Below are 53,915 nucleotides of genomic sequence, written 5' to 3' on the forward strand. Positions count from 1 at the left end.
GCCGACGCCGGCTCCCGCGCCGGCCGCCCCGGCCGCGTCTTCGCCGCCCGACACGGAGGCGCCGACGCCGGCTCCCGCGCCGGCCGCCGCTTCGTCCTCGCCGCCTGCCAGCGCGCCTTCGTCGCCCCGCGCCGAGGCGTCCTCGCCGCCCGCCGCTCCGTCCTCGCCGCCCGCCGCCGCGCTTTCGCCGCCTCCTGCCGAGGCGCCGACGCCGGCCGCCGCCGCGACCCCCGCGCCGCCCGACGCTTCCTCTTCGCCGCCCGCGCCTCCCTCCGACGGCGCCCCGGAGCACCGGTACGGCTCGCCGCCGCCCGCCCGGAACGTGGCGCCCGCGTACGGGGTCTCCGCCTCCGCCGACGACCCGCGCTACGAGTCGCCCCCCTTCATCGATCCGGGCGCTCCGCCAGCCGCGGGCGAGGAGCCCCTGCGGGGGCGCACGGCGGTCGAGATCACGGCCGAGGTCGACGGGCAGCCGATCCAGGTGCGCACGACGTTGCCCGGCGCCGGGAACGTGGCGCCCGAGGAGGCGCAGCAGGTCGCCGACGACGCCGCGGCCGCGGTCGCGCGCGATCTCGCGACGGAGGCGGACCCGACGCCGGCGGTCGCGGCTGTCGCGCTGGTCGAGCCGGACGTGCCCGCGCCCGCTCCGAGCCTGGGCGTGTCGGTGGACATCGGTGAGCACTGGCAGGCGGTGGTGAGCTCGCTGCGCGAGGGCACGCCGATGCTGGCCGCGGCGCTCGACGACTGCTCGCCGGTGCCCGAGGGCGAGGACGGATTGACGTTGCTGTGGCCCGAGGAGTCGGCGTTCTTGAAGAAGAAGGCCGAGGCGCCCGCGAACAAGGACGCGCTGGTGCAGGCGATCCGCGCGGTGACGGGCTCTTCGCTGCGGCTCGCGTACGAGCTGCGCGCGGCGGGGGCGCCCACTCCGGCCGCTGCGGCGCTCGCGGCGGCACCGACGCTTTCGGACGAAGACCTGGTGAAGCGATTCATGGACGAGTTCGACGCCGAACTCCTGCCCGACGAGCCCGAGGAGACCTGATGCCCCAGCCGCCCAACCTCCAGAAGATGCTCGCCGAAGCGCAGGCGATGCTCGCGCAGCAGCAGGAGGCCCAAGAGGCCCTGAAGGCCGAGACCGTGGACGCCAGCACCGGCGGCGGCACGGTCAAGATCGTGATGAGCGGCGACCTGCGCGTGCAGACGCTCGAGATCGACCCCGACGCGGTCGACCCCGAAGACGTCGAGATGCTCCAGGACCTGATCATCGCCGCGCTCAACGAGGCGATCCGCAAGGCCGAGGAGCTCCAGCAGAGCCGGCTCGGCGGCGCCGAGCAGGGCGGCTTTGACCCGATGAGCGCGCTCGAGTCGCTCGGCCTGGGCGGGATGGGCGGTCTCGGCGGCCCCGGCGGCGGCGCCGCGGGCCTCCCGGGCGGCATGCCCGGTGGCGCCCCGAACCGCGCCGCACGCCGGGCCCAGAAGAAGAAGTAAGCCGCGGACCACTAGCTTGCTCGCCCCTCCCCTCCAGCGGCTCGTCACCGAGCTGTCCAAGCTGCCGGGGATCGGCAACCGCACCGCCCAGCGCCTCGCGTTCCACATGCTCCGCACCTCCGAGCAGGACGCGTTCGCGCTCGCCGAGGCGATCCGCGACGTCAAGCTCAAGATCACCCTGTGCGAGATCTGCTTCAACCTCGCCGAGGGCCCGCGCTGCACGATCTGCCTGGACGAGCGTCGCGACCTCTCCTCGTTGTGCGTGGTGGAGGAGGCGCAGGACGTGATCCCGATCGAGCGCACGCATGAGTTCCGCGGCCGCTACCACGTGCTCGGCGGGGCGCTGAGCCCGATCGACGGCGTGGAGCCCGAGGACCTGCGCCTGAGCCAGCTCTACGCGCGCATGGACGGCGTGCGTGAGGTCGTGCTGGCCACGAACCCGACCACGACGGGGGAGGCGACGGCGCTGCACATCGCGGCGGCGCTGCACGAGCGGGCGCCGGACGTCGCGGTGACGCGGCTGGCCAGCGGCTTGCCCGTGGGCGGGGACCTCGAGTACGCCGACGAAGTCACGCTCGGCCGCGCGTTCGCGGGCCGCCGGGCACTGTGACGCGTACGGGCGGCTCGTCGGCCTGAGGCGCCCGCGGCGATCCCGCGGCGGACCTAGCCGCTCTCGCGCTTGGCGCCGTCCGTGCCCGCTTCGCGAGCGTCCGCCAGCGCGCGGGCCAGCGCGCTCTCCGCGCGCCGCGCCGTGGCCCGGGCCCGCGTCCATGCGCGCCGGTCGCGCCGGTTCGCCGCGCGCTCGAGCGCCCGGTATGCGTCCGCGCTCGCCCGCAGGGCGCTGATCAGCGCCGGCCCGCCCTCGGCGTCGGTGGCGCTCCGCTCCAGCCGCGCAGCCGCCTTCAAGTGCGCCTGGCGCAGCCGGGCCGCGGCGCGCGCCTGGCCGCCCGGCGTCTTGGCGCGCCGGATCGCGGTGCGGTCGTCGACCCGCGCGGTGTCGAGCTCGATCAAGGCCGCCGGCAGCTGGATCTGGAAGGCCGCGGACGCGCTCGGCGGCAGCGTCGACGCGTCCGCGACGGCGAGCCCGCGCACGCCGTTGAGGCAGCCGACCGGCAGATCGCCGGCGTTGCCAGGCACGGCGCAGGCCACGGTCACGACGCCCTGCGAGGTCGGCACGACCGCCGCGTCGAGCCGCCACCGCCCCGCGGACAACCCGCGGTAGAACCACGCGGGGATACCGGCGAGCCGCCCGGCGGACGGGCGCGGCGCGTCGCCGCGCAACCCGGCGGGCAGCAGCGTCCCGTCCTCGGCGTACTGCAAGGTCGCGACGAACACCGTGTTCAAGCCGGGATAGGGCGCGAAGCCGAGCGAACGATCGATCGCGAAGCCCGGCACGGCCGGCGCGCGGTCCAGCTGCGTCCAGCCCGGGTCGGGCTGCAGGCGCAGCCGTCCCAGGCTGACCTGCGTCGTCTCGTCCTCGCGCGGCGCGGCGGGCCCGGACTCGGGATCGTCGTCGCGCAACGCGGAGCCGACGTTGCCCGAGAGCAGGAAGCCGCCCACGATGGCCGCGGCGACCACCAGAGCGGTGGCCGCCCACTGAACCCTCATGGCCGGCACGCTAGCGCGCGGCTCATCCGGAGGAGTCGAAGCCCTTGCCGACGAACGACGGGCTCTTCTTCTGCGGCGGCGCGGCGGGACGCGACGGCGTCACGGGGCGGCTCGGCGCAACCGGACGGGCGGGCGCGACGGGGGTGGAGGTCGAAGCCGGCGCTCGGGTCACCGGCGCCGCGGGGGCGGACCGCCGCGCGGGCGCGGCCGGCGCCTTCTTGCGCTTCGGCTTGCGCTTGGGCTCCTTGACGCCGTGCAGCGCCGGCAACTCCGGGACCGCCGACAGCGCCGCACGGCGCGTGTTCGACGCGGTCTCGGTGACCTGGTTGACCGCGGGCGTCCCGCTCTTGACGGCGTTCGCCGCCGAGGCGGTGGGCACGGGGTCGGCCTGGGTGCGCAACGCGGCACCGACCGTGAGCGCGAGCACGAACGCGGCGATGGCGAGCAACGGCGCGACGGTGAGCGGGCCGGCCGGCCGGCGGCGACGTCCACGGAACGAAAGAGGGAGATTGGTCATGTCGACTTCGGACAGGCGGTGTAGGCCCCGCGGGCGGATAGGCAGCGATCGAGCCGGAAGGGCGCTTTGCCCTTGCGGATGACGAGAACGGTGGACTTGCCGTAGTAGCCGGCACGCCGGACACGGACCTCGATCCGCGTCCTGGCCGGCAGATGACGCTCGAACGCCCGCACGCGGACCGTCCGTTGACGCGTTGAGTAGGTCTTGCGCGGGCACCCCGAGCCCTTGCAGGTCACGGAGATCGACGACCGCTTGGGGGCACGCACGGAGAAGAGCGTGATGTTCGCGCCGCGCGCGCTCAGCGTGCCGCGGAGGCGCACGGTCGGCGCGGGGCGCATCATGCGCAGGTTCGAGCCCGACTGGTGCAGGACGGTTCCCTGGGTGGGGACGGGCGTCGGCTGCGGCGGCACGGCGTCGAAGACCTGCGGCGTCGGTTCCGGCGTGGGCGTGGGCGTGGGCGTCGGCGTGGCCGTGGGCACGGGCGCCGGGCGCGGCGCCACCGCGGCCGTGGTGTCGGAGACCTTGGCGTCACGGTTGCGACCGGAGCCGACGGAGACCCACACGCGCATGAACCGGCCGAGGTCGCCGTCCTGGAGGACGTACGTCGCGTCCGGGGACGTCTGCGCGGCCTGGCACGACCACCAGTCGCGCGGCGACTCGCAGCGCAGCCAGGAGTACGACGGCGTGAGGTGCGGCGGCGTCCAGGACGCGGACGCGGACAGCTGCTGCCCGACCTGGGCGATGCCCGAGATCACCGGGTTGCCGCGGATGTCGGCGGCGTGTGCCGTCGAAGCGGACAGGCCGAGCGCCAGCGCCGCGGTCAGCGCCGCGGCGACACCGCGGCTCCTGGAGGCGGCGTTCACCGCGAGCCGGCGGGACACTTCTGCACCTTTCCGGTCGCCGGCGACAGGCAGGCGTCACTGCGCACCGGCGCCTTGCCGCGGCGGATCTTGAACACGGTCCGCTTGCCCACATAGCCCGGCTGGGTCAACGTGACGGTGAGCCGCGTGCCGGAGCGCAGGTTGCGCTCGAACGCCCGCATGCGCGTGTTGAGGCGGCTGCGCTTGGCGGGCGACCAGCGCTTGGCCGGGCAGGAGGACGAGCCCGAGCAGGTGACGGTGAGCGTGGCGGCCCGTGGCGCCTTCACCGAGAGGGACGTGACCAGCGCGCCGTTGGTCGAGAGCACGCCGCGCATGCGGACGATCGGCGCCGGCCGCATCATCCGGTTCGACGTCGTCTCCTCCAGGACCTGACCCGTCGTGGGGACGGGCGTCGGTATCGGCGTGGCGACGAACGGCACCGGGGTCGGCTCAGGCGTGGGCGTCGGCTCGGGGGTCGCCGTGGCCGTCGGGATGGGCGTCGGCGTGGCGGCGGTCACGCGGACGGGGCCGCGGGTGGCGCTGACCGGCAGCAGGCACTCGGACGCCGGGTTGCAGTCGGCGCCGCCAGGAAACTTGATCGATCTCGCCACGGCGATGTAGCGACCGTTGTCCTCCGGCCGCAGGCGGTAGGCCTGCTGGCGCTCGGACACGACGGCGCAGCTGACCGCGAACGGACCCGGGCAGCTCCACCACTGCCACGTCGTGGACGTGTTGTTCGGGAACGGGCTGGCCCAGGTGCCGCCGCTCGCTATCAGCTGGTTGCCAACCACAGGTGTGCCGGAGATCGTCGGGAGGCTCAGGTACTGGAACACGGAGTCGCGGACCTGAGCGGCGGCCGGACCGGCACACGCCAGCGCCGCCAGGACGCTCACCGTCCCCGCCATCGCCCGTCGCGCCCGTCCTCTGGTCACCGAAGCTGCCACTTCCCGCCGCCTATGCCCGCCCTACCGAGTTCAATGGTGCTCTCGGACGCGAACATCCACAAGTCGTCCAATCGTCCAGGTACTTGCTCAACCCCTGGAGAGGCCGAACGTTTCACGGGTCGAGCGGCAGCCTATCCCACCGACTCCTAGACTTGCCAGCGTGTCCGGCACCGTGGTGATGAAGTTCGGCGGCACGTCCGTCGCCGACGCAGAGCGCATCAAGCGCGCGGCGAGGCGGATCGTGTCCGCTCGCGAACAGGGCCATCGAGTCGTCGCCGTTCTCTCCGCGCGCGGGAAGACGACGGACGAGCTGATCGCCTCCGCCGAAGAGGTATCGACGAACCCGGACCCGCGTGAGATGGACATGCTGCTGTCCACGGGCGAGCGGATCAGCTGCGCGCTGTGCGCGATGGCGATCAACGACCTCGGCCACCGCGCCATCAGCCTCACCGGGTCGCAGGCCGGCATCGTCACGGACACCAGCCACACCAAGGCCCGCATCCTCGACGTGCGCGCGGACCGCATCCACCAGGCGCTGGACGAGGACCTGATCGTGCTCGTCGCCGGCTTCCAGGGCGTGTCCACCGCGCGCGACGTCACCACGCTCGGCCGCGGCGGCTCGGACACCACCGCCGTCGCGCTCGCCGCCGCGCTGGACGCCGAGGTGTGCGACATCTACACCGACGTCGCCGGCGTCTACAGCGCCGATCCCCGGATCGTGCCGGACGCGCGCAAGCTTCCCGTGGTCTCCTTCGAGGAGATGCTGGAGATGTCGGCGTCGGGCGCCGGCGTGCTCCAGTTGCGCAGCGTCGAATACGCGCGTAACCATGGGGTTCGAATCCACTGCCGGTCCTCGTTCACCGAGGCGCCCGGAACACTCGTGGTCGGAGAAGAGGAGACGATGGAACGCCCCCTGATCACCGCCGTCACGCACTCGCGCGACGAGGCACGCCTCACGCTGCTCGGCGTACCGGATCACCCGGGCGTGTCCGGCCGCATCTTCACGGCGCTCGCCGAGGCGAACATCAACGTCGACATGATCATCCAGGACGAGCCGGATGACGACGGCGCCGAGGCGCACATGTCCTTCACGGTCCCGCGCACGGACCTGCGCCAGGCGCGCGCCGCGCTGGACCCGGTCGTGGCCGAGGTCGGCATCCGCGCCATCGGCGAGGACCCGGAGATGGGCAAGGTGTCCGTCGTCGGCGCGGGCATGAAGTCGCACCCGGGCGTCGCGGCCAAGGTCTTCTCCACCCTGGGCGACCAGGGCATCAACATCGAGATGATCTCGACCTCCCCGATCAAGATCTCGTGCGTCGTCGCCGCGGACGCGGTGGACCGCGCCGTGCGCGCGCTGCACGAGGCGTTCGACCTCGGGGCGGACCAGATCGAAGTCGAGCACCCGTTCGGAGCACCCGCATGAGCCAGTACAAGGTCGCAGTCGTCGGCGCCACCGGCGCCGTGGGCACCGTCATGCTGCAGAAGCTGAAGGAGCGCAACTTCCCGGCGGCGGAGATCGTCCCGTTCGCGTCCGCGCGCAGCGCCGGCAAGCAGCTCGACGGGTTCGGGACGATCCGCCCACTCGACGACGAGTCCATCCAGGGCTTCGACCTCGCGCTGTTCAGCGCGGGCGCGGGCACGAGCCGCGAGTGGGCGCACAAGTTCGTCGAGGCCGGCGCGGTCGTCGTCGACAACTCGTCCGCGTTCCGCCGCGACCCGGAGATCCCGCTCGTGGTCTCCGAGGTCAACCCGGAGGCGCTGGAGAACCACAAGGGCCTGATCGCGAACCCGAACTGCTCCACGATGCAGCTGATGGTCGCGCTGAAGCCGATCTACGACGCGGCCGGCATCGACCGACTGAACGTCTCCACGTACCAGTCCGTCTCCGGCACCGGCGTGAAGGCCGTCGCCGAGCTCGAGGCTCAGACGCGCGCGGCGCTCAACGGCGACCCGCTGCCGGACCCCTCGATCTACCCGCACCACATCGCGTTCAACGTGCTGGGCGGCGCCGGGAACTTCCCCGAGGGCGACGACCACACCGACGAAGAGCGCAAGATGATGTTCGAGACGCGCAAGATCCTCGGCGACGAGAGCATCCGCATCGCGGTCACGTGCGCGCGCGTGCCCGTGCGCAGCTCGCACTCGGAGTCGGTCACGCTCGAGACGCGGGATGAGCTGAGCGTCGAGGCCGCGCGCGAGCTGCTCGCCGGCGCTCCCGGGCTCGTCCTCGTCGACGACCCGAGCACGCACGGCTACCCGACCGCGCTCGACAGCGCCGGGCGCGACGAGGTCTTCGTCGGCCGACTGCGGCGCGACCCGACGCACGAGCGCGGCCTGCAGATGTGGGTCGTGAGCGACAACCTGCTCAAGGGCGCGGCGACCAACGCCGTGCAGATCGCCGAAGTCCTCCACGAGCGATCGCTGGTTCGGGTTTCGACCCCCGCCTGAGCGGCAACACATATCTCGAGCCGATCTTCAACCAACAGGACGGCAAGGGGTACGAAACATGACAGGGCGGGCCTTCGGGCCCGCCCTGCGTCCTTCTTGGGTAACGGACGCACATGCGTCTGTATCCCGCGTCCGCCACGGCGCGCACCCGCACCCTCGTCCGCGACCTGGTGGTGGTCGGGCTGCTCGCCGTGTTCGCCTGGACGGGCGTGAAGACGCATGACGCGATCCTCGAGTTGACCTCGATCGGCCGCGGCATCCAGGACTCGGGCCGCGCGATCTCCGCCACCACGCGCAACACGGCGAGTGCGGTCGACAACGCGTTCGCCGACGCGGGCAACGCCGTGAACGGCATCCCGCTGGTCGGCGGGCAGCTGGGCGGCACGCTGCGCCGGGCGCCCTCCGACGCGACGAGCGCGCTGCGCGCCGAGGGCGACGAGCAGGGCGGCCGGATCGTGCGGCTCGGAGTCGAGCAGGTGCGGCGAACCGAGCGGGCGGCGAACTGGGTCGGCTGGCTGGTCTTCCTGCTCCCGAGCGTCGTCCTGCTCGCCTGGTTCGTGCCCAAGCGGAGCCGGCAGGTGCTCGCCATGGCGACCGCGCACCGCACGCTCAGCCACGCGCCCGAGCACATCCTCGCCGCCCGGGCCGCCTACAGCCTCGACTACAAGACCCTGCGCCGCTACACCCAGGACCCGTTCGGCGACCTCGCCGCGGGCCGCCACGACGCGCTCGTGACGGCCCTGCGCCGGGAGTCCGGGTTGCCCTAAGCCGGCGCGCCCGCGACCACCGACGTCGACCAGTCGATGACCGACGACGGCTTGACGACGTGCTTGTTCATCCCCAGCTCCTTGGGCTCGAGCCCCATGGCGAGGCCGAGCAGCTGGGGGAGGTGCAGCACCGGCATGTTCAGCGGCCGGCCGACCGCGGCGGCCGCGGCGGGCTGCTGCAGGTCGAGGTTGAGGTGGCACAGCGGGCAGGGCGTGACCAGGCAGTCGGCCTCGGCGTCGATCGCGTCGCCCACGTGACGCCCCGCCTGCTTGAGCGAAGCCTCTTTGTTCATGGTGATGATCGGGAACCCGCAGCACTTGTACTGGCCCGCGTAGTCGACGACCGTGCCGCCCAGCGCGTCGATCAGCTGGTGCAGGTACGTGTCGCGCGGGTGTGAGCGGTCGATGCCGAGCCGGTCGGTGGGCCGCACGATGTAGCAGCCGTAGAACGGCCCGACGCGCAGGTCCTTCAGCGGGCGCTTCACGCGCCGGCGGACCTCGTCGAGCCCGATTTCCTCGACCAGCAGCCACAGGAAGTGCTTGTTGGTGATGCCCTTCTCGTAGGTGAGCCCTTCGGCCGAGAGCGTCTCGTTGACGTGGTCGCGGTAGGGCGTGTTCGCGTCCAGGCGCTCCTGGCACTCGCTCTGCGCGCCCTGGCAGGTCGAGCAGATGTTCATCATCAGGTCGGCGCCCTTGGCGATCTCCTGCTGCGCCAGCGCGAACGTCCGCGCGTTCAGCGTGTCCGCGAGCTCCTGGTTGTGCTCGGCGATCACGCCGGCGCCGCAGCAGGCGGCGCGGTCGAGCTCGACGAGCTCGATGTCGAACAGCGGCGCGACTCGCGCCATGGCGCCGTGCAGCTCAGGGGCGAAGCCGCGGCTGACGCAGCCGGGCCAGTACGCGACTTTCACTGGTTCGGGCTCCTCTCGGCCGGCAGCTGGCTGCCGGCGGCGTCGGCGTGCATCGACGGCGGGTTGTCGTCCTCTTCCTCGCCCACGACGTAGAGGTTGAGCTCGTAGCGCTCCTCACGGTCGTGGACGTCGCGGAAGATCCGCTTGACCTCCTTGGAGGCCTTGTGCTTGTGCAACAGCGCCCCCGCCGGCGTGACCTTGCCGCGCTGCAGCGCGCGCAGGATCACGGGCAGCGAGGTCACGAGCTCGGGCACCGCGCGCGGGTGGAACTTGCCGCCGTAGGAGTCCGGCAGCAGGTCCGCCTCGTGCAGCAGGCCGTTCTTCTCGATGTTCTTGACGAACGCGTGCTCGTGGCGGTAGCCGTTGTTGCGGTCCTCGATGCCGTGGTCGGCGCTCGCGATCCGCCGCAGCCGCATGATCTGGGACATCGGCGCGACGCCCTTCGGGCACGCCTCGATGCAGTTGAAGCAGTGCGTGCAGTCGTAGATGCCGTGCGGGTCCTCGGCGAGGTCGCGCAGGCGCTCCTCGTGCTGGCCGTCGCGCGGATCGCCGACGAAGCGGTACGCCTTGGCCAGCGCCGCGGGGCCGATGAACAGCGGGTCGACCTCCATCGACAGGCAGTCCGACACGCACGCGCCGCACTGGATGCAGGCCATCGTCTGCGTGATGTCGATCATCGACTCCGGCGCGACGATGTACTCGCGCTCGGGCGGGTCCCCGTCGGGCAGCAGCCACGGCGTGACGCGCCGCATCTTCTTCCAGTGCACAGCGTCCATGTCGACGATCAGGTCCTTGAGGACCGGCATGTTGCCCATCGGCTCCACGACGATCACGCCGTCGGGCGCGTCCTCACAGGCCTTGTCGAGGTGCATGTGGCACGCGAGGTTCGGCTTGCCGTTGATGCGTACACCGCACGAGCCGCAGATCGCGGCGCGGCATGAACACCGGATGCCGATCGACCCGTCCTGGCGGTCCTTGGCCTGCAGGATGCCGTCGAGCACCGAGCGGTGCCCGTCCAGGTCGATCTCGAAGTCGTCCCAGTGGGCCGCCTCGCCCGATTCGGGCGAGTACCGGCGGATACGAAGCGTGTACTCAGGCACTAGTAGGTCCTCTCCTGCGGTTCCCACTTCGTGATGGTGACGGGCGAGTAGCTGACCTTCGGCGCGTCGCCGCCGTTCATCGACAGGTCGATGTGCTTGAGCCACTCGTCGTCGTTGCGCTTGGGGAAGTCGGTGCGGAACTGCGCCCCGCGCGACTCCCTGCGCTCCAGCGCGCCGACGACGATGCACTCGGCCACATCCAGCATGTACCCGAGCTCGAGCGCTCCGAGCACGTCCTGGTTGAAGACCGTGCCGCGATCGTCGATGGTCGCGAAGCGGGCCTCGTCCTTGAGCCGGCGCACGACCTCGTGCGCCTCGGTGAGCCCCGCGTGGTCGCGGAACACGGCGACCTTCTCGTTCATCATCGTGCCGAGCTCGTCGCGGATCTCCGACACCCGCCGTCCGCCCGAGCGGTTCATCAGGTCCGCGATCTCGCGCTCCTGGTCGCGCACCTGGGCGCGGGAGGCGGTGATCGCGGGCATGCCGGCCGCGCGCGCCGCGGCGTGCTCGCCCGAGCGGCGGCCGAAGATCAACGTGTCCAGCAGCGAGTTCGCGCCCAGGCGGTTGCCGCCGTGCACGGACACGCACGCGACCTCTCCCGCCGCGTAGAGCCCCGGGATCGACGTCGCGCCGTTGATGTCGGCCTTGACGCCGCCCATGATGTAGTGGCAGCCGGGGCGGATGCGGATCGGCTCGCGGGTGATGTCCACGCCCGCGAAGTCGCGCCCGATGTTGACGATCTCGCGCAGCGCCTCGAGCGTGCGCTTGCGCGGCACCTTCGTGATGTCCAGCGCGACCGTGCCGTCGGGGAAGCCGCGGCCCTCGTTGATCTCGGTCTGCTCGGCGCGGCTCACCACGTCACGCGAGGCGAGCTCCATCTTGTTGGGCGCGTACTTCTCCATGAAGCGCTCGCCCTCGGCGTTGTAGAGGTGCGCGCCCTCGCCGCGGGCGCCCTCCGTGATCAGGATCCCGTTCCCCTGCAGCGTCGTGGGGTGGTACTGGATCATCTCCATGTCCATCAGCGGTGCGCCGATCCGGTACGCCTGCGCGATCCCGTCGCCCGTGCAGATGAGGGCGTTGGTGGTCGGCTTGAAGCACTGGCCGGCGCCGCCGGAGGCGAGGATCGTGGACTTGGCGGTGAACAGCTCCATCGCGCCGTCACGGATGTTGCGGGCGATCGCGCCGACGCAGTTGCCCTCGTCGTCCTGCGCGAGGCCGGTGATGAACCACTCCTCGTAGCGGTCGATCTGCTCGTGGTGTTTCATCAGCTGCTCGTAGAGCACGTGCAGCAACGCCTGACCGGTGATGTCGGCGATGTAGTAGGTACGGGCGGCGGAGGCGCCGCCGAAGGCGCGAGTGCCGAGCTTGCCCTCGGCGCTGCGGTGGAACGTGACGCCCGCGTGCTCGAGCCAGAGCACCTCGTTCGGGGCCTCACGACACATGATCTCGATCGCGTCCTGGTCACCGAGGTAGTCCGACCCCTTGACGGTGTCGAACGCGTGCGATTCCCAGGAGTCGTCAGGGTTCAAGGCTGCGTTGATGCCGCCGGCGGCGGCGTTCGAATGCGACCTGACGGGGTGGACCTTGGACATGATCGCCACCGTCGCGCCCGCGCGAGCAGCTGCGAGAGCGGCCCTCTGGCCGGCCAAACCGGCACCGATGATCAACACGTCATGGACGGGCATGGCCGCACCCTACTGGGCGAGGCGGGCGAATGTGACGCTCGCTACGAGGGCGCGAGGCGGGCTTGTAGCGCCCGTGACACTTGGTCCAGCGTCACGACGCCACGTAAGCGGCCGTCGGCGTCCACTGCCATCAGTGCGCCGAGGCGGCGCAACGGCTCGGACGTGATCAAGGACTCCAGCGGCGTGTCCGTGCGCACCTGCGCGGAGTCGGCGACGTGCGCGCGGACGGGCACGGCGCCGTCCTCGTGCAGCGCGGCGTGCTCGACCGCGGCGCGGTGCGCGAGGCCGACGAACGTGCCGTCGCTCTCCACGACGGCGAACCACGGCCAGCCCTGGTAGCGCAGGAAGAACTCGTCGTAGGCCCGCTCGGTCGGCGTCTCGGCCGGGATCGTCACGGGCTCTGAGTCCATGATGTCGCCGGCGGTGATGCCCTCCAGGCGCGTGATGAAGGTCGACTGCGCGACCGCGGCGCGCGCCGCGCTGCCGAGCATCCAGCCGAGGATGATGTACCAGAGGCCGCTGAACGACCCGTCTGCATCGCCGCGCGCGTCGATCAGCAGGAAGACGCCGTAGCCGATCATCAGCGCGGCGAACGCCTGCCCGACCCAGCCGGAGATCTTGGTCGCCGTGTGGCGGTTGCCGGTGGCCTTCCACACCGCCGCGCGCGCGATCCGCCCGCCGTCGAGCGGGAACGCGGGAATCATGTTGAGCACGAACAGCAGCGCGTTGGCGAGCGCGGTGAACGCGAGCGTGACCTCCAGCAGCGTGCCCGCACCCGTGCCGAACGTCGCCGCGTCGGCGAAGCGGTCGCCGGTGAGCGCCATCGCCGCCGCGCCGAACAGCAGCGTCAGCAGCAGCGTCACCGCGGGCCCGGCCGCCGCGACGCGGAACTCCTCGCCGGGCGTCTCGGAGTCGCGGTCGGCGCGCATGAAGCCGCCGAAGAAGAACAGGTCGATGCCGCCGACCCCGATGCCTTCACGGCGCGCCGCCAGCGCGTGGCCGAGCTCGTGCAGCACGATCGAGCCGAAGAACAGGAACGCGGACACGACCACGGCCAGGAAGCCCTGGCCCTCGCCGGTCACCGCCCGGTCGAACGGTTCACGCAGCCACAGGATCCAGACGAACAGGACAAGGAACCACGAGTAGTGGACCCCGACCCGGAAACCGAAGAGCTTGAACAGCTGGACTGAGGCGCCACCGCCGAACACGTGTGACGAATGGTGACACGCACCACTGCGCGCCGGACTTCGTAGTCTCTCGCGGATGGCCACCACCGTCACCGTCACCGGGGCGGCCGGGCAGATCGGCTACGCGCTGCTGTTCCGGATCGCTTCCGGTCAGCTGCTCGGCCCCGACAAGCCCGTCCACCTGAAGCTCCTCGAGATCCCCCAGGCCGTCAAGGCCGCGGAGGGCACCGCGCTCGAGCTGTTCGACTCCGCCTTCCCGCTGCTGGCGGGGATCGACATCTACGACGACGCCAAGCAGGCCTTCGAGGGCGCGAACATCGCGCTGCTCGTCGGCGCGCGCCCGCGCACGAAGGGCATGGAGCGTGCGGACCTGCTCGAGGCCAACGGCGGCATCTTCAAGCCGCAGGGTGAAGCGATCGCCGCCGGCGCCGCCGACGACGTCAAGGTGCTCGTCGTCGGCAACCCGGCGAACACGAACGCGCTGATCGCGGCCTCCAACGCCGACGGCGTGCCCAAGGAGCGTTTCACGGCGATGACGCGCCTGGATCACAACCGCGCGATCGCGCAGCTCGCGCACAAGACGGGCGCGGCGGTGTCCGACATCACCAACATGGCGATCTGGGGCAACCACTCGCCGACGATGTACCCGGACCTGTTCAACGCGAAGGTCAAGGGCGAGCGCGCCTGGGACGCGGTCGGCGACGAGAACTGGGTCGCGAACGAGTACATCCCGCGCGTGGGCAAGCGCGGCGCGGAGATCATCGAGGCGCGCGGCGCCTCGTCCGCCGCCTCGGCCGCGTCCGCCGCGATCGACCATGTGCACGACTGGGTCAACGGCACGCCCGAGGGTGAGTGGGTGTCGATGGCGGTGCCGTCCACGGGCGCGTACGGCGTCCCCGAGGGGATCATCAGCTCGTTCCCGGTGACGGTCTCCGGCGGCGAGTACACGATCGTCGAGGGCCTCGACGTCCCGGAGTTCTCCCAGCAGCGCATCGACAAGACGGTCGCCGAGCTCCAGGAGGAGCGCGAGGCCGTCTCCAAGCTGGGTCTCGTCTAACTGTGAGTTGAACTGAGTCCCCGCACCGCGGGGACTCACTCACTCCTCCGCGGCGCTCTGGCGCAGATGCCAGCCGCGGCCGGACTTGGTGACCTTGCCCTCCTCGGCGAGGCCGGGCATCACGCGGTACAGGTAGTTCTGCTGGATCCCCATCGCCTCGGCGAGCTCGGGGATGGTGATCCCGGGGCGTTCCTTGACCAGGTCCAGCGCCTGCGCGGCGCGCGTGCCGCCGCCCTTGGGGCGGCCGCGGCGACCGCCGCTGGAGGACCCGCCGGAGCCGCGCCGCGTGCGGCGCGCCGGGGCCGAACTGCTCGCCGCCGCGGGACGTGCCGGAGCGGTCCCGTTGCCGATGCCGCTGAGGGCGCTGTCGGCCGCCTGGAGCAGCTCGTACTCCTCGACGTAGGGCTTGAGCTCCTTCAGGCGCGCCTGGATCTCTTTGCGCTTCTCGTCGAGAAAGTCCGCCATCTCAGTGTGACTCCGGGCAATGGGTTAACTGGGTACCCGGAACGGTAGACCATGCAGGGAAAAACGGCGCACGCGCCGTTGCCGGTCAGTGTTCTAGTAGTGCTTTGAGTTGCTCAAGTGAGCGCTTGGCCTCACGTTCAGGCACACCTCCCACCACCACACGGGAAGCGGCCGCGCCGAGGATTCCACCCGGGGCCTTGAACTCGTTCTCGTACTCGAAATGGGTGCCTTCACCCTTTGCGGTGAGGCGGTAGGCCGTGCGCGCGTAGGAGCCGGCGGGGCCCCGCCCCTCCCACGTCGCGCGGTGCGGGCGGTCGGCTTCGGTGAGCGTCCAGTGCACCTTGAAGTTGGCGTGTCGCAGGCACAGCGTCTGGTCCATCTCGTAGCCCATCCTCGGTTCACCGGAATCCGCTCGATTGACCTTGCGGTGAATCGTCACCCACTCGTGCAACCGGTCTGGATCCAGCATCACCTCGTACACCTGCTCCGGGGGTGCATCGATGTCGATCTTCGCGCGCACCAGGGTCATCGCACTTGCACCTCCATGTCGCGCAGCGCGCGCTCCACCGCCGGTTCGAAGCGGTGCAGCCGCACCCCGAACGCGGCGGCGGCGCCGTCGTCACGAGGGAGCAGGTCGTGTTCGAGTGATTCCATCAACGGTTCGATCAGTCCCGGGTCCTCACCGGCCACCGCGGCGGCCACCACGGACGCGACCGGTGTGAGATTGAACCCCAACGACACGGCGGGACGGTCGATCATCATGACGTCAGCGATACGGCGCAGCATGTCCGCGTAGCTCATCGCGTCCGGACCGCCCACGTCCCAGGCCCGGCCCGCGTGCCGCGCCGACAGCGCCGCGCCCGCGGCGAGGAACTCGAGCACGTCGCGGCCGTCGATCGGCTGCGTGCGGTTCGTGCTCCACGCCGGCAGCGCGAGCACCGGCAGTCGCTCCAGCAGCCGCACGAGGAAGACGAACGAGCGCGAACGGGCGCCGACGACGAGCGAGGCGCGCAGCGCCACCGACTCCGGCACGGCGTCCAGCAGCGCCTGCTCGACCGCCAGCCGCGACGCGAGATGGCGCGAGATGGAGCCGTCGTGCGGCACCAGCCCGCCGAGGTAGACGATCCGGCGCACGCCGGCGTCCGCGGCGGTCCTCGCGAACGCCTCGGCCTGGCGGCGCTCGATGTCCACGAAGGCGCCCGGAGCGCCCTCCATCGAGTGGATCAGGTAGTAGGCGACCTCGACGCCGTCGAGCGCGCGCTCGAGTCCTTCGCCGGTGGTCGCGTCCCCGAGCACGAGCTCGTCGAGCTCGACGCCCGCCGCGCGGACGCGCTCCGCCGACCGCGCGAAGCCGCGCACGCTGTGCCCGTCGCGGACGAGGCGCGGCACGAGTGCCGCGCCGACGTAGCCCGACACGCCGGTTACCAAGGTCTGCAAGCCGCCGCCCATGCTCTCCAGCGTGACAGGCGCCAAAACACCCGGAGATTGCGGGGTCCCCACCCCGCACAACGGGAGGAAAAGCGGCGTTTACCCCGTATTTGCGGGGTTTTCACGGAATCCCTGCGTTTTGCGGGAGGCGCGGCTGGGAAGCCCTTGAAGGCCCCGGGTGGCTCCGCTTTGATCGCCCTCGTCCTGTTGCGGAGTCGTAAACGAGGGAGTCCTTCCGGGTGTCAGTAGTTGCAGCGCCACAGCGTGCCAAGCGGTCCAAGAAGGTCACGTGCGAAGACTGCTTCTTCGCCCGCAACGGCCTCTGCGCGCTGAACCTCGACGAGGCCTGCCCGACGTACCGGCCCGACCACCCCGACGGGCTGCGGCCGCCGAGCCAGATGCGGTTCGTGTTCCGCCAGGAGCGCCGCCGCCAGGTCGGCTGGGCGTTCCCGGACGCCCAGGAACAGGCGCGGCTGCACGGCTAGACTTCACGGCGGTGTGCCGGGAAGCCTGGTCGGCGATTTCGTCGCCGACCCCTGAGGTTTTCCCGTGGCCTTCGCCATCGCCGTCTTCGTCCTCGCCCTCGCGCTCATCGCGTCCGAGCGCGTCGACCGCACCAAGATCGCCCTGCTGGGCGCGACGCTCGTCGTCCTCGCCGGCACGCTCGACCAGGAGCAGGCGATCGAGGCGGTCGACTTCAACACGATCGGTCTGCTCGTCGGGATGATGATCATGGTCCGGGTCACCGAGACCACGGGCGTCTACACGTGGCTGGCGATCCGCGCCGGCCAGCTCTCGAAGGGCCGGCCGCTGGCCGTCGTGCTTGCGCTGGCGATCACCACGGCCGTCCTGTCGGCGTTCCTGGACAACGTCACGACGATCCTGCTCGTCGTCCCGATCACGTTTCTACTCGCCGATGCGCTCGACGTAGATCCCATCCCGCTGATCGTGATCGAGATCGTGGCGTCGAACATCGGCGGCACCGCGACGTTGATCGGCGACCCGCCCAACATCCTCATCGCGGGCCACACCGGGCTCTCGTTCGGTGCCTTCATCGCCAACCTCGCGCCGATCGTGATCGTCACCCTCGCCGTGATCATCCCTGGGCTGTACTTGGCCTTTCGCTCCCGGCTGCAGATCGCGCCCGAAGCGCGGAAGCGTGTCATGGCGCTCGACGCCGCCAAGTCGATCGAGGACGCCGGCGAGGCCAAGCGCACGGTCCCGATCCTTGTGCTGACGATCCTCGTCTTCTTCATCCACAAGCCGCTGCATCTCGAGCCGGCCACCGTCGCGCTCGCCGGCGCCGCGGTCACCCTGCTCATGAGCCGGCAGTCGCTCGCGGGCACGGTGTCGTCGATCGAATGGCTGACGTTGTTCTTCCTGATCGGCCTGTTCGTGATGGTCGGTGCGCTGGAGGAGACGGGCGCGCTCGAGGAGGTGGCGAACGGGATCGCGAACGTCACGGACGGCAACCGCACGGCCGAGCTGCTCGGGATCCTGTGGGTGTCCGCGGTCGGCTCGGGCCTGGTGGACAACATCCCGTTCACGGCGGCGATGATCCCCGTGGTCGACTCGCTCGCGGAGGACGACGCGTACTGGTGGGCGCTCGCGCTCGGCGCGTGCTTCGGCGGCAACGCGACGATCGTCGCCGCGGCCTGCAACGTCGCCGCCTCCGGCATGGCGGCGCGGGCGGGCAACCCGATCGGCTTCGTCTTCTTCCTGCGCTGCGGGCTCCCGGTGACCGTGGTGTCATTGATCCTGGCCACCGGCTACGTGATGCTGAGGTACGCATGACCCCTCCTGTGCTGCACGTCGACGACACCGTCGAGACCGCGGTGCGCACGCTCGTCGAGAGCGAGCTGTCCGCGCTGCCCGTCCTCGACGAGCGTGAGCGCTTCGCGGGGGTGTTCGGCGAGCGCGAGTTCATGGAGGCGCTGTTCCCGGGTTACCTCGGCCAGCTCAAGAGCGCCGCATTCCTACGCCACTCGATCGACGACGCGCTCGAGAAGCGCGACACGTGCCGGACCGAGCGCGTGCGCGATCACATGAACACCGAGCACGTCGAAGTCGGCCCCGACCACTCCGACCTGCAGGTGGCCGAGATCTTCCTTCACCACCGCGTGCTGATCGTCCCGGTGGTCGACGACGGCCGCGTGGTCGGACTGATCGCGCGGCGCGAGTTCTTCCGTGAGCTCGCGCAGAAGTTCCTGCGCTCGTGACCGACCGCATACGCGAGTTCCTCCACGACGAGGCCGCGGGCGGGCTCGCGATCCTCGCCGCCACGATCGCCGCGCTGTTGTGGGCCAACCTCGGCCCGGACTACGACGGCTTCTGGCACACGGAGCTCGGGCCGCTGGACCTGCACCACTGGGTCAACGACGGGTTGATGGCGCTGTTCTTCCTCATCGTCGGGCTCGAGATCAAGCGCGAGGTCGTCGACGGGCGCCTCCAGGACGCGCGCACGGCCGCGCTGCCGGCGCTGGCCGCGGTCGGCGGGGTGGTCGCCCCGATCGTGATCTTCGTCGCGCTGGTCGCGGGCGGGGAGGGTGCGCAGGGCTGGGCGATCGCGTGCGCGACCGACATCGCGTTCGCCGTCGGGCTGATCGCCCTGCTCGGCGACCGCGTGAGCGACGGGACGCGCGTGTTCTTGCTCGCGGTCGCGATCGTCGACGACATCATCGCCATCGCGATCATCGCCGTCTTCTACGCCGAGGGCGTCTCGCTCACATGGCTGCTGGCCGCGGCGGCGCTCGTGGTCGTCATCAAGCTCGTGCCCAGGCTGTGGCTCCCGCTCGGGGTCCTGCTCTGGATCGCTGTCCATGAATCCGGCGTGCACGCGACGATCGCCGGCGTCGCGGTCGGGCTGCTGCTGCCGCTGGCGATCGGGGAGCGCGTCGAGCACCGGCTGCATCCGTGGAGCGCGTTCGTGGTGGTGCCGCTGTTCGCGCTCGCGAACGCGGGCATCGAGTTCGGCGGCGGCGCACTCGGCGACGCGCTGTCGAGCACGCTGGTGTGGGCGATCGTCGCGGGGCTGGTGGCCGGCAAGCTGCTCGGCGTGAGCGGCGCCACGCTCGCCGCGCTGCGCGGCGGTGGCACGCTGCCGGCGGGCATGCCGCGGCGCGAGCTCTACGGCGTGGCCGCGGCGGCGGGCATCGGGTTCACGGTCTCGCTGTTCATCGCCGATCTGGCGTTCGACGATCCCGCGCTCGTCGAGCGGGCCAAGATCGGGATCTTCGCCGGGTCGCTGCTCAGCGGTCTGCTGGGCTGGGCGGTACTGTCCCGGGCCAGGAGGGTCTGAGAAGACGGTGCGCATCACGGTTCTGGGCAAGTCCCCGGCCTGGCAGGACGCCGATGGCGCCTGCTCGGGCTACCTCGTCGAAGGCGGCGGGCAGACCGTGCTGCTCGACTGCGGGCCGGGCGTGTTCGCCAAGCTGCGCGGCGTCGTCGCCTACGAGGACGTCGACGCGATCGTCATCAGCCACCTGCACGCCGACCACGTGATGGACCTCGTGCCGTTCGCGTCCGGCATCCGCTACCGGCCGTGGGAGGGCGAGCCGCCGCGCCCGCGCCTGTACGCCCCGCCGGGCGCGCCGGACGTGTTCACCAAGCTGTGCGAGGGCGGGAGCATGAGCCCCGACCATCTCGAGCTCGCGTTCGAGCTGTCGCAGTACGATCCGGCGGAGCCGCTCGCGCTCGGCGACCTCGCGGTGCGCTTCCAGCCCGTTCCGCACTACATCCCGGCCAACGCCGTGGAGTTCGCCGCCGACGGCGCGCGGTTCACCTTCGGCGCCGACTGCGGGCCCAGCGAGGCGCTGTGCACGTTCGCGGAGGGCACCGACCTGTTGATGCTCGAGGCGACGCTGCTCGAGCCCGAGCCGCCGGAGGACCGCGGGCACCTGACGCCGTTCGAGGCGGGCGAGCACGCCGAGCGCGCACGCGCCAAGCGGCTGGTATTGACGCACTTCGCGGCCGAGGCGGGCGCGGACTGGGTGTGCTCGGAGGCCGCGCGCGCGTTCGGCGGGCCGGTCGAAGCCGCCCACGAAGGTGTGAGCTTCACGCTCGAAAAGTAAAGAACTTCTTACTTGCGGCCGATCACACAGGCCGTGACCCCCGCCACCGCAGCCATGGATGGCGTTCGGCTGCTCTCCCACCGGCCGTCCGTCCTCTACAAGGTCGAGCACCTTGCGTCAGAGCCCGCCGCGGGCGACATCGCCGTCGAGGGTCTGCTGATCGCCGGTCCGGGCTGGGACGAGCGCCTGCGGTCGGTCATCAAGGCGCTGTCGATCTCCGAGCGCGCGTGCCTGTTCGCGGTGCGCCTGGCCGACGAGCAGAGCCTCCCCGTCCCCGCCGAGACGCTGCTCGATCGCACGCGCACGGACTGGTTTCCCGAGTTCCTCTCGCACGGCCGGATGCGCCCGCACTTCCAGCCGATCGTCGACCTGCGCAGCGGCCTCCCGTACGGCCGCGAGGCGCTGATGCGCGGGATGCTGGGCACGGTCGAGCTGCGCGGCGCCGAGCTGCTGGCCGCCGCCGAGGCCCACGACGCGCTGTTCTCCTTCGACTACCGGGCGCGCACCGCCGCCCTCGAGGTCGGGCTGCCGCTGCTGCCGCCGGGCGAGATCCTGTTCGTCAACCTCGACCCGCGCGCGTCGCTGGACGTCGAGTCCTCGATGCGCACGACGTGGCCGGTCGTCGGCCGCCTGGGCGCCGACCCGTCGCGGTTGTGCCTGGAGATCGTCAAGCCCGAGCGCTGCCTGGACCGCGACCTGCTGGAGGCGATGGTCCGCGAGCACCGCAAGCGCGGCGCGCTGGTCGCGCTCGACGATCTCTCCGGCGGCCCGGACTCGCTGGCCTGCCTGGAGCTGCTCAAGCCCGACGTGGCCAAGATCGACACCGCGCTGACCGCCGGCATCCAGCACTCGGTCGCGCGCCGCGCGCTGGTCAAGGCGCTCGTGGCCTGCGCGCACGAGCTGGGCGCGAAGGTCGTCGCCGAGGGCGTCGAGCGCGTGGACGAGTTCCGCGCGATGGCCGAGCTCGGCGTGGATCTCGGGCAGGGCTTCTACTTCGGACAGCCGACGGAGAAGCCGATGGCGGTCGAGCCCCGGCTCGTCCGGCCTACCGCACTCTGAGCGCGACGCTCGCGTAGCCGGCGACCTTCAGGCGCATCGTCTGCGGCGCGCGGCGCTCGAGCGACGCGCGCGCCGCCCGGCTGAGCTTGAGCGTCAACCGCTTGGTGCCGTTCGGGCGCACCGAGACGCGCCCGCTCGCGACCCGCTTGCCCGCGCGGGTGAGCGTGACCGGCAGCGTGCACGTCTGCGTCAGCGGGCAGCGCGCGGTGAGCGTCAGCGTGCCGGCCTTCGAGACGCGCGGGCGGCTCGGGATGCGCAGGAACGAGCGCGTCGTGTAGCGCGCCTCCTGCTCGCCGAGGATCTCCAGCTCACCCGTCGGTGCCGGGGCGGGCGGGCGCACGTGCGGGCCCTGCACCGTCGGGTTCTCGAAGGTCATCGGCCAGGTCGCGACCGCGTGGTTGCCGGCGGCGTCGGTCACCAGCAGCACCAGGTCCGCCTGCTCGCCGTTGAAGCGGGCCGTGTCGAAGCGCAGCGTCTGCGTCCCGCGCGCGGGGCAGTCGACGCCCAGCGCGCGGTCGATCGTCGCGTCCGCGGGGGTGAGCTCGGTGCAGGCGCCGAAGGCGGCGGAGGCGACCGGCTGCCCGTCGATCGTCGCGACCACCCGTTCCAGTCCCACGCCGGCGTCGGCCGCGCTGACCGGCAGTTCCAGCGTCCCGCTCGCCCGGCTCGGCCGCGGGACCTCCAGCGTGGGCGCCGTGTCGTCGGTCACCGTCAGGGCCGCCGAGCGCAGCTCGATCGTCTCGGCCTCCAGCAGCAGCTCGCGTCCGCTCGCCGGCCCGGAGAACACGCCTTCGGCCGGGCCGTCCAGGCGCTCGAGCTCGCGGCCGGCGGTCGCGACGAACCGCCCCGTGACCTTCCGCTCGTAGCTCACGTGCGTGAGGTCCGCGGGCACCGTCAGCCGCAGCGAGGCCCCCGTCATGGGCTGGCTCGCCCGGAACGTGACCTCAGCGCCCTGCGCCGGCGCGGCGACGGCGAGCGCTGACAACGCGACGAGACCCACCAACGACCGGTGCATCTCAGGAACCTAGCGCGTGGGTAGATCGTTAGCCTTGGACTTCGGTATGGCACAAGAGCGGGATCTGTTCGCGAATTTCGAGCGCATGCGGCGCCAGATGGACGAGTTGTTCGACCGCGGCTTCGCGCCGCAGCGCCGCGGCGGCTTCTCGCCCGCGGTCGACGTGTTCTACGCCAGCGACCCGCCGCGGGCGATCGTGCGCGCCGACCTCGCCGGCATCGACCCCGGCCAGGTGTCGCTCGAGGTCCGCGGCCGCGAGCTGCTGCTCTCCGGCCAGCGGGAGGCCGAGCCGCCCTCCGACGACCGCGTTTACCAGCAGATGGAGATCGAGCGCGGGCCGTTCCGGCGCGTCGTCGCGCTCGGCGCCGAGGTGGACGCGGACGCCGCCGACGCCACCTACGAGGACGGCATCCTCACCGTCGAGCTCCCGTTGAGCCGCCCGTCGCGCCCCCAGACCGTCCCCATCCGCGGGACGGAGCGGTGAGCGCCGTCGAGGACGAACTCCCGCAGGGGCTGCCCGACCGGCTTCCGGTCCTCCCGCTCCGCGACACGGTCACCTACCCGGACACGCTGACGCCGCTGGCCGTCGGCCAGGAGCGCTCCATCCAGCTCGTCAACGACGTGCTCACGGGCGACCGCATGCTCGTGATGCTCGGCTCCCAGGACCCGGACCTCGACACGCCCGGGCCCGACCAGCTGCACACGGTCGGCGTCGCGGGCGTGGTCGCGCGCATGCTCAAGGTGCCGGACGGGTCGCTGCGGATCCTCGTCCAGGCCGGCCAGCGGGTGAAGGTCGACGAGTGGGTGGGCGAGGAGCCCTACCTGGTCGCGAAGGTGTCCGAGCTGCCCGACGAGGTGGAGGAAGGGCCCGAGCTGACCGCGCTGATGCGCAACGTGCAGCAGACGTTCACGCGCATCATCGACGAGGTCCCGTATCTGCCCGAAGAGCTGCAGATGGCGGTCGCGAACGTCGAGGAGCCGTCCTCGCTCGCGCACCTGATCGCGGGCGCGCTGCGGATCAAGGTCGAGGAGAAGCAGGCGCTGCTGGAGGAGGTCGACGTCGGCAAGCGGCTGCGGATGCTGTCCGAGGTCCTCGCGCGCGAGCTCGACATCGTCGCCATCGGCTCCAAGATCCAGAACCAGGTCATGTCGGAGATGGAGAGCTCGCAGCGCGAGTACGTGCTCCGCCAGCAGCTGAAGGCGATACAGGAGGAGCTGGGCGAGAAGGACCCGGCGGAGGCCGAGCTCGAGGACCTGCGCGAGCAGCTGTCCGCGCTGGCACTGCCCGAGGACGTGCGCAAGCAGGCCGACCGTGAGCTCTCGCGCCTGGAGAAGCTCCCGCAGGCGGCCGCCGAGCACGGTGTCATCCGCACCTACCTGGAGTGGATCGCGTCGTTGCCGTGGGGCAAGCGCACCGAGGACAACCTCGATCTCGCACACGCGCGCCAGGTGCTCGACGAGGACCACTACGACATCGCCAAGGTCAAGGAGCGCATCCTCGAGTTCCTGGCGGTGCGGAAGTTGAAGCCCGACGCCACGGGGTCTTCGATCATGTGCTTCGTCGGCCCGCCCGGCGTGGGCAAGACGTCGCTCGGGAAGTCGATCGCGCGGGCGATGGGCCGCAGGTTCGAGCGCATCAGCGCAGGCGGCGTGCGCGACGAGGCCGAGATCCGCGGGCACCGGCGCACCTACATCGGCGCCATGCCGGGCACGATCATCCGCGCGCTGCGCGACGCGGGCGCCGCGAACCCGCTGTTCATGATCGACGAGATCGACAAGATGGGCGCGGACTACCGGGGCGACCCGGCGAGCGCGATGCTCGAGGTGCTCGACCCCGAGCAGAACTCGACGTTCCGCGATCACTACCTCGACGTCCCGTTCGACCTCTCCGGCGTGCTGTTCATCACGACGGCGAACACGCTGGACACGATCCCGCCGCCGCTGCGCGACCGCATGGAGATCATCCAGCTCGCGGGCTACACGGAGGAGGAGAAGCTCCAGATCGCCAAGCGCTACCTGGTGCCGCGCCAGATCGAGCGGTCAGGGCTCAAGCGATCGCAGATCTCGTTCACCGACACGGGCCTGCGCGCGATCATCGCCGAGTACACGCGCGAGGCGGGCGTGCGCGGGCTGGACCGCGAGATCGGGTCCGTGTGCCGCAAGGTGGCGCTGTCGGTGGCGGAAGGCACGCACGAGAAGAAGGTCTCCGTGAGCGCGCCCAAGGTGCGCGAGCTGCTCGGGCGGCCGAAGTTCGTGGCCGACGTCAAGCGCCGCACGCGCGAGCCGGGCGTGGCGACCGGGCTGGCGTGGACGCCGGTCGGGGGCGACGTGCTGTTCGTCGAGGCGACCGCGATGCCGGGCAAGGGCAAGCTGACGATCACGGGCCAGCTCGGCGACGTGATGAAGGAGTCCGCGCAGGCGGCGATGTCTTACGTGCGCGGGCACGCGGACGGCCTGCCCGACGACTGGTTCGCCTCCCACGACGTGCACATCCACGTGCCCGCGGGCGCGATCCCGAAGGACGGGCCGAGCGCCGGCATCACGATGGCGACCGCGCTGATGTCGCTCGTCACCGGGCGGCCCGTGCGCGACGACGTCGCGATGACGGGCGAGCTGACGTTGACGGGGCAGGTGCTGCCGATCGGCGGGCTCAAGGAGAAGGCGCTGGCGGCCAAGCGCGTGGGGGTCAAGCGGGTGCTGGCGCCGATCCGCAACGAGCCGGACGCCGAGGAGTTCCCGGACGCGCTGCGCGAGAACCTGGACTTCGTGTGGGTGAGCGAGATCGGCGATGTGTTCGACGCCGCACTCGTAAATGGCCATGCGGGGTATGCTCGGGCTCAAGACCGAGGTTGAAAGCGGAGGCGAAGCGAGGAGCCATGGCGAACAAGAAGGTCAAGCAGGCCGGGAAGGCCGCGCAGACGGCGCGGACCAACCCGTACGTGACGCGGATCATCGAGGACGAGGATCTGCGCCAGAACATCGTCCAGGCCTTCGAGTCCGCTCGCGACGCGTACTCGCGGCTGAACAACGGCAAGAGCCCGACGAAGCAGATCTTCGAGGACAAGAAGCTCCAGAAGCACATCCGCGAGTCCGCGGACGGCGTCCGCAACGCGAGCGTTGCGCTCTATGAGGCGCCCAAGAAGCGCAAGAGCGGTGGCGGCGGCTTCGGGCGCGTCCTGCTGCTCGGCGTCGTCGGCGGCGCGGTCGCGCTCGCGCTGTCCGAGGGGCTGCGCAAGAAGGTGCTCGACGCGCTGTTCGGCGCCGAGGAGGAGTTCGAGTACACCTCGACCACCTCTTCGCCCTCGAGCACGCCGACCGCGGGCACCACGGCCTAGGCGCCACGCGAGATCCGTTCGGTGAGAGGGCGCCCGCCGGGCGCCCTCTTGCGTTTCGTAGGCTCTTGGCCCATGGACGTCTACGGGCTCTGCCTCGGCGGCAACGTGTTCGGCTGGACCATCGACCGCGAGCAGTCGTTCGCCGTGCTCGACGCCTACGTCGAGGCCGGCGGCAACTTCATCGACACCGCCGACACCTACATGCGCCCCAACCAGGGCATCTCGGAGACGATCATCGGCGAGTGGATGGCCGCGCGCGGCAACCGCGACCAGCTCGTCATCGCGACCAAGGTCGGCTCGGACGGCGGGCTCTCGGCGGAGAACATCCTGTCGCGCGTGGATGCTTCCTTGCGCCGGCTCCAGACCGACCGCATCGACCTCTACTACGCGCACAAGGACGTCGGCGACGTCCCCGTCGAGGAGACCGTGCGGGCGTTCGACCAGACCGTGCGCGACGGCAAGGTGCTGCACGTGGCGGCGTCCAACGTCCCGCCCGAGCGGCTGGTCCGGTCGCTGGAGCTGGCCGAGCGCGAAGGGCTCGCGCGGTACGAGTGGCTGCAGCCGCACTACAACCTCGTCGAGCGCGAGGGCTATGAGCGCGACTACGCGCCGATCGTCGAGCGCTTCGGGCTGCAGGTCGCGCCCTACTACGCGCTGGCGTCCGGCTTCTTGACCGGCAAGTACCAGCCGGGCGACACCGGCGGCGACTCGCCGCGCGCCGAGCGCGCGCTCAGCTACATGGACGAGCGCGGCGAGCGCGTGCTGGCGGCGCTGAACGACGTCGCCGCGGTGCGGGGTGCCGCGGTCGCCGCCGTCGCCGTGTCGTGGCTGCTGGCCAAGCCGGGCGTCGTCTCACCGATCGCGAGCGCCCGCACGCCCGAGCAGCTCGCCCAGATTCTCCCGATCGAGCTTTCCGACGACGACATCACCCGACTGGACGAGGCATCGGCCTGATGGACGCGACACGACAGACCTTCCTGGACGAGCTCTACGCCCACGGGCGCGACGTCCCCGAGGCGCTTCGCAACGTGGAGCCCGAGGCCGCCGAGCTGCTCGGCGTGCTCGTACGCGCGCTCGGCGCGCAGCGCGTGCTGGAAATCGGCACCTCCAACGGTTACTCGACGATCTGGCTCGGCGACGCGGTGCAGGCGGTGGGCGGCCGTGTGATCAGCGTCGAGATCGACCCGGAGCGCACCGCGCTCGCGCAGGACAACCTCACGCAGGCCGGCGTCGACCGCTGCGTCGAGGTGCGCACGCAGGACGCGGCCGAGGCGCTCACGGCGTTCGAGGACGCGTCGTTCGACCTGATCTTCCTGGACGCCGAGCGCCGCGAGTACGCCTCCTACTGGCCGGACCTCGTGCGCGTGCTGCGCGACCGCGGCGTGCTGGTGGTCTCCAACACGCTCTCGCACGCCAAGGAGCTCGTCGAGTTCTCCGAGCTCGTCTACTCCGCCGAGGGCGTCACCTCGACGCTGCTCACGGTCGGCGCCGGCGTGCTGCTGGTCGTCAAGTCGCCGTGAGGCGGTGCTCCTGCGGTGAGATGCCGCGCAGGCGCTTGAACGCGGTCGAGAGCGCGAAGCTGGAGCCGTAGCCGACCTGGGGCGCGACGGAGCCGACCGTGGCGCCCGGCTCGAGCAGCAGGTCGGCGGCGAGCGCGATCCGCCAGCCGGTGAGGAAGCTCATCGGCGGCTCGCCCACGAGGTCGTTGAAGCGGCGCGCGAGCGCGGCGCGGGAGACGCCGATGCGGCGGGCGAGCTCCGCGATCGTCCACGGGTGCGCGGGCTCGGTGTGGAGCATCTTGATCGCCGGGCCGACGATCGGGTCGGCGTAGGCGCGGTACCAGCCCGGCGCCTCGGGGCGCGAGAAATACGCGCGCAGGGTGGCGATGAGCAGCAGGTCGAGCAGGCGGTCGAGCACGGCCTCCTGGCCCGGCTGGTCCTTGATGATCTCGTCCGAGAGCAGCGGGACGAGCGGGGAGTCCAGCCGCTCGACGAGCAGCGGCGGGAGCGCGCGCAGCAGGCGGGTGCTGATCTCGCCCGCGTGCTCGTAGACGCCGGTGAGCATGATCGTGTCGCCGCCGGGCATGCCCCAGCTGCGCGTGTCGAAGCGGTTCAGCAGCTTCATCGGCTGACCGTCCGGCGCGACGCACTCCTGGCCGGGCAGGATGATCGCCTGCGGGTCGGCGTGCGGGCGGTCGCCCATCGTCCAGTGGTCGGGCCCGCGCGTGATCGCGATGTCGCCCGGGTGCAGCTGCACCGGATCACCCTCGGCCGGCGTGATCCAGGCCGTGCCGCTCACGACGGCGTTGAGCGTGAGCGGCGACTCGTCCTCGAGCCGCAGGCCCCACGGCGGCGTGAACGTGGAGCGCAGCAGGAACGCCCCGCGCGCGCGGGGGCCGTCGAGCAGTCCGGCGATGGCGTCCATGCTGTGGACGATGACGCATGCATACGCGCATTTCAACTATGGATCGTCTAGCGAATCGCCGGTTCAATCCTGGCCATGAAGACGCTCATCACCTCCTCCACCGGAAAGACCGGCCGCCGCATCCTCGACCGCCTCGCCGCGCAGGGCGTGGACGTGCGCGGCGTGTCCCGCTCCACGGGCTTCGACTGGGAGAGCCCGTCGACCTGGGCCTCCGCCCTCGAGGGCATCGAGGTCGCTTACATCGCCTACTACCCCGACCTCGCGGTCGATGGTGCCGCCGACACCGTCCACGCCTTCGCGCGCCAGGCGGCTGCGGCGGGCGTGCGCCGGCTCGTGCTGCTCTCCGGCCGTGGCGAGCCGGAGGCCCAGCGTGCCGAGGAGCTCGTGGCCTCGGTCGGCACCGAGTGGACCGTCGTGCGCTGCTCCTGGTTCGCGCAGAACTTCAGCGAGAGCATGTTCCTCGACGGCATCCTGGCCGGCAGGGTCGAGCTGCCCGCCGACGCCATCCCCGAGCCGTTCGTGGACGTCGAGGACATCGTCGAGGTGGCCACGCTAGCGCTCACGCAGGACGGCCACCACGGCGAGATCTACGAGCTCACCGGCCCGCGTGCGCTGACGATGGAGCAGGCGGTCGCGGAGATCGCCCGCGCCGCCGGCAAGCCGATCAGCTACGCGCGCGTCTCGCCCGAGCAGTACCGCGAGAGCGCCCCGCCCGAGTACGCCGACATCGTCCTGTTCCTGATGACCGAGCTGCTCGACGGCCGCAACGCCGAGCCGCAGGACGGCGTTCAGCGCGCGCTCGGCCGCCCGCCGCGCGACTTCGCCGAGTACGCCGAGCGCACGGCCGCGACGGGGGTGTGGGGATGATCGCCACGCTCGAGAACCCGGTCACGGGCGAGCGCTTCACCTTCACCGAGGTCCCGCCGGGCGTCACGCACGCGTTCGCGGACGCGGCGCCGGCGAGGCGCACATGAAGATCGAGGTCACGCCCGCGCGGGAGATGCACGCGCTGTTCGCCGCGGTCGTGGAGCTGGCCCAGGCCGGCCGCATGAGCCGCCGCGGCCTGCCGCGCAACCTGCGGGACCTGGCGACGCTCGCGCACCGCTACGCCACCGAGGCGTCCGTGCCGCTGCTCGGCGCGCGGGCGCAGCGCTGGCTGATGGCGCCGCTAGCGCGCCGGCGGCAGCGGCTCGAGCACCGTGCGGCGAATGTGCTCGTAGACCACTGAGGAATTCACGCTCGCGACCTCGGGGCGTTCGGTGAGGCGGTCGACGACGAACGCGTACAGGGCGTTCGTGTCGGGCACGGCGACGTGCAGCAGGAAGTCCGCGTCACCCGACAGCACGAACGCGCCCACCAACTCGGGCAGGTCGCCGACCCAGTTGCGGAACGCCTCGACGATCTCGCGTGTCGGCGGCCGGATCGTCACCGCGATCAGCGCCTGCACATGGCGGCCGAGCGCGCCGAGATCGATGTCGGCGTGGTAGCCGCGGATCACGCCCTCGGCCCGCAGCGCCCGCACGCGCTCCTCTGAATCGCATCGGCCGCAGCGATGCTGTCATTCCCGCCGAGATGACGAAAGGCGTGCTGGTGGTGGATGAAGCCCTCGCGCCCGGCCTGGCGGCGAACGCCGCGGCCGTGATGGCGATGACGCTCGGGACGAAGGTCCCGGCGTTGATCGGCGAGGACTTGGCCGACGGCGCGGGCGAGACCCATGCGGGGCTGTTCCGGACCGGGTTGCCGGTGCTCGAAGCGCCGCGGGCCACGTTGCGCGAGCTGCGGGCGAAGGCGATCGCGGCCGAGGTCGGCGTCGTCGGGATGCGGGTCAACGGCCAGCAGACCAACGACTACGCGGAGTTCACGGCGCGCTGGCGACGCTCACGGAGCCGGAGTACCTCGGGCTCGCGCTCTACGGCCTGGCCAAGACGGTCCGCGGGCTCACGGGTGCCCTCGCGCTGCTGCGTTAGCCGAGCTCGCGCAGGGCGGCGCGGGATCGCTCGCGCACCGCGTCGAGGTCGTCGAGGCGCGAGAGCGTCCGCAGTGGCATCCGCATCCGGCGGTTGCCGCTCAGGCGCTCCTGGTGGCGGTCCATGAAGTCCCAGTACAGGGCCGTCACCGGGCACGCGTCCTCGCCCGCGCGCACGTTGGGCTCGTACCGGCAGCCCCCGCAGAACGTCGACATCTTGTTGATGTAGTTGCCGCCCGCCGCGTAGGGCTTGGACATCATCTCGCCCCCGTCGGCGTACAGCGCCATCCCGGCGGCGTTCGGCGCCATCACCCACTCGGCGCCGTCGATGAACGAGCCCTGGAACCAGCGCACCGCCTCCCACGGCTTCACGCCGGCCAGCAGGAGGATGTTGCTGAGCACCATCAGGCGCTCGATGTGGTTGGCGTACGCGTCCTCGTTGACGCCCTGCACGACCGTGTCGAGGCAGTTCCAGCCGGTCGGCTCGCCCCAGAACGCGGCTGGGAGCTCCCGTTGCGCGCCGAGCGCGTTGCCGCGGTCGCGCCGCTGCCAGTACATGCCCCACACGTACTCGCGCCAGCCGATGATCTGGCGCACGAAGCCCTCGACCGACGCCGGCGGCGCGTGCCCGTCGCGGTAGGCCTGCTCCGCCGCGCGCACGGCGCGCAGCGGCTCGAGCACGCCGAGGTTGAGCGGCGCGCTGAGCTGAGAGTGGAAGACGACGTGGTCGTCGCCGACCATCGCGTCCTGCCAGGGGCCGAACTCCGGCAGGCGGTCGCGGACGAACGCGTCCAGCGCGTCCCGCGCCTCGCCCGGCGTCGCCGCGACCTGGCGCGGGCCGTCGGCGCCCCACAGCTCGACGCCGTCGAGCGCGTCGAGGTCACGCCGGACCTGCGCGTCGATCTCGTCCTCCCGCGGGCGCCACGGCTCGGGCGTGAGCAGCCCGGCCTTCGGCGGGCGGCGGTTCTCGTGGTCGTAGTTCCAGCGCTCGCCCTCGGGCTGGCCGTCCGCGTCGAGCAGCACGCCCAGCCGGCGGCGCTGCGCGCGGTAGAAGTCCTCCATCAGCAGCCGCTTGCGGCCGTGAGCCCACTCGTCGAACCCGCCCAAAAACTGGTTCGATGCGACGAACCGCACGCCCAGCCGCCGTAGGGCGGCGCGCGCGCCCGCGTTGTTGGGCTCGGCGCACACCACATCGCGGCGGTCCTTCAGCGCGTCGGCGAACGAGTCCGCGCGCACGTACTCGGCGTTCTCGAGCTCGGCCGCGAAGTGCCGCATCGCGCTGAACACGAGGTGCGCCCGGCGTCGGTGCGTCCGCACCCGCCGCAGCGGCGCGAGCGCCTCCACGAACAGCACCCGCTCGGCACCGTCGAGCGCCGGGTTGTCGCGCATCAGCTGGTCGCCGAGGATCAGCGCGGTGTGGCCCATCGCAGGCGGTACGGCCGTGACTGGGTAGACCGGTCACATGGCTCCTTCGACCGACGAACTCGAGCGGACGCTCCTCAACGACCTGCAGACGCTGCACGACATGGTCTCCAGCGACGACTCCTTCGACCGGGACCTCTACCGCGCGCTGACCGGCACCCAGTGGCACCGGGAGGGCGGCGGTCACGTGTCCTTCAGCTTCAAGCGCGCCGAGGAGATCGTGAACGCGCAGCGCGCCCGCAAGGACCGCGACCCGCTGACGCTCAACCAGACGGGCGGCGAGGGCACCGTGAGCGAGCGGATCGCCTCCGCCCTGCGCGACCAGGGCTGGTCCCCGCGCCCGCTGGATCCGGACGTCCACGACGACTCCCACGTCGACAGCGGCGCCGACGGCCCCCCGCGCGGTGGCACCCACCGCAAAGACGTCTAGGGTCGACCCCAACCTTTCCTAAAGAGGGACTGTCCCTCTTTAGGAAAAGGGGGCGAATGAGGGCGCCGCCGCACTAGGACAGGCATGCCTCGACAGCCCCGTGCCGAGCTCGAAGCCGGCGTCTATCACGTGTACGCCCGCGGTAACCGCAGGCAGTCGATCTTTTTCGACGACCGCGACCGTCGGCGGTACGTCGCGTTGCTGGCGAGCGTGGTCGGACGGACCGGATGGCTGTGTCTGTCCTATTGCCTCATGGGCAACCACGTTCACCTCCTGATCGAGACCCGGGAACCGAACCTGGGCGTCGGGATGCACCTGCTGCAGGGCGGCTACGCGCAGTACTTCAACCGCCGGCACGGCGTCTCCGGCCGCTTGTTCCAGAGCCGGTTCGACGCGGTGGCGATCGAGAGCGATCACCAGCTGTGGCTCACCGCTGCCTACGTCGCGCGCAATCCGGTCTCGGCCGGTCTGTGCGAGACGGCCTCGGACTGGCTCTGGAGCAGCCACGCCGACGTGGTGTACCGATGCGCGCCGGACTGGCTCGCTGACGACCGCCTCCTGTCCTATTTCGCGGCGGACGGTGGGCGCGCTCTCGACCGCTACGAATCGCTTGTCGGCCTCCAGTTGCGCGATCGCGTTTCCTAAAGAGGGACAGTCCCTCTTTAGGAAAACGAGGCCTGCCAGGGCGCGGTGCCGGCCGCGATCGCGCGGCGGACGCGGCGCTTGGCGATCGCCATCCCGACGAGGTAGGCCGGCTTCGGCGGGACCCAGCCGAGCTGGGTGGCCATGCCGAGGTCGTCGCGGTTGGCGCGGTGCTCGGTGGCCTGGCCGTCGCGGATCGTGAACCAGTGGGTCTGGCCGATCACGGCCTCGCGCCCGGTGGGCGGGAAGGCCTCCTTGACGTCGCCCGCGGCGTCGCAGACCACGAAGTCGCCCGTATGGCGGACGTGCATCTCGCAGCGGACGGCGACGAGCTCGCCGGCCTCGGCGACGTCGAGGATCTCGAACGCGAGCGACCCGAACGCGGACCGCAGCCAGTGGCGCGTCGCGAGCAGACCGAGCGGGCCCTCCTGCCGGCACTCGACCGGCTCGTTGTGGGCTTCGTGGTTGACGTGGTCGGGCGCGACGAGGCGCTCGGCGTCGGCGAGCGAGACCGAGTCGCCGGAGATCAGGCGCATGTTGGCCAGCGCGACGGCGGTCGCGCCGGCGGTGAGAGACGAGGTCATGCTCAGCAGGACGTCGCGGCCCCGCTGCCCATTCCTAGCGGTTGAAGCCGCCGATCACCGGCACCCAGGACGGGATGCCCCAGATCGCGACCGCGATACCGATCGCGGCGACGCCGAGGACCACCGCGATGGCGACGATGATCCGCTGCGTGCGCGTGGTCTCCTTCGCCGTCATCTTGGCCTTCTCGGCCTGCTCGAGCGCGACCTCGAGCAGGCGCGCGGCCCACGCGAACTCGAGCGACAGGATCGCGAGCCCGATCGGGATCACCGCCAGCGCGGGGCCCGGGAAGACGACCATCACCAGCCCGGCGATGAGCACCGTGAAGCCGACCACGACGAGGCCGATCCGGACGATCAACCCCCGGTCCTTGTGGGTGGCGCGCTGTGCGCGCAGGCGGTCGATCAGCGGTGGCTTGGCGGCGTTCTCGTCGCTCATTGCTCCTCGATGAAATCACGGACCTCGACCAGCGTCCCCGGCCGTTCGGCCGTATCGGGCCGGGAGGCCGAGCCGGCGCGCTTCTGCCACGCGACCAGGAACGGGTTCGGGTCCACGGCGTCGCCGCCGTTGGGATGGATCTCGAAATGGACGTGCGGCGGGGTCGGTTCGGCGTCGCCCGTGTTGCCGACGTAGCCGAGCACCTCACCTGCCTCCACCCGGCGGCGGTTGACCGCGTTGGCCGAGAACGCCGACAGGTGCGCGTAGAAGAACTGGTCGCCGCTGTCGGCGTAGACCCACAGGCGGTTGCCGGAGATCGGCAGCGTGCCGACGTTGGCCAGCTCGCCGTCGGCCACCGCCACGACCGGCGTGCCGAAGTCGGCGAAGATGTCGTTGCCCGCGTGCGGACGGCCCGTGCTCGCGCGCGGCGCGCCGAACGGACCGCCGATCGTCGCGCGGCCGCCGACCGGGAACACGAACCGCTTGCTCATCAGCCGCTCGCGCCAGGACTGGCGGTTGCGCGGCCGCGGCGTCGGGGTCGGCGTGGCGGTCCGCTCCGGCTCGGCGGTGGGCTCCGCCGTGGGCGTCGCGGTCGGGTCCGGGTCCGGGTCCGGCGTGGCCGAACCGCCTCCGGCGCCGGACACGCTCGCGGACACGTCTGCGACCACCACCTCGGTGCCGGCGGGGATGCCGTCGACTTCGCTGGTGAGCTCGACGATCAGCCCGGCGCCGCCCTGGTTGGCCGTCACGACGCCCTGCTCGAACTGGAACGTCTTGGTGCCCTTGACCTCGTCGTATTCCTCGTCGCCGATCGTGAGCCCGCTGACGAGTCCGCTGTACTTCACGCGGCCGCCCGTGGTCACGGCCTTGCGCTGCACGAACGCCACGGTCACCAGCCCGCCGAACAGCTCCAGGTCGTTCGCTTCCGCGGTGGCCTCCGCGGACCCCTCCGACACCGACGTCACGACGGACACGAACCCGTCCCCGAGCACAATCCCTTCAGGCGTCTCGGCCGACAGGCTGCTGGAGGCGGAGTCCTCGCCGGACGCGCGCACACGCGTGACCCGCCCGAGGTCGCCGGTGATCACCGCGGCCGTCGCGGTGGCCTTCCCCGAGCTCTGTGCCGGCGCCGACGCGACCACGAACCCCGCCACGAGCACGACCAGCACGAGCGCTGCGAGGGTTCGAACCGGCACCCAAAGAGTGTGCCAGACCGTACCGCGCGCCCGACGACGCTCCTATACGGTCCGCCCCTCGTGCCGGACCCAGCGATCATCGCGGAGGGGTTGCAGAAGTCCTACGGCAAGGTCGAAGCCCTCAGGGGAGTCGACCTGCGCGCCGAGGCGGGTTCCGTGCTGGGCCTGCTCGGCCCGAACGGTGCCGGGAAGACGACCGCCGTCCGCATCCTCACCACCCTGCTCGAGGCCGACGCCGGCAGCGCGCGCGTCGCCGGCCTGGACGTCAAGGCCGACGCCAAGCAGCTGCGCGGCCGCATCGGCCTCGCGGGCCAGTACGCGGCCGTCGACGAGAACCTGACCGGGTTCGAGAACCTCGACATGGTCGGGCGGCTCTACCACCTCGGCAAGCCGACGGCGCGCGAGCGCGCCCGCGACCTGCTCGAGCGCTTCGACCTCTCCGACGCCGCCGACCGTCCCGCCAAGACCTACTCCGGCGGCATGCGGCGCCGGCTGGATCTGGCCGCGGCGCTCGTCGCGCACCCGCCCGTCGTGTTCCTCGACGAGCCCACCACGGGCCTGGACCCGCGCAGCCGCATCGGCCTGTGGGAGACGATCGAGGCGCGCGTGGCCGAGGGCACGACCGTCCTGCTCACCACGCAGTACCTCGACGAGGCCGACCGCCTCGCGGACCGGATCGCGGTCATCGACCACGGCACGGTGATCGCCGAGGGCACCTCCGACGAGCTCAAGAGCCAGATCGGCGGCGAGCGGCTCGAGGTCAAGCTGCGCGACACGGCTGACGAGGAGAAGGCGATCCGCGCGCTGGGCGGCATCTGCGACGACGTCCACGCCGAGTTCCCGCTCGTCACCGTGCCCGGCCACATCCCGGTGGCGGACGCCGTGCGCGCGCTCGACGACGCCGGCGTGGCGATCGACGACATCGCGGTCCGGCGCCCCACGCTGGACGACGTGTTCCTCACCCTCACCGGCCGCCCCGCGGAGGAGGTGGAGGACAGCGATGCCTGAGATGGTCGCCGACGCGCTGGTGATCCTCAAGCGCAACCTGATCAAGTTCCGCCGCCAGCCCGAGATGCTGATCGGCTACACGATCCAGCCGATCATGTTCGTGCTGCTGTTCGTGTACGTGTTCGGCGGCTCGATCGACACCGGGATGGACTACGAGGACTTCCTGATCCCGGGGATCATCGTCCAGAACATCACCTTCGGCGGCGCGCTGACCGCGGTCGGGCTGGTGGAGGACCTCAACAAGGGCCTGATCGATCGCTTCCGGTCGCTGCCGATGGCGCGGAGCGCCGTGCTCGCCGGCCGCACGCTCGCCGACGTGGTGGTGAACCTGTTCGGCGTGATCATCGTGATCCTCGTCGGCTACGTGGTCGGCTTCCGCTTCAGCACGAGCGTGCCGGAGGTGCTGTACGGGATCCTGCTGTTGCTGCTGTTCGGCTACGCCTTCAGCTGGATCTTCGCGCTCGTCGGCCTGTACTCCACCAGCGCCGAGAGCGCACAGCAGATCGGCTTCACCGTCATCTTCCCGATCACGTTCATCTCGTCGGCGTTCGTTCCCATTCAAAACATGCCCGCGCCGCTGGAGGCGTTCGCCGAAGTGAACCCGTTCACCCTCGCGGTCGATGCCATGCGCCACCTGTTCGTCGGCACACCGGCGGGCGATTCCGTGTGGCAGGCGACGTTGTGGTCGGTCGGTCTGGTGGCGGTCTTCGCGCCATTGGCGGTAATGAAATACCGCAAGGTGAGCGCGCGCTAGGCTGAGAACGTCACACAAATCACGTGCTCGTGCAGGGGTGCTTGAGCGCGTGGGAACGGGAGGCAGTTCGTTTTGCGACGTTCACTAACGCCGGCGATGCTGGCATGCCTTTTGCTGGCCGCACCCGCCGCTGAGGCGCGGGTCGAGACCAAGCAGGTGAGCCAGTCCAAGAGCTCGGTCACGAGCTACTGGACCGCCGAGCGCATGAAGGCGGCCACGCCGGCCGAGAAGCGGTTCGGGGGAGCCGCGCCCGGCCAGGCCCGCAAGGCCGCGTTGCCGTGGACCTCGGAGGAAGTCACGACGCCCTACACGCAGGCGCCGACCTCCACGCACGGCAAGGTGTTCTTCACCCTCGGCGGCAACGACTACGTGTGCTCGGGCACCGCGCTGCTGAGCGGCAACAAGTCCGTGGTCTGGACCGCGGGCCACTGCGTCAACGAGGGCCCGGGTGCGTTCGCCACCAACTGGGAGTTCGTGCCCGCCTACAAGGACGGCTCGGCCCCGCTCGGCGTCTACGTCGCCGAGAACCTGTACACACCGACGGCGTGGCGCAACTCCGGCGACTTCAGCTACGACCTCGGCGCGGCCGTGGTCGCCCCGGCGGGCGGCACCGCGCTCACCGACCGTGTCGGCGGTCGCGGGATCGCGTTCAACACGGCCCGCAACCAGACGTACACCTCGTACGGCTATCCGGCTGCGCCGCCGTTCGGCGGCGAGCGCCTGTGGCGCTGCAACTCCGGGCTGCAGACCAGCGACACGTCGGCCAATCCGGCGACGCTGGGCATCGGCTGCGACATGACCGGCGGCTCTTCAGGCGGCGGCTGGATCGTCGGCTCCAACGTCGTCAGCGTGAACTCGTACGGCTACAACAACCAGCCGGACGTGATGTACGGGCCCTACCAGGGCTCGGTCGCGCAGTCGCTCTACAACGCGGCGGCCGCGGGTTAGACGCGGATCGGGGGCGGCGCGCACCGGCGCGCCGCCCACGGCTCGCTACTTGACGGTGATCTCGCCCAGCATCCAGGGGTGGATCGCGCAGACGAAGGCGAGCTTCGTGCCGGCCTTCGCGGTGACCTCGAAGGTGACCTTGCCCTTGGCGGGCAGCCAGATCGAGTCCCCCGCGGTGTCGAAGCCCTCGCCGCCGGCCTCGACGAGCTCGGTCTTGGCCTCCATCGACTCCGGGTCGGCGCCGTGCGCCTCCATCAGCGGGCCGCACTCCTTGCACTCCATGATCGCCTGATCGCCCTTCGGGAGCTTCTTGATCAGCGACAGCGAGTGGGGCTGACCCATCGTGGACTTGTCGCGCAGCGTGACGGTCGCGCCGGACTTGACCGAGTACTTGTTCGCGTCCCAGCGCTGGTCGTCCTGGACGTAGGCGTTGGCCTTGACCTTCATGCCGCCGATGGCGGTGATCGTGTTGGCCTTGGGCGCGGCGAAGGCGGGAGCGGCGACAGCCAGGGAGGCGAGCGCGGCCACCGCGGAGATGCGACGGATCATGGGCGCCATCCAAGACCGACGCCGCCCGGGTTGCATCGGGGATTCCCCTAGTCGTAGGCCCAATGGCCGATCGAAACCCGGCGACGTCATTCCTACGGTGCAGCGCATGCTCGATGGCATCCATCCTTCTGCTGGCGAGCCGCTCCCGTTCGCCGACACCGTCCACATCCGAGCGTTCACGCTCGACAACGGGTTCGTCGTCTACGCCGCGCGCGGCGCCGGCGGGTCCGCCCGCGCGCAGTACCTCAACCACTGGCACGAGGCGAAGTTCGGCGGCGGGTTCGTCGACGCGCCGCTGTACGTGCACGAGGCCGACGCGCCGTGGGTCGACGTGCCGCACACCACGTTCGCGCGGCGCGAGACCGTCGACGGCGACTTCGAGCTGATCCCGATCCCGGGTCACACGCCGGGCGCGACCGCGTTCCTGTGGCGCCGGATGCTCTTCACCGGCGACTCGATCTTCCTCGACGGCGACCAGTGGCGGGCCGCCGTGCTCGACGACAGCGACCGCGAGGCCTACATCGCCAGCGTCGAGCGCCTGAAGACGGTCGAGTTCGACTGGCTCGTGCCGTGGGCGGCGAGCGCCGACGGGCCGTGGTACGCGCCCGCCGACGCGGCCCAGCTGGACGCGATCATCGAGCGGCTGCGGCGCGGCGAGGACCGCTAGGCGCTCAACCACAGAACGGCGAAGCCGCACGCGGTCACGAGGCAGGCGGCGAGGATCGGTACGCCGAAGCGGGCGAACTGCGCTTCGCTGTAACCGCCGGGCTGCAGCACCATCAAGTTGGACTGGTGGCTGTAGGGATTGATGAGCGTGAACGAGACGCAGGTGCCGACCAGGGCGAGCACCAGCACCGGGTCGGCGCCGAGCTCGTCCGCCAGCGACAGCGCGACGGGCGTGACGATCGCCGCGGTGGCCGCGTTGGTGACGAGGTTCGTCGTCACCGTGGTCGCGACGGCGAGCACGAGCACGAGCCCGAGGGTCCCGTCCGAGAGGTCGGCGATCGCGTCGGAGATGACGTCCGCGAGGCCGCTCTCGACGACGATCGCGCCGAGGCCGATCGAGGCCGCGAGCAGGGCGAGAACCCGGGGCTCGAGTGCGCGTGCGGCGGACCGCGGTGTGATCACGCCGGTCAGCACCATCAGCACGGCGCCGCCCGCGGCGGCGACTTCGGCGGCCACCAGCCCGAAGGACGCGGCGATCACCACGCACAGCAGGACGCCGAGCGCGACGAGCGTCTTCGACGGCTGCGGCGCCCGGCTCGTCGCCCGCTGCCAGAGCGCCACGGCGGGGCTGCGCGCGACCGCCTCCTCGCTCTCGCCCGTGACGTAACAGGTCTCACCCGGGCTCAGGTCGGTCTCGTGCAGCGGGCGATCGCTGCGGGCAGCGATGATCCGCAGCGATCCGTCGCGTTCGAGCTCGTGCAGCGAGACGGGCTCGCCGGCGCCGACGCTGACGGCGTACAGCCGCTGCGCCGACGTGCCGAACAGCGGCGTCGCCCAGAGCGCCGCGATCCCCTCCTCGGTGGCGTTGAACACGAGCAGATCGCCGGCCTCGATCCGCTCTTGCGGGCCGAGCGTCGTGCCCCAGCGCTCGATGCCGACCAGCTCGTACTCCTGCGTCCGGTCGATCCCGAGCGTCGTCGCGCGGCGGTGCTCGGCGCGCGCCGGTGTGTTGACGCGGATCTCGACGCGCCAGTCCTGGCTGCGGGCCGCGGTGTCCACCGCTCCGCGGAGCGCGCGCCGGCCGGTCAGGTAGGTCACGACGGCGCCGACCAGCGCGACCGGCAGCGCGACGGCCGCGAACGACAGCATCCCCATGTCCACACCCCGCTCGCCGGCGATCCCGGCGATCACCAGGTTCGAGCTGGTGCCGATCAGCGTCACCGAGCCCGCCAAGGTCGTGACGTGTGCGATCGGCAGCAGCACCTCCCGGGCCGGGATGCGCTTGGTCTGCTCCAGCTGCCGCGCGGCGGGGATCAGCATCGCCACCAACGGCGTCGTGTTGATCAACGCCGAGCCGAGGCCGATCGGCACCGCCAGCCGGCGGAAGACCTGCTGCGCGGTCGTGGTCGACGCCAGCAGCGCCCAGGTGGCGCGCGAGACCACCCCGGTCTGGACGATGCCCCGGGCGATCACCAGCATCGCCGCGATCGTGATCACACCCGGGTTGCTGAGTCCCGAGGCGAGCTCGTTCACCGGCGCGACGCCGATGATCGCGGCGAGGACCAGCGCGACCAGGAGCGCGAGCAGCGGGTCGATCCTGCCCGAGGCCATCGCAGCGAGCGCGCCGACGACGAGGGCGGCGGCGACCCACAGCATCGCGCGTCAGTCGTCGCGCTCGTAGGCCTGCGACTGCTGCGCGCGGCCGGACAGCACCATGGGGTGGCGCGGCGGCTCGGTCAGGACCGTCTGGCGGTCGAGCTCGAGCTCGGGCCCGACGTGGATGAGCTCGCCGACGCCGACGTCCTGCCAGCCGGGGTTCGCGTCCATCCGCTCGCTGGCGATCACCACCATCCGCTGGTCGCCGCGCGGGTTGGCCTGCATGCTGAACGTGCCGTGGGCGTCACGCTCGACCAGCGGCCCGCCGCCGGCGTGCTCGAGCACCAGCAACGGATTGTGCTCGGGATAGCGGAAGGCCCACAGGTGCCCGACCTCGCCGAGCACGAAGTTGATGCTGTAGAGCTCGTAGCCGTCGGCGAGCTCGCGGACGGCCGCGGTGATGCCGGCACGGACGTCGCCGCCGGCGGCGCGGATGTGCAGCGTGATCAGCGCGAAGACGCGCTCGGAGTCGGTCTCGCCGCTCACCACGGCCCGCTGCTCCCCGAGCCGGTGCTCGAGCCGCTCGAGATCGCCGACGACGCCGTTGTGGGCGAACATCCGCCCGTCCTGGAAGAACGGGTGTGTGTTCTGCAGGGACACGCCGCCGGTGTCGGCGTAGCGCAGGTGCGCGAGGAACTGACACGCCTCCGCGTGGCGCGCGACCCCGTGATAGAGGCGATCGCCCGCGGCCCGCACCGGGTTGCGGACCAGCAGCAGCGCCGAGTCGGCGCTCAGCGTCGCGAGCCCGAAGCCGTCGGCGTTGACCTCACTCTGCGCCGCGAGCGATGTGGGCGCCTCCAGCAGCCAGAAGTCGGCCTCGACGTCCTGGCCCCCGGCGTGCAGTGCGAACAGGCGACACATGCGCTCGCAACACTACGCCCTCACCCGCCGATGCGCTCCTCGAGGATGCGCGCGAGGTCGGCCACCGGGACGCGCTCCTGCGTCAACGAGTCGCGGTCGCGCAGCGTGACGGTGTCGTCCTCGAGCGTCTGGTGGTCGACGGTGACGCCGAACGGCGTGCCGATCTCGTCCTGGCGCCGGTAGCGCTTGCCGATGTGGCCGCCCTCGTCGTACTCGGCGGACATCCGCTTGCGCAGGTCGGTGTAGATGTCGCGCGCCTTCTCGGGGTGGCCGTCCTTGCGCAGCAGCGGGAGGACGGCCACCTTGATCGGCGCCATCGTCGGGTGCAGGCGCAGCACGGTGCGGGTCTCGCCGCCGATGTCGTCCTGGTCGTAGGCCTCGCACAGCAGCGCGAGCATCGTGCGGCCGAGGCCGGCGGCGGGCTCGATGACGTGCGGGAGATAGCCCTGGCCGGTCTGCGGGTCCTTCCACTCCAGCTTCTCGCGCGAGAACTGGGCGTGCTGGGTGAGGTCGAAGTTGCCGCGGTTGGCGACGCCCTCGAGCTCGGACCAGCCGATCGGGTACAGGTACTCGACGTCGCTGGTGCCGGACGAGTAGTGGCTGAGTTCCTCGGCGTCGTGCGGGCGCAGGCGCAGGCGCTCGGGGCTGATGCCGAGCTTGACGTACCAGTTCAGGCGCTCCTGGCACCAGTACTCGTACCACTGCTCGGCCTCATCCGGGGGGACGAAGAACTCCATCTCCATCTGCTCGAACTCGAGCGTGCGGAAGATGAAGTTGCCCGGCGTGATCTCGTTGCGGAACGACTTGCCGATCTGCGCGATGCCGAACGGCGGCTTCTTGCGCGCGTAGTTGAGCGTCTGCTTGAAGTCCAGGAAGATGCCCTGCGCGGTCTCGGGGCGCAGGTAGACCGTCGAGCCCTCCTCCTGCACGGGCCCGATGTTGGTCTGGAACATCAGGTTGAACGCGCGCGGCTCGCTCAGGTCACCGCCGCAGGTCGGGCACTTGACGAGCGCCGGGTCCTCACCCTTGGCCTCGGCTTCCTCCTGCAGGTGGTCCAGCCGGTAGCGCTTCTTGCACTTGCCCAGGCACTGGACGAGCGGATCGCTGAAGCCGGCGAGGTGGCCGGAGGCCTCCCACGTGCGCGGGTGCTGGATGATCGCCGAGTCCAGGGCGACGATGTCGTCGCGCTCCTGGATCATCGCCTTCCACCACGCGTCGGTGACGTTGCGCTTGAGCAGGACTCCGTAGTGCCCGTAGTCGTAGGTGTTGGCGATGCCGCCGTAGATCTCGGAGGCAGGGAAGATCAGGCCGCGCCGCTTGCAGAGCGCGACGACCTCGTCCATGGAGCTTGCGGGCATGGGACCGCATCTTAGGCGGCTAAACTCGCCAGTCCGTCTATGCCCATTTACGAGTACCGCTGCGAGAACGGCCATCACTTCGACGTGATGCAGAAGATGACCGACAGTCCGGTGACCGAGTGCCAGGAGTGCGGCGCTCCGGTCCAGCGCGTCTTCCACCCCGTAGCTGTCCACTTCAAGGGGTCGGGCTTCTACAACACGGACTACGGCACCGCCAAGCGCAACCGCCAGACCGCGGCCTCCGCGGATTCCGGCGCGGACAAGCACGACGCCAAGCAGGCGGAGAAGAAGTCCTCGGACAGCTCGTCGAGCGCGTCCACGTCGTCCTCGACGCCCGCGAAGTCGGACACATAAGCGTTTCTGATCCGGGTTCCCACGGATCTTCATTTGCGCTCGTGTGGTCGGGTGGTGACACTCGACCGCGTCCATGTCTGCCCGCCACGTCACGCTCCTCGCCGCCCTCGCCGCCATCTGGGGCGGCTCCTACCTGCTGATCAAGTACGCGCTCGAGGGCTTCTCGGCCGCGATGATCGTGTCGCTGCGCTGCCTGCTGGCGTCGATCGTGCTGTACGCCGTGCTGCGCGTCACCGGGCAGGCGTCGCGGGCGTGGCGTGACGTGCGCGAGCGTCCGTGGTGGGCGCTGATCCTGAGCCTGAGCGCGGTGACCGCGCCGTTCCTGCTGATCACCTACGGCGAGCACGTCGTGCCGTCCGGGCTGACGGCGGTGCTGATCTCGCCCGCGTCGCTGTTCATCGCGCTGCTGGCGCCGTTCCTGCTGCCGTCCGAGCGGATCGACCGCCGGCAGGGCGTCGGGATGCTGCTCGGGCTGGCGGGCGTGATCCTGATCGTCGGCGTCGAGTCCGTGCACTCCTTGAAGGAGTTCCTGGGCGCGATGGCGATGGTCGGCGCGGCGTTCTTCTACGGGCTCTCGAGCTTCGTGGTCAAGGGCAAGTACGGCAACCTGGCCGCGGTGCAGACCACGTGGATCAGCGTGACGCTGGCCGGCCTGGTGACGCTGCCCATCGGGGTGGCGACGACGCCGGGGAACACGCCCGACGCCGGCTCGGTGGCGGCGCTGGTCGCACTCGGCGTGCTCGGCACCGCCCTGGCGTTCGTCATCTACTACGAGCTGATCGGGGCCGTCGGCGCCGGGCGCGCGGCGCTGGTCTCCTACCTGGCGCCGGGCGTGGCGCTGTTCTACGGCGCGATCTTCCTCGACGAGGCGATCACCGTCGCGGCGATCATCGGCCTGGTCGTGATCCTCGCCGGCGTCGCGATCGCCTCGCGGCCGAAGAAGGTCGCCGCTGCGGCGGGTACGCCGGCGATGGCGCGCGCTTCCTGACGGCGTGTTAGTTTCCGCCGCGTGGACCTGACGCTCTCGCCGGCGGAGGAGGAGTTCCGCGACACGCTGCGCGCGTGGATCGCCGACCACCATCCCGGGCGTGAGCCCGACGGGGACGAGGCGTCGTTCACGTTCCGCCGCGACTGGCAGCGCGCCCTCAACGAGCGCGGCTGGGCCGGGCTCACGTGGCCGACCGAGTACGGCGGGGCGGGCGCGACGCAGATCGAGCAGGCGATCCTGTTCGAGGAGTTCGCGCGGGCGCGCGCGCCACAGCTCGCGAACGTCCTCGGGCTCACCATGGGCGGGCCGACGGTGATCGCCCACGGCACGGACGAGCAGAAGGAGCGGTTCCTGGCGCCCATCCTGAGCGCGGACGAGATCTGGTGCCAGGGGTTCTCCGAGCCCGAGTCGGGCTCCGACCTCGCGTCGCTCAAGACCAAGGCCGTGCTGGACGGCGACGCGTACGTCGTCACGGGCCAGAAGGTCTGGACCACGTACGCGCATCACTCCAAGTGGTGCATGCTCCTCGCGCGCACGAACCCGGACGCGCCCAAGCACCGCGGGCTCACCTACTTCCTGCTGGACATGGAGCAGGACGGCGTCGAGGTGCGGCCGCTGGTGCAGATCACGGGCGAGGCCGAGTTCAACGAGCTGTTCATCGACGGCGCGCGGATTCCGGTCGAGAACGTCGTCGGCGGCGTCGACAACGGCTGGCGCGTGGCGATCACGACGTTGATGCACGAGCGCGCCGGGCTCGCGTTCGCGCTCCAGGCGCGCGTGCAGGTGGCGCTCAGCGAGCTCGCCGACGAGCTGAAGGGCACGAAGGATCCGCTGATCCGGCAGCGCTTCGCTCAGGTCGCGATCGAGGCGCAGGTGCTGCGGCTGCTCGCCTACCGCGGGCTCACGTCGGCAGCGAAGGGCGGCGAGCCCGGGCCCGAGGGGTCGCTGGGCAAGTGGCTGTGGGCGGACCTCAACCAGGCGCTCACGACCCTGGGGTTGGACGCGCGCGGTCCGGCGGGGCAGCTGGTCGACGACGTCTGGACCTACCGCTTCCTGCGCGCCCGCGCGAACTCGATCGAAGGCGGGACCACCGAGATCCTCAAGAACATCGTCGCCGAGCGGGTGCTGGGGCTGCCGCGCGCATGAACTTCGAGCTCACCGAGGACCAGCGCGAGATCAAGCGCACGGCACGCGACTGGCTCGCGGCGCGCTACCCGATCGCGCGGGTGCGGGAGATCGCGCTCGACGGCGCCGCGGACGACACCTGGGACGAGGTCGTAGAGCTCGGCTGGCCGGAGATCACCGACTTCGGGATGGTCGAGCTGGCGGTCGTGGCCGAGGAGCTGGGAGCGTCCCTGGCGCCGACGCCGCTCGCCTCGCACTGGGCCGCCCGGCTGCTGCATCCGGAGCTGGAGGGGCGCGGGACCGTGGCCATGTGGGACGAGGGCGGGACCGATCCCGCCGCGTCCACGATGGACGGCCCGGCCGGGACGAAGATCGCGGTGCCGGCGGCCGAAGGCGCCGACGTGTTCATCGTCACCGCGTCCGGCGGGCGTCACTTCGCGGTGCCGTCCTCGGCCGCCACGGTCGAGCCCGCCCGCGCGCTGGACCCGACCCGGCCGCTCTCCACCGTCACGTTCGACGGCGCCGGCGAGGAGCTCTCCGGCGACCACTTCGGCCGCGCCTGGCACGCGATCGCGGTCGCCGCGGCGGCGGAGTCCGTGGGGGTTGCCGCTCGGGTCACCGCCATGTCGGTGCAGTACGCGAAGGAGCGCAAGCAGTTCGACCGCCCGATCGGGTCCTACCAGGCCGTCTCCCACGCGTGCGCGCAGATGTTCCTCGAGACCGAGGGCGCCCGCAACGTCGTGCTCTGGGCCGCGTGGGCGCTCGACCATGATCCGGACGCCGCGTTCATGGCCGCCAACTCCGCGAAGGCCTACGCGAGCGACGCCGCCGTCAACGTCTGCCGCTCAGCCCTGCAGGTCCACGGCGGCATCGGCTTCACGTGGGAGCACGACCTGCACCTGTTCCTCAAGCGCGCCGAGGCGAACGCCCGCGCGTTCGGCGACTCCACCTGGCACCGCGAGCAGGTCGCGGCGGCCCACCTCTAACGCAGGAAACGGTCGACGGCGCGCTGCTTGCTCGCCTCGTCCACGGTGAGGCCGGCGCCACCGTCCGGCAACGTGACCGTGCCCGTGGGCTTGAGCACGTTCGGCTTGGCGGTGCCGGCGCTCAGCTCCGCGCCGACGACGCCGAGCAGCGTCGGGCCGGACATGTCCGAGCGGATCGCCTTGGGCGCGGCCCAGGAGACCCAGGGCAGGCGGATGAACGTCTCCAAGGAAGTGACCTTGTCCTTGATCGAGTTCATGATCTTCTGCTGGCGGCGGGCGCGGGTGAGGTCGGACTCGCGCGGGTTGCACTCGTTCTTGCGCGTGCGGGCGAGGGCGAGCGCCTGCCGGCCGTCGATCTCCTGCTCGCCGGCCTTCAGGCGCAGCGTGTAGCCGCCGTTCTTGAAGCCGCCGTTGATGCGGGAGACGACGCAGCCGCCGCGGTAGGTCACGCCGCCGAGCGCGTCGATCAGCTGCGGGAAGTTCTCGAAGTTGACCTCGACGAGGTGGTTGACCGGGATGCCGAGGTAGCTCTCGACCGTGCGGATCGCCAGCGCCGGGCCGCCGAGCGCGTAGGCGGCGTTGATCTTGTTCTGGCCGTGCCCCGGGATCTCCACGACGGTGTCGCGCGGGATGGACAGGGTCGCGTTGCTGCCGCCGCCGATGCGCAGCAGCAGGATCGAGTCCGACCGGGACGCCTCGCCGATCTTGTTCGCACCGGGCTCCTTGGAGTCCTTGGTGCGGGCGTCCGATCCGAGGACGAGCACCGTGTTCGGCGACGTGAGCGGGTAGCCGGCCCCGCCGAGCTCGGCGTCGGCGGCGTCGGACACCGAGGCCGACTGGATCTGGGCCGAGATCAGGAACAGCACCAGCGAGATCGCCAACCACGCGACGACGCCGGTGACCAGCCAGCGCAGCAGCCGCCAGACGCCGAAGCGCCGGCGGTGCCCCGGGCGGCGCCGCGGAAACGGCAGCCGGCGGCGGCGTCGCGGCGGTGGCGCTTCGTCCCAGCCCTGCGGCGCGGGCGGCTCCGGCTGCACCGCACCGTCGTCGTCGCGCCGCCGGAAGAGCTTCGGCTTGGAGCGATAAACCGTGTACGGAGGCTTGTCGTCGGGGGAATCGGCCATGCGGGAGCGGTAGTGTTGGCCGACATGGCCGAGGGCTACGTCATCGGCGTCGACCTCGGCGGCACGAAGCTGCTGGCGGGAGCGGTCGGCGCGGATCTATCGGTGATCCACCGTACCAACCGCCCTGTCTATGGGCTCTCGCAGGATGAACTCGTGCAGATGGTCGCCGATGCGGTCGACGAGATCAGAACCGCGGTCGGCGAGATCCGGGCGATCGGGTTCGGGATCCCGTGCACATTCGACTCGCGCAGCGGGATGGCGGTGCAGGCCGTCAACGTCCCGCTCAAGGACATCGCCTTCGGCGACGTGATGGCCGAGCGCCTGCAGATGCCGGTCGTCGTGGACAACGACGCCAACTGCCATACCGTGTGCGAGTCGCGGCTCGGCGTGGCCAAGGGTGCGACCGAGGTGACGCTGCTCACGCTCGGCACCGGGATCGGCGGCGGCCTGCTGCTGCGCGGCGAGGTCTACCGCGGCTGGATCATGGGCGGCGCCGAGATGGGGCACATGATCGTCGACATGGACGGCCGCCCGTGCCAGGGCAACTGCCCCAACTGGGGCTGCCTGGAGTCGGTGGCGTCCGGCACCGCGCTCGTGCGCGAGGCGTCGCTGGCCGTGGCCAAGCGCCCCGACACCGCGCTCGGCGAGGCGCTCGAGGAGGGCCGTGAGCTCACCGGCCCGCTGATCACCGAGCTGGCCACCGCCGGGGACCCGGTGGCCCGGGACGCGATCGAGACGATCGGCCGCGCGCTCGGCGTCGGCATCGTCAACCTCGTGAACACGTTCAACCCGCAGGTGGTCGTGATCGGCGGCGGCGTGATCGCGGCCGGGGAACTGCTGCTCGAGCCGGCTCGAGAGGTGATGCGCCAGCGCGCGCTCTCGCCGGCGAAGGACGTCGTGCGCGTCGAAGCCGCGCGCTTCGGCCCGGAGGCGGGGATGATCGGCGCGGGCCTGCTCGCCCGCGACCTGCTCGACGGCAAGCCGACGGGCGCGATCGAAGCCGGCGTCACTCGCCTGGCGGCTCGCGACGCTGCGAGTACTCGCCCAGCGGGCTCGCACTCGCGCGAATCGTCATCGTGAGCGGGCGCCTGGTCGTCTGCCCGACCCCGATCGGGAACCTCGAGGACATCACGCTGCGCGTGCTCGCGGCGCTGCGGGAGGCGGACGTGATCGCGTGCGAGGACACCCGCCACACGCAGGGCCTGCTCAGGCGCCATGGCATCGAGGCCCGGCTCGTCTCCTACCACGAGCACAACGAGCGCGCCCGCGCGGCTGAGCTCGTCGAGCGCATGCGCGAGGGCGCGACGGTGGCGCTGGTCAGCGACGCCGGCATGCCGCTCGTCAGCGACCCCGGCTATGACCTCGTCCAGGCCGCGATCGCCGCCGACCTGCGTGTCGAGGTGCTGCCCGGCCCGTCGGCGACGCTCACCGCGCTCGTCGCCAGCGGCCTGCCCAACGATGCCTGGCGCTTCGCGGGCTTTCTCCCGCGCAAGGCGGGTCCGCTGCGGGAGGTGTTCGCAGCGCCGGAGACCGTCGTGGCGTTCGAGTCGCCGCGGCGCGTCGGTGCGTCGCTGAAGATCCTCGCCGACCTGGACCCCGAGCGCCCCGTCGCCGTCTGCCGCGAGCTGACGAAGCTGCACGAGGAGATCGTCCGCGGGAGCGCCGCCGAACTCGCGGGGCGCTACGCCGACCAGGACCCGCGCGGCGAGATCGTCCTCGTGATCGGGGGCGCGCCGAAATCCGCGGGACTCGATCCGGAGGCGGTCGAGGCCGTGCGGGCCTTGGTCGACGCGGGAGCCCGCGCGAAGACGGCCGCGAAGGTCGTCTCCGACCTCACCGGCGCGCCCTCGAACGAGCTCTACCGCGCTCTGTTGACCTGATAGGTCCCGATCATCCCGGCCATCATGTGCGACTCCACGTGGCAGTGGTACATCCACGTGCCGGGGTCGCGCTCGCGCCAGCGGATGCGGGCCGACTCGGCCGGGCCGAGCGTGATGGTGTCCACCGGCACGCCCAGCGGGTTGCGCCAGCGGTGGCCGTGGACGTGGAACGTGTGGTGCTCGGAGCCGATCACGGCGACGTCCCACTGCACGAGCTCGCCGACGCGGGACTTGAACACCGGCGTGTTGCCGACGAACGCGCGCCCGTTGACGGCCTGGAACTGGCCCATGGGCGAGAAGATCACGACGTACTCGCGGTCCGGCGCGCGCTCCTTGCGGCCCAGGATCGAGAGCATCCCGAACATCCCGCCCTCCAGCGACGGCGTCATGTCCGGCCCGTGATCGTGATACGGCCACGCGCCCGCGGAGTCCTTGCCCGCGGTGAGCTTGTAGGTCCACGTCTGACCGGGCTTGACGTCCGCGTCCTTGCCGGAGTAGCCGGGCAGGTAGGAGCCGTCGGAGTCGGGCTTGTACTCGACGCCGTGGAAGTGCATCGAGTGCGACCGGTTGAACGCCGTGTCGAGGTTCTTGAAGTGCACGCGGATCTTGTCGCCGACGCGGGCGCGGATCAGCGGCCCCGGGATGAGGTCGGTGTTGCCCGAGCCGGGCGCCGACACGTTCGCCAGCGGCTTCTTCCAGCCCTTCGTGTAGCGCCGGTAGACGACCGTGCCGAAGACGGTCTGCTCGGGGGTGAGCTTGGTGTCGTGGATCGCGTCGCGCTGGTTGGGCGCGATGTTGAGCGTCACCGGCACGGCGGCCACCCAGTACTCGCGGGTGGCCGCCGACGCGGACGGGGCCGCGAGCAAGCTCGCGGCCCCGCACAGCACCATTGCGGTCAGGCGCCTCACTGAACGGTGACGGAACCGACCATGAACGGGTGGATGACGCAGTAGTACGTGTACTTGCCGGGCGTGTCGAACTTCACGCTCGCCTCGCCGGGCAGCGGCGTGCCGGACGCGGCGTCCAGGACGCCGGAGTTCCAGAAGCCGTTGCCGTGCAGCGTCGGGCTCATCGAGACGGGCGTGACGTCGCTCGGGTAGATCGCCTTCGGGTCGATCGCCGGTGACTCGAACGACTTGGCGATCGCGCCGATGTAGGAGTTCGGGTCGGTGATGTCGCCCGGACCGAACGTGGCCGTGTGCGGCTCGTAGCTGCCCTTGGTCATCGCGAACTTGACCGTGGTGCCCGGGGCGACGGTGAGGTTCGCCGGAACCATGCCCAGGTACTCGACGCCGCCCTTGGCCGCCACGCCGAGCGCGACGGTGCTGGCCGGCTGCTCGGCCGTGGCGAGGCCCTCGGCGGCGGCGAGGGCCGCGTCGGACTGCTTCTTGATCGCGGCCGCGTCCTGCTTGGCCGTCGGCGTCTTGGCGCCCTTCTTGACGACCTTGACCGTCGCCTTCATGCCGTTGTGGATGTCGCAGTAGACGGTGTACCTACCGGCCTTGGAGAACTTGACCGTCATCGGCTTGGCCTTCTCGCTCGGCAGGCCCGACTGGATGGCCTCGGCGCCCGTGTAGGTGAACTTCTTGCCGAAGCCGGCCGCGGCCACGACCGCCGGGTTCAGGCCCATCGCGTCCTGGCCGTTGAACCAGAACGGGGCGCCCGCGGCGTCGTTGAGGCCCGCGACCTTCTGGCCGCTGGGGATGAGGAACGGCGCCGCGCCCTCACCCTTCTTGGGCACGTGGACGTTGTGGAAGCCGGCCGGGACGAACTTCACCGAATCACCGGCGGCCACCGTCAGCTTGCTCGGGAAGAACGCGTTGGCGACCGTCGCCTCGCCGAGCTTCTTGGTCGTCGCCGGCGGTGAGCCGACGTACATCTCTTTCGTCTTCGCCTGCGCCATGGCCGGCACAGCAAGCGTGATCACGGCGGCGGCGACCACGGTGCGGAGGGGATTCATGCGGAGCAAGAAACGCCGCCACGCAGCGGAAGTCAAGCGTTCGACCAAACTGTGGTGCTGGCTCGTGAGCGGGGTGCGGCTATCCGCCCTGAGGACGGCGGAGAACTCCATCGCACCGCTTTGGCGCACCCGAGATAGTCGCGTCCGATGCGCCGCTGCCTGTTCCCGATCGCCGTCCTGCTCGCCCTGCCCGCGCCCGCCTTCGCGCAGCACGACCACGGCACCAAGCACGCTGGGCCCGCCGTCCCGATCTACAACGCGTCGTTCGCGGTTCCGCACCTGGACGTGCTCGCCGGCGACACGGTGACCTGGCACAACGCCTCCCTGCGCGCGCACGACGTGGCCGCCGAGGACCGCAGCTTCGCGTCCCCGCGCCTGCTGATGGACGCGATGTACGAGCACCGCTTCGACACGCCCGGGACCTACGCGTACCTGTGCCGGCTGCACCCGGCGATGCGCGGCGGCATCGCGGTCCACCGGCTGCTCCTGGACGCCGCGAAGGAGCCCGCCGCGCCCGGCCGTCCGTACACGCTCAAGGGCCGCGCCGCGTTGCCGGACGGCGCGACCGTCTCGATCCAGGCCGACGGCGCCGAACGGGCCACGGCCACCGTCAAGGCCGGCGCGTTCAGCGCGACCTTCACGCCGAGCGCGACCGCGAGCTACACCGCGGTCGCGGGCGGGGAGTCCGCACCGCCCGTCCAGCTGCTGGTGCTCGACCGCAAGGTGAGCGCCGCGCAGCACGGCCGTACGGTCGTCGCCCGGGTCACGCCCGCGAGCCCCGGCGCCACCGTCGTCCTCCAGCTCAAGCTCAAGGAGCGCTTCGGCTGGTGGCCCGTGAAGGCGGCGAAGACAAATGCCGCGGGCAGCGTCCGGTTCAAGCTCCCGACAGACCGCAAGGTGCAGGCCCGCGTGCTGCTCACCGCGTCCGACGAGGCGACCGAGCTCGCGCGCAGCGCCACGTTCCGCCTACGCTAGGCGGCATGCCCAGGATCCTGGTGGTCGGCGGTGGCGCGATCGGCGGCATCACCGCCGCGGGAGCGGCCGCCGACGTCGTCGTGCTCGACGCCAACGAGGTGCACGCGGCCAAGCTCAACGACCCCGGCCTCGTCATCAACGGCGCCGACCCGCAGCCCCTGCGCGCGGTCACCACGATCCAAGCGCTGGAGGGCGAGTTCGACTTCGCGCTGATCGCCGTCAAGTCCCCGCTGCACGCCACGGTGATCCCGCCGCTGGTGGAGCGCGGCGGCATCGGCGCGTTCGTCACGCTCGGCAACGGGCTCATCCAGGACCGGGTGGAGGCCATCGTCGGGAAGGGCAACCTGCTCGCCTGCCTCGTCGAGTGGGGCGGATCCAACGTCGGCCCGGGCGAACTGGTCCGCGACTCCGAGGGCGGATACGTGGTCGGCGAGCTCGACGGGGCGATCACCGACCGCGCGCGGGCGCTGGCCGAAGCGTTGCAGCCGCTCGGCCACACGCGTGTGACCGACAACGTGCGCGGCATGATCTGGACCAAGCTGCAGGTCAACTCGACCTTCACCGGGCTCTCGGCCATCTCCGGCCTGCGCTACGGCGGCGTCGCCGAGCAGGGTCCGGACGCCGTGTTCGCGCTGTGGGAGGAGGGCGTGCGGGTGGCCCGCGCGCAAGGGCTGGAGCTCGGCGAGATGCACGGCGTCCACGCGTACGAGTTCAGCCCCGAGGGCCTGGCGCGCATGATGGAGCACATGGCCAACGTGCGGCCCTCGATGCTGCAGGACCTCGACGCCGGCCGCGAGACCGAGGTCGACGTCGTCAACGGCGGCGTGGCGGCCAAGGGCCGGGAGCTGAACCTCCCGACCCCGTGCAACGACAAGGTCGTCGAGCTCGTGCACTCGATGGAGCGCGGCGAGCGCGCTCCCAGCCCTGACTATCTCGCCTACGTCAGCGCCGCGCAGATCACGAGCGCGGCCGACAGCTGAATGCCGGCGGTCACGTAGGCCGCCGGGTGCACCCGCTCGGTGGCGCCGTCGAAGCAGTGATCGGCCAGCTTGCCCGGGATCAGCATGTCGAGCGCGAGGAAGCCGATGGCCTGCGTGATCACGCCGACGAGCCCGAAGACGCCGGCGTCGACCAGGCCGTCCCAGCCCGCGCCCGTGAAGTAGATCGAGAACCACAGGATCAGGCCGAGCGACACGAGGCCGGTGGCGGCGATCAGCCCGGCGCCTCGGTTGCCCTCCATGACGTGGCTGCCGAGATGCCCTGGCGTGAGCAGGTCGAGTGCGATGAACCCGACCAACAGGACGGCGAGGCCGACGCCGGAGTAGGCGAGGGTCTGCAGGACGAGCTCAAACACGGATGGCGCTCCCTCTCTCAGTCATCTATTACGTGCGGAACGAACCGCGACAGGTTGTTCGTGACGAGCCCGTTCGACTCGCGGATGCCGAGCCCTGCCGGCTCCATGTCGACGGTCCACACGCCCAACACGGGGTGATTGCCGTCGTAGTCGCCGAGGTCGGTGTACTGCTGGACGACGAAGCCCTCCTCGCCGTAGCCCTGGTCAGGGCCGCGGTCCGCTTCGTCGCCGTCGATCACGATCACCGAGTTCGCGCCCTCTCGCGCGAGCAGCGGCTTCTTCACGTAGCTGGAGAGCTTGTGCTCCTCGCCCTCGAAGAACGCGGGAAGCA

The 53,915-nt window shown here is 71.2% G+C and carries 60 protein-coding genes and 2 pseudogenes (1 of these 62 running past the window's edge); 35 read left to right on the top strand and 27 right to left on the bottom strand.

Translation table 11 applies throughout. From position 1 onward, the window contains the following. From OJ962_RS11505 to recR, 3 genes and pseudogenes are all read left to right on the top strand, one after another. A pseudogene (locus tag OJ962_RS11505) lies at positions 1-1,039 on the top strand (hypothetical protein); the annotation flags it as partial. Next, positions 1,039-1,485, top strand: a complete 447-nt coding sequence (locus OJ962_RS11510; RefSeq protein ID WP_202956369.1) for a YbaB/EbfC family nucleoid-associated protein — start codon at positions 1,039-1,041, stop codon at positions 1,483-1,485. The pseudogene OJ962_RS11505 and the gene OJ962_RS11510, both read left to right, overlap by 1 nt. Before the next feature lie 16 nt (positions 1,486-1,501). Beyond that, positions 1,502-2,095 carry a recombination mediator RecR gene (gene recR / locus OJ962_RS11515; RefSeq protein WP_202956370.1) on the top strand — a complete coding sequence of 198 codons (594 nt, stop codon included), beginning with the start codon at positions 1,502-1,504 and terminating at the stop codon, positions 2,093-2,095. Between the two features lie 53 nt (positions 2,096-2,148). Here the strand turns inward: recR and OJ962_RS11520 are convergent, their stop codons facing one another. The 4 genes from OJ962_RS11520 to OJ962_RS11535 all read right to left on the bottom strand — a co-directional run bounded on the left by OJ962_RS11520 (position 2,149) and on the right by OJ962_RS11535 (position 5,363). Then, positions 2,149-3,093, bottom strand: coding sequence for a hypothetical protein (locus OJ962_RS11520; RefSeq protein WP_202956371.1), 945 nt, complete (start codon positions 3,091-3,093; stop codon positions 2,149-2,151). 22 nt (positions 3,094-3,115) lie between these two features. Then, positions 3,116-3,541 (bottom strand): hypothetical protein, encoded by a 426-nt coding sequence (locus OJ962_RS11525; protein ID WP_270006351.1) that lies wholly within the window; start codon positions 3,539-3,541, stop codon positions 3,116-3,118. A gap of 65 nt (positions 3,542-3,606) precedes the next feature. Next, positions 3,607-4,491 (bottom strand): hypothetical protein, encoded by an 885-nt coding sequence (locus OJ962_RS11530; RefSeq protein WP_202956373.1) that lies wholly within the window; start codon positions 4,489-4,491, stop codon positions 3,607-3,609. Continuing rightward, complete coding sequence (locus tag OJ962_RS11535) at positions 4,470-5,363, bottom strand: hypothetical protein (RefSeq protein ID WP_270006352.1); 894 nt, start codon at positions 5,361-5,363, stop codon at positions 4,470-4,472. The genes OJ962_RS11530 and OJ962_RS11535 overlap by 22 nt, the downstream gene beginning before the upstream one ends. Before the next feature lie 229 nt (positions 5,364-5,592). On the opposite strand from OJ962_RS11535, the gene OJ962_RS11540 reads away from it, so the two are divergent. The 3 genes from OJ962_RS11540 (at position 5,593) to OJ962_RS11550 (ending at position 8,629) form a co-directional block, all read left to right on the top strand. Then, the gene (locus tag OJ962_RS11540) at positions 5,593-6,837 is read left to right on the top strand and encodes an aspartate kinase (RefSeq protein WP_202956931.1); all 1,245 of its coding nucleotides are present in this window, start codon (positions 5,593-5,595) and stop codon (positions 6,835-6,837) included. Then, on the top strand, positions 6,834-7,862 hold the full coding sequence (locus OJ962_RS11545; RefSeq protein ID WP_202956375.1) for an aspartate-semialdehyde dehydrogenase: 1,029 nt from the start codon (positions 6,834-6,836) through the stop codon (positions 7,860-7,862). Before OJ962_RS11540 ends, OJ962_RS11545 begins: the two co-directional genes overlap by 4 nt. A 113-nt stretch (positions 7,863-7,975) precedes the next feature. Then, entirely contained in the window at positions 7,976-8,629 is a 654-nt protein-coding gene (locus tag OJ962_RS11550) for a hypothetical protein (protein ID WP_202956376.1), read from the top strand. Here the strand turns inward: OJ962_RS11550 and OJ962_RS11555 are convergent. The 4 genes from OJ962_RS11555 to OJ962_RS11570 are packed head-to-tail and all read right to left on the bottom strand — an operon-like array spanning position 8,626 to position 13,530. Continuing rightward, positions 8,626-9,537: a CoB--CoM heterodisulfide reductase iron-sulfur subunit B family protein gene (locus OJ962_RS11555; RefSeq protein WP_202956377.1), complete on the bottom strand. Its 912-nt coding sequence runs from the start codon at positions 9,535-9,537 to the stop codon at positions 8,626-8,628. The genes OJ962_RS11550 and OJ962_RS11555 overlap by 4 nt on opposite strands. Next, complete coding sequence (locus OJ962_RS11560; RefSeq protein WP_202956378.1) at positions 9,534-10,637, bottom strand: succinate dehydrogenase/fumarate reductase iron-sulfur subunit; 1,104 nt, start codon at positions 10,635-10,637, stop codon at positions 9,534-9,536. The genes OJ962_RS11555 and OJ962_RS11560 overlap by 4 nt, the downstream gene beginning before the upstream one ends. Next, the gene (locus OJ962_RS11565) at positions 10,637-12,322 is read right to left on the bottom strand and encodes an FAD-binding protein (RefSeq protein WP_202956379.1); all 1,686 of its coding nucleotides are present in this window, start codon (positions 12,320-12,322) and stop codon (positions 10,637-10,639) included. Before OJ962_RS11565 ends, OJ962_RS11560 begins: the two co-directional genes overlap by 1 nt. 41 nt (positions 12,323-12,363) lie before the next feature. Beyond that, on the bottom strand, positions 12,364-13,530 hold the full coding sequence (locus OJ962_RS11570; RefSeq protein ID WP_202956380.1) for a site-2 protease family protein: 1,167 nt from the start codon (positions 13,528-13,530) through the stop codon (positions 12,364-12,366). 55 nt (positions 13,531-13,585) lie between these two features. Here OJ962_RS11570 and OJ962_RS11575 point away from each other — a divergent pair, with 55 nt between their 5' ends. Beyond that, a complete protein-coding gene (locus OJ962_RS11575; RefSeq protein ID WP_202956381.1) occupies positions 13,586-14,566 on the top strand; it encodes a malate dehydrogenase in 981 nt (326 codons plus the stop codon). A gap of 39 nt (positions 14,567-14,605) precedes the next feature. Here OJ962_RS11575 and OJ962_RS11580 read toward each other — a convergent pair whose 3' ends face one another. The 3 genes from OJ962_RS11580 to OJ962_RS11590 form a co-directional block, all read right to left on the bottom strand. Beyond that, a complete protein-coding gene (locus OJ962_RS11580) occupies positions 14,606-15,031 on the bottom strand; it encodes a hypothetical protein (protein ID WP_202956382.1) in 426 nt (141 codons plus the stop codon). An 85-nt stretch (positions 15,032-15,116) separates the two neighbouring features. Beyond that, a complete protein-coding gene (locus OJ962_RS11585; protein ID WP_202956383.1) occupies positions 15,117-15,560 on the bottom strand; it encodes an SRPBCC family protein in 444 nt (147 codons plus the stop codon). Further along, positions 15,557-16,468: an NAD(P)H-binding protein gene (locus OJ962_RS11590; protein WP_202956384.1), complete on the bottom strand. Its 912-nt coding sequence runs from the start codon at positions 16,466-16,468 to the stop codon at positions 15,557-15,559. Before OJ962_RS11590 ends, OJ962_RS11585 begins: the two co-directional genes overlap by 4 nt. 230 nt (positions 16,469-16,698) lie before the next feature. Between OJ962_RS11590 and OJ962_RS11595 the strand changes: the two genes are divergently transcribed. From OJ962_RS11595 to OJ962_RS11620, 6 genes are all read left to right on the top strand, one after another. Further along, the gene (locus OJ962_RS11595) at positions 16,699-16,944 is read left to right on the top strand and encodes a hypothetical protein (RefSeq protein ID WP_202956385.1); all 246 of its coding nucleotides are present in this window, start codon (positions 16,699-16,701) and stop codon (positions 16,942-16,944) included. A gap of 64 nt (positions 16,945-17,008) precedes the next feature. Then, positions 17,009-18,253: an ArsB/NhaD family transporter gene (locus tag OJ962_RS11600; RefSeq protein ID WP_202956386.1), complete on the top strand. Its 1,245-nt coding sequence runs from the start codon at positions 17,009-17,011 to the stop codon at positions 18,251-18,253. Beyond that, the gene (locus tag OJ962_RS11605; RefSeq protein WP_202956387.1) at positions 18,250-18,678 is read left to right on the top strand and encodes a CBS domain-containing protein; all 429 of its coding nucleotides are present in this window, start codon (positions 18,250-18,252) and stop codon (positions 18,676-18,678) included. Before OJ962_RS11600 ends, OJ962_RS11605 begins: the two co-directional genes overlap by 4 nt. Continuing rightward, complete coding sequence (gene nhaA, locus OJ962_RS11610; protein ID WP_202956388.1) at positions 18,675-19,757, top strand: Na+/H+ antiporter NhaA; 1,083 nt, start codon at positions 18,675-18,677, stop codon at positions 19,755-19,757. Before OJ962_RS11605 ends, nhaA begins: the two co-directional genes overlap by 4 nt. Before the next feature lie 7 nt (positions 19,758-19,764). Beyond that, positions 19,765-20,529, top strand: coding sequence for an MBL fold metallo-hydrolase (locus OJ962_RS11615; protein ID WP_202956389.1), 765 nt, complete (start codon positions 19,765-19,767; stop codon positions 20,527-20,529). Between the two features lie 33 nt (positions 20,530-20,562). After that, positions 20,563-21,588, top strand: a complete 1,026-nt coding sequence (locus OJ962_RS11620; protein ID WP_202956390.1) for an EAL domain-containing protein — start codon at positions 20,563-20,565, stop codon at positions 21,586-21,588. On the opposite strand, the gene OJ962_RS11625 is transcribed toward OJ962_RS11620, so the two are convergent. Further along, a complete protein-coding gene (locus OJ962_RS11625; RefSeq protein ID WP_202956391.1) occupies positions 21,575-22,603 on the bottom strand; it encodes a hypothetical protein in 1,029 nt (342 codons plus the stop codon). The two genes, OJ962_RS11620 and OJ962_RS11625, sit on opposite strands and share 14 nt — an antisense overlap. 46 nt (positions 22,604-22,649) lie before the next feature. Between OJ962_RS11625 and OJ962_RS11630 the strand changes: the two genes are divergently transcribed. The 5 genes from OJ962_RS11630 (at position 22,650) to OJ962_RS11650 (ending at position 27,458) form a co-directional block, all read left to right on the top strand. Continuing rightward, positions 22,650-23,087 (top strand): Hsp20/alpha crystallin family protein, encoded by a 438-nt coding sequence (locus tag OJ962_RS11630; RefSeq protein ID WP_202956392.1) that lies wholly within the window; start codon positions 22,650-22,652, stop codon positions 23,085-23,087. Then, positions 23,084-25,456 (top strand): endopeptidase La, encoded by a 2,373-nt coding sequence (gene lon, locus OJ962_RS11635; protein WP_202956393.1) that lies wholly within the window; start codon positions 23,084-23,086, stop codon positions 25,454-25,456. Before OJ962_RS11630 ends, lon begins: the two co-directional genes overlap by 4 nt. Positions 25,457-25,479: 23 nt before the next feature. Continuing rightward, positions 25,480-25,938: a hypothetical protein gene (locus OJ962_RS11640; RefSeq protein ID WP_202956394.1), complete on the top strand. Its 459-nt coding sequence runs from the start codon at positions 25,480-25,482 to the stop codon at positions 25,936-25,938. A 72-nt stretch (positions 25,939-26,010) separates the two neighbouring features. Beyond that, entirely contained in the window at positions 26,011-26,892 is an 882-nt protein-coding gene (locus tag OJ962_RS11645; protein WP_202956395.1) for an aldo/keto reductase, read from the top strand. Beyond that, positions 26,892-27,458, top strand: a complete 567-nt coding sequence (locus OJ962_RS11650; protein ID WP_202956396.1) for an O-methyltransferase — start codon at positions 26,892-26,894, stop codon at positions 27,456-27,458. Before OJ962_RS11645 ends, OJ962_RS11650 begins: the two co-directional genes overlap by 1 nt. Here the strand turns inward: OJ962_RS11650 and OJ962_RS11655 are convergent. Then, complete coding sequence (locus OJ962_RS11655; RefSeq protein ID WP_202956397.1) at positions 27,445-28,362, bottom strand: AraC family transcriptional regulator; 918 nt, start codon at positions 28,360-28,362, stop codon at positions 27,445-27,447. The genes OJ962_RS11650 and OJ962_RS11655 overlap by 14 nt on opposite strands. Positions 28,363-28,437: 75 nt before the next feature. Here OJ962_RS11655 and OJ962_RS11660 point away from each other — a divergent pair, with 75 nt between their 5' ends. Next, positions 28,438-29,229, top strand: a complete 792-nt coding sequence (locus OJ962_RS11660; protein WP_202956398.1) for a Rossmann-fold NAD(P)-binding domain-containing protein — start codon at positions 28,438-28,440, stop codon at positions 29,227-29,229. 103 nt (positions 29,230-29,332) lie between these two features. Beyond that, positions 29,333-29,590 carry a hypothetical protein gene (locus OJ962_RS11665; protein ID WP_202956399.1) on the top strand — a complete coding sequence of 86 codons (258 nt, stop codon included), beginning with the start codon at positions 29,333-29,335 and terminating at the stop codon, positions 29,588-29,590. Here OJ962_RS11665 and OJ962_RS11670 read toward each other — a convergent pair. After that, entirely contained in the window at positions 29,531-29,884 is a 354-nt protein-coding gene (locus tag OJ962_RS11670) for an Lrp/AsnC family transcriptional regulator (RefSeq protein WP_202956400.1), read from the bottom strand. The genes OJ962_RS11665 and OJ962_RS11670 overlap by 60 nt on opposite strands. 50 nt (positions 29,885-29,934) lie before the next feature. On the opposite strand from OJ962_RS11670, the pseudogene OJ962_RS34385 reads away from it, so the two are divergent. Continuing rightward, positions 29,935-30,231: pseudogene (locus OJ962_RS34385) on the top strand (DUF2000 family protein); the annotation flags it as partial. 94 nt (positions 30,232-30,325) lie between these two features. Here the strand turns inward: OJ962_RS34385 and OJ962_RS11675 are convergent. After that, on the bottom strand, positions 30,326-31,753 hold the full coding sequence (locus tag OJ962_RS11675; RefSeq protein WP_202956401.1) for a cryptochrome/photolyase family protein: 1,428 nt from the start codon (positions 31,751-31,753) through the stop codon (positions 30,326-30,328). A 37-nt stretch (positions 31,754-31,790) separates the two neighbouring features. On the opposite strand from OJ962_RS11675, the gene OJ962_RS11680 reads away from it, so the two are divergent. Beyond that, positions 31,791-32,180 carry a hypothetical protein gene (locus OJ962_RS11680; protein ID WP_202956402.1) on the top strand — a complete coding sequence of 130 codons (390 nt, stop codon included), beginning with the start codon at positions 31,791-31,793 and terminating at the stop codon, positions 32,178-32,180. An 84-nt stretch (positions 32,181-32,264) separates the two neighbouring features. Then, a complete protein-coding gene (locus OJ962_RS11685) occupies positions 32,265-32,825 on the top strand; it encodes a transposase (RefSeq protein WP_202956403.1) in 561 nt (186 codons plus the stop codon). A 17-nt stretch (positions 32,826-32,842) separates the two neighbouring features. Here the strand turns inward: OJ962_RS11685 and OJ962_RS11690 are convergent, their stop codons facing one another. Genes OJ962_RS11690 through OJ962_RS11700 form a run of 3 tightly spaced genes read right to left on the bottom strand, consistent with a single transcriptional unit; the run spans position 32,843 to position 35,038 of the window. Continuing rightward, entirely contained in the window at positions 32,843-33,406 is a 564-nt protein-coding gene (locus OJ962_RS11690; protein WP_202956404.1) for an ester cyclase, read from the bottom strand. A gap of 34 nt (positions 33,407-33,440) precedes the next feature. Then, positions 33,441-33,842, bottom strand: a complete 402-nt coding sequence (locus tag OJ962_RS11695) for a PGPGW domain-containing protein (protein ID WP_202956405.1) — start codon at positions 33,840-33,842, stop codon at positions 33,441-33,443. After that, positions 33,839-35,038: a M23 family metallopeptidase gene (locus OJ962_RS11700; RefSeq protein WP_202956406.1), complete on the bottom strand. Its 1,200-nt coding sequence runs from the start codon at positions 35,036-35,038 to the stop codon at positions 33,839-33,841. Before OJ962_RS11700 ends, OJ962_RS11695 begins: the two co-directional genes overlap by 4 nt. A 60-nt stretch (positions 35,039-35,098) precedes the next feature. On the opposite strand from OJ962_RS11700, the gene OJ962_RS11705 reads away from it, so the two are divergent. The 3 genes from OJ962_RS11705 to OJ962_RS11715 all read left to right on the top strand — a co-directional run bounded on the left by OJ962_RS11705 (position 35,099) and on the right by OJ962_RS11715 (position 37,748). Further along, complete coding sequence (locus tag OJ962_RS11705) at positions 35,099-36,046, top strand: ATP-binding cassette domain-containing protein (RefSeq protein WP_202956407.1); 948 nt, start codon at positions 35,099-35,101, stop codon at positions 36,044-36,046. Further along, positions 36,039-36,800, top strand: coding sequence for an ABC transporter permease (locus OJ962_RS11710; RefSeq protein WP_202956408.1), 762 nt, complete (start codon positions 36,039-36,041; stop codon positions 36,798-36,800). The genes OJ962_RS11705 and OJ962_RS11710 overlap by 8 nt, the downstream gene beginning before the upstream one ends. 96 nt (positions 36,801-36,896) lie before the next feature. Beyond that, positions 36,897-37,748 (top strand): trypsin-like serine peptidase, encoded by an 852-nt coding sequence (locus OJ962_RS11715; RefSeq protein ID WP_202956409.1) that lies wholly within the window; start codon positions 36,897-36,899, stop codon positions 37,746-37,748. Between the two features lie 45 nt (positions 37,749-37,793). Here the strand turns inward: OJ962_RS11715 and OJ962_RS11720 are convergent, their stop codons facing one another. Continuing rightward, complete coding sequence (locus OJ962_RS11720) at positions 37,794-38,297, bottom strand: cupredoxin domain-containing protein (protein WP_202956410.1); 504 nt, start codon at positions 38,295-38,297, stop codon at positions 37,794-37,796. Positions 38,298-38,403: 106 nt separating this feature from the next. On the opposite strand from OJ962_RS11720, the gene OJ962_RS11725 reads away from it, so the two are divergent. Beyond that, positions 38,404-38,964: an MBL fold metallo-hydrolase gene (locus OJ962_RS11725; RefSeq protein WP_202956411.1), complete on the top strand. Its 561-nt coding sequence runs from the start codon at positions 38,404-38,406 to the stop codon at positions 38,962-38,964. On the opposite strand, the gene OJ962_RS11730 is transcribed toward OJ962_RS11725, so the two are convergent. Genes OJ962_RS11730 through OJ962_RS11740 form a run of 3 tightly spaced genes read right to left on the bottom strand, consistent with a single transcriptional unit; the run spans position 38,961 to position 42,838 of the window. Next, positions 38,961-40,619, bottom strand: a complete 1,659-nt coding sequence (locus tag OJ962_RS11730) for an SLC13 family permease (protein WP_202956412.1) — start codon at positions 40,617-40,619, stop codon at positions 38,961-38,963. The two genes, OJ962_RS11725 and OJ962_RS11730, sit on opposite strands and share 4 nt — an antisense overlap. 6 nt (positions 40,620-40,625) lie before the next feature. Beyond that, a complete protein-coding gene (locus tag OJ962_RS11735; RefSeq protein WP_202956413.1) occupies positions 40,626-41,480 on the bottom strand; it encodes a class II glutamine amidotransferase in 855 nt (284 codons plus the stop codon). Between the two features lie 20 nt (positions 41,481-41,500). Further along, positions 41,501-42,838, bottom strand: coding sequence for a glycine--tRNA ligase (locus OJ962_RS11740; protein ID WP_202956414.1), 1,338 nt, complete (start codon positions 42,836-42,838; stop codon positions 41,501-41,503). 39 nt (positions 42,839-42,877) lie between these two features. Here OJ962_RS11740 and OJ962_RS11745 point away from each other — a divergent pair, with 39 nt between their 5' ends. The 4 genes from OJ962_RS11745 (at position 42,878) to OJ962_RS11760 (ending at position 46,291) form a co-directional block, all read left to right on the top strand. Next, positions 42,878-43,192 carry an FmdB family zinc ribbon protein gene (locus OJ962_RS11745; RefSeq protein ID WP_202956415.1) on the top strand — a complete coding sequence of 105 codons (315 nt, stop codon included), beginning with the start codon at positions 42,878-42,880 and terminating at the stop codon, positions 43,190-43,192. A 73-nt stretch (positions 43,193-43,265) separates the two neighbouring features. Further along, positions 43,266-44,180 (top strand): DMT family transporter, encoded by a 915-nt coding sequence (locus OJ962_RS11750; RefSeq protein WP_202956416.1) that lies wholly within the window; start codon positions 43,266-43,268, stop codon positions 44,178-44,180. A 21-nt stretch (positions 44,181-44,201) separates the two neighbouring features. After that, positions 44,202-45,326 (top strand): acyl-CoA dehydrogenase family protein, encoded by a 1,125-nt coding sequence (locus OJ962_RS11755; protein WP_202956417.1) that lies wholly within the window; start codon positions 44,202-44,204, stop codon positions 45,324-45,326. Then, positions 45,323-46,291 (top strand): acyl-CoA dehydrogenase family protein, encoded by a 969-nt coding sequence (locus OJ962_RS11760; RefSeq protein WP_202956418.1) that lies wholly within the window; start codon positions 45,323-45,325, stop codon positions 46,289-46,291. The genes OJ962_RS11755 and OJ962_RS11760 overlap by 4 nt, the downstream gene beginning before the upstream one ends. Here OJ962_RS11760 and OJ962_RS11765 read toward each other — a convergent pair. Then, positions 46,288-47,415, bottom strand: a complete 1,128-nt coding sequence (locus OJ962_RS11765; RefSeq protein ID WP_202956419.1) for an LCP family protein — start codon at positions 47,413-47,415, stop codon at positions 46,288-46,290. The genes OJ962_RS11760 and OJ962_RS11765 overlap by 4 nt on opposite strands. Positions 47,416-47,439: 24 nt before the next feature. Between OJ962_RS11765 and OJ962_RS11770 the strand changes: the two genes are divergently transcribed. Together OJ962_RS11770 and rsmI are read left to right on the top strand one after the other, a co-directional pair. Continuing rightward, positions 47,440-48,495 carry an ROK family protein gene (locus tag OJ962_RS11770; protein ID WP_202956420.1) on the top strand — a complete coding sequence of 352 codons (1,056 nt, stop codon included), beginning with the start codon at positions 47,440-47,442 and terminating at the stop codon, positions 48,493-48,495. After that, complete coding sequence (gene rsmI / locus OJ962_RS11775) at positions 48,492-49,295, top strand: 16S rRNA (cytidine(1402)-2'-O)-methyltransferase (RefSeq protein WP_202956421.1); 804 nt, start codon at positions 48,492-48,494, stop codon at positions 49,293-49,295. The genes OJ962_RS11770 and rsmI overlap by 4 nt, the downstream gene beginning before the upstream one ends. On the opposite strand, the gene OJ962_RS11780 is transcribed toward rsmI, so the two are convergent. Beyond that, a complete protein-coding gene (locus tag OJ962_RS11780; protein WP_202956422.1) occupies positions 49,274-50,203 on the bottom strand; it encodes a multicopper oxidase domain-containing protein in 930 nt (309 codons plus the stop codon). The two genes, rsmI and OJ962_RS11780, sit on opposite strands and share 22 nt — an antisense overlap. Then, positions 50,200-51,255: a plastocyanin/azurin family copper-binding protein gene (locus OJ962_RS11785; RefSeq protein ID WP_202956423.1), complete on the bottom strand. Its 1,056-nt coding sequence runs from the start codon at positions 51,253-51,255 to the stop codon at positions 50,200-50,202. Before OJ962_RS11785 ends, OJ962_RS11780 begins: the two co-directional genes overlap by 4 nt. A 147-nt stretch (positions 51,256-51,402) precedes the next feature. On the opposite strand from OJ962_RS11785, the gene OJ962_RS11790 reads away from it, so the two are divergent. Together OJ962_RS11790 and OJ962_RS11795 are read left to right on the top strand one after the other, a co-directional pair. Next, positions 51,403-52,230 (top strand): cupredoxin domain-containing protein, encoded by an 828-nt coding sequence (locus tag OJ962_RS11790; protein WP_202956424.1) that lies wholly within the window; start codon positions 51,403-51,405, stop codon positions 52,228-52,230. A gap of 5 nt (positions 52,231-52,235) precedes the next feature. Further along, positions 52,236-53,210 (top strand): ketopantoate reductase family protein, encoded by a 975-nt coding sequence (locus tag OJ962_RS11795; RefSeq protein ID WP_202956425.1) that lies wholly within the window; start codon positions 52,236-52,238, stop codon positions 53,208-53,210. Here OJ962_RS11795 and OJ962_RS11800 read toward each other — a convergent pair. Both OJ962_RS11800 and OJ962_RS11805 read right to left on the bottom strand, forming a co-directional pair. Beyond that, the gene (locus tag OJ962_RS11800) at positions 53,168-53,584 is read right to left on the bottom strand and encodes a DUF350 domain-containing protein (protein ID WP_202956426.1); all 417 of its coding nucleotides are present in this window, start codon (positions 53,582-53,584) and stop codon (positions 53,168-53,170) included. The two genes, OJ962_RS11795 and OJ962_RS11800, sit on opposite strands and share 43 nt — an antisense overlap. Before the next feature lie 17 nt (positions 53,585-53,601). Next, positions 53,602-53,915, bottom strand: the 3' end of a protein-coding gene (locus OJ962_RS11805) for a glutathionylspermidine synthase family protein (RefSeq protein WP_202956427.1). It continues 862 nt past the right edge of the window; only the last 314 of its 1,176 coding nucleotides appear in the window; the start codon falls outside the window, past its right edge; the stop codon is at positions 53,602-53,604.

Origin of the sequence: Solirubrobacter deserti, assembly GCF_027587175.1 — a bacterium.
Lineage (GTDB): Bacteria > Actinomycetota > Thermoleophilia > Solirubrobacterales > Solirubrobacteraceae > Solirubrobacter > Solirubrobacter deserti.

Excerpts from the sequence above, each read along its gene's own strand:
- OJ962_RS11510 (WP_202956369.1), top strand. The coding sequence starts at position 1,039 with ATGCCCCAGCCGCCCAACCTCCAGAAGATGCTCGCCGAAGCGCAGGCG.
- OJ962_RS11520 (WP_202956371.1), bottom strand. The coding sequence starts at position 3,093 with ATGAGGGTTCAGTGGGCGGCCACCGCTCTGGTGGTCGCCGCGGCCATC.
- OJ962_RS11540 (WP_202956931.1), top strand. The coding sequence starts at position 5,593 with ATGAAGTTCGGCGGCACGTCCGTCGCCGACGCAGAGCGCATCAAGCGC.
- OJ962_RS11545 (WP_202956375.1), top strand. The coding sequence starts at position 6,834 with ATGAGCCAGTACAAGGTCGCAGTCGTCGGCGCCACCGGCGCCGTGGGC.
- OJ962_RS11550 (WP_202956376.1), top strand. The coding sequence starts at position 7,976 with ATGCGTCTGTATCCCGCGTCCGCCACGGCGCGCACCCGCACCCTCGTC.
- OJ962_RS11565 (WP_202956379.1), bottom strand. The coding sequence starts at position 12,322 with ATGCCCGTCCATGACGTGTTGATCATCGGTGCCGGTTTGGCCGGCCAG.
- OJ962_RS11575 (WP_202956381.1), top strand. The coding sequence starts at position 13,586 with ATGGCCACCACCGTCACCGTCACCGGGGCGGCCGGGCAGATCGGCTAC.
- OJ962_RS11580 (WP_202956382.1), bottom strand. The coding sequence starts at position 15,031 with ATGGCGGACTTTCTCGACGAGAAGCGCAAAGAGATCCAGGCGCGCCTG.
- OJ962_RS11585 (WP_202956383.1), bottom strand. The coding sequence starts at position 15,560 with ATGACCCTGGTGCGCGCGAAGATCGACATCGATGCACCCCCGGAGCAG.
- OJ962_RS11605 (WP_202956387.1), top strand. The coding sequence starts at position 18,250 with ATGACCCCTCCTGTGCTGCACGTCGACGACACCGTCGAGACCGCGGTG.
- OJ962_RS11625 (WP_202956391.1), bottom strand. The coding sequence starts at position 22,603 with ATGCACCGGTCGTTGGTGGGTCTCGTCGCGTTGTCAGCGCTCGCCGTC.
- OJ962_RS11630 (WP_202956392.1), top strand. The coding sequence starts at position 22,650 with ATGGCACAAGAGCGGGATCTGTTCGCGAATTTCGAGCGCATGCGGCGC.
- OJ962_RS11640 (WP_202956394.1), top strand. The coding sequence starts at position 25,480 with ATGGCGAACAAGAAGGTCAAGCAGGCCGGGAAGGCCGCGCAGACGGCG.
- OJ962_RS11645 (WP_202956395.1), top strand. The coding sequence starts at position 26,011 with ATGGACGTCTACGGGCTCTGCCTCGGCGGCAACGTGTTCGGCTGGACC.
- OJ962_RS11650 (WP_202956396.1), top strand. The coding sequence starts at position 26,892 with ATGGACGCGACACGACAGACCTTCCTGGACGAGCTCTACGCCCACGGG.
- OJ962_RS11655 (WP_202956397.1), bottom strand. The coding sequence starts at position 28,362 with ATGGACGCCATCGCCGGACTGCTCGACGGCCCCCGCGCGCGCGGGGCG.
- OJ962_RS11660 (WP_202956398.1), top strand. The coding sequence starts at position 28,438 with ATGAAGACGCTCATCACCTCCTCCACCGGAAAGACCGGCCGCCGCATC.
- OJ962_RS11665 (WP_202956399.1), top strand. The coding sequence starts at position 29,333 with ATGAAGATCGAGGTCACGCCCGCGCGGGAGATGCACGCGCTGTTCGCC.
- OJ962_RS11675 (WP_202956401.1), bottom strand. The coding sequence starts at position 31,753 with ATGGGCCACACCGCGCTGATCCTCGGCGACCAGCTGATGCGCGACAAC.
- OJ962_RS11680 (WP_202956402.1), top strand. The coding sequence starts at position 31,791 with ATGGCTCCTTCGACCGACGAACTCGAGCGGACGCTCCTCAACGACCTG.
- OJ962_RS11685 (WP_202956403.1), top strand. The coding sequence starts at position 32,265 with ATGCCTCGACAGCCCCGTGCCGAGCTCGAAGCCGGCGTCTATCACGTG.
- OJ962_RS11690 (WP_202956404.1), bottom strand. The coding sequence starts at position 33,406 with ATGACCTCGTCTCTCACCGCCGGCGCGACCGCCGTCGCGCTGGCCAAC.
- OJ962_RS11695 (WP_202956405.1), bottom strand. The coding sequence starts at position 33,842 with ATGAGCGACGAGAACGCCGCCAAGCCACCGCTGATCGACCGCCTGCGC.
- OJ962_RS11710 (WP_202956408.1), top strand. The coding sequence starts at position 36,039 with ATGCCTGAGATGGTCGCCGACGCGCTGGTGATCCTCAAGCGCAACCTG.
- OJ962_RS11715 (WP_202956409.1), top strand. The coding sequence starts at position 36,897 with ATGCTGGCATGCCTTTTGCTGGCCGCACCCGCCGCTGAGGCGCGGGTC.
- OJ962_RS11720 (WP_202956410.1), bottom strand. The coding sequence starts at position 38,297 with ATGATCCGTCGCATCTCCGCGGTGGCCGCGCTCGCCTCCCTGGCTGTC.
- OJ962_RS11725 (WP_202956411.1), top strand. The coding sequence starts at position 38,404 with ATGCTCGATGGCATCCATCCTTCTGCTGGCGAGCCGCTCCCGTTCGCC.
- OJ962_RS11730 (WP_202956412.1), bottom strand. The coding sequence starts at position 40,619 with ATGCTGTGGGTCGCCGCCGCCCTCGTCGTCGGCGCGCTCGCTGCGATG.
- OJ962_RS11735 (WP_202956413.1), bottom strand. The coding sequence starts at position 41,480 with ATGTGTCGCCTGTTCGCACTGCACGCCGGGGGCCAGGACGTCGAGGCC.
- OJ962_RS11740 (WP_202956414.1), bottom strand. The coding sequence starts at position 42,838 with ATGCCCGCAAGCTCCATGGACGAGGTCGTCGCGCTCTGCAAGCGGCGC.
- OJ962_RS11745 (WP_202956415.1), top strand. The coding sequence starts at position 42,878 with ATGCCCATTTACGAGTACCGCTGCGAGAACGGCCATCACTTCGACGTG.
- OJ962_RS11750 (WP_202956416.1), top strand. The coding sequence starts at position 43,266 with ATGTCTGCCCGCCACGTCACGCTCCTCGCCGCCCTCGCCGCCATCTGG.
- OJ962_RS11760 (WP_202956418.1), top strand. The coding sequence starts at position 45,323 with ATGAACTTCGAGCTCACCGAGGACCAGCGCGAGATCAAGCGCACGGCA.
- OJ962_RS11765 (WP_202956419.1), bottom strand. The coding sequence starts at position 47,415 with ATGGCCGATTCCCCCGACGACAAGCCTCCGTACACGGTTTATCGCTCC.
- OJ962_RS11770 (WP_202956420.1), top strand. The coding sequence starts at position 47,440 with ATGGCCGAGGGCTACGTCATCGGCGTCGACCTCGGCGGCACGAAGCTG.
- OJ962_RS11785 (WP_202956423.1), bottom strand. The coding sequence starts at position 51,255 with ATGAATCCCCTCCGCACCGTGGTCGCCGCCGCCGTGATCACGCTTGCT.
- OJ962_RS11790 (WP_202956424.1), top strand. The coding sequence starts at position 51,403 with ATGCGCCGCTGCCTGTTCCCGATCGCCGTCCTGCTCGCCCTGCCCGCG.
- OJ962_RS11795 (WP_202956425.1), top strand. The coding sequence starts at position 52,236 with ATGCCCAGGATCCTGGTGGTCGGCGGTGGCGCGATCGGCGGCATCACC.